The 57,671-nt window shown below is 28.8% G+C and carries 58 protein-coding genes (1 of these 58 running past the window's edge); 51 read left to right on the top strand and 7 right to left on the bottom strand.

Going from position 1 to position 57,671, the window contains the following annotated elements; genetic code table 11:
* Positions 1-522 carry the 3' portion of a sporulation protein YunB gene (gene yunB / locus IC173_RS08555; protein WP_227855418.1) on the top strand. Its footprint begins 177 nt before the window's first position, so the window shows 522 of its 699 coding nt (coding positions 178-699); its start codon lies beyond the left edge, outside the window; its stop codon occupies positions 520-522.
* Between the two features lie 261 nt (positions 523-783).
* On the opposite strand, the gene IC173_RS08550 is transcribed toward yunB, so the two are convergent.
* The gene (locus tag IC173_RS08550) at positions 784-1,791 is read right to left on the bottom strand and encodes a SpoIVB peptidase S55 domain-containing protein (protein ID WP_227855417.1); all 1,008 of its coding nucleotides are present in this window, start codon (positions 1,789-1,791) and stop codon (positions 784-786) included.
* A gap of 227 nt (positions 1,792-2,018) precedes the next feature.
* Here IC173_RS08550 and IC173_RS08545 point away from each other — a divergent pair, with 227 nt between their 5' ends.
* From IC173_RS08545 to IC173_RS08530, 4 genes are all read left to right on the top strand, one after another.
* On the top strand, positions 2,019-2,903 hold the full coding sequence (locus IC173_RS08545) for an N-acetylmuramoyl-L-alanine amidase family protein (protein ID WP_227433391.1): 885 nt from the start codon (positions 2,019-2,021) through the stop codon (positions 2,901-2,903).
* A 288-nt stretch (positions 2,904-3,191) separates the two neighbouring features.
* On the top strand, positions 3,192-3,422 hold the full coding sequence (locus IC173_RS08540; RefSeq protein WP_227845551.1) for a hypothetical protein: 231 nt from the start codon (positions 3,192-3,194) through the stop codon (positions 3,420-3,422).
* A gap of 469 nt (positions 3,423-3,891) precedes the next feature.
* On the top strand, positions 3,892-5,442 hold the full coding sequence (locus IC173_RS08535; RefSeq protein ID WP_227433389.1) for an ABC-F family ATP-binding cassette domain-containing protein: 1,551 nt from the start codon (positions 3,892-3,894) through the stop codon (positions 5,440-5,442).
* A gap of 28 nt (positions 5,443-5,470) precedes the next feature.
* Positions 5,471-6,112 (top strand): TIGR01906 family membrane protein, encoded by a 642-nt coding sequence (locus IC173_RS08530; protein ID WP_227824744.1) that lies wholly within the window; start codon positions 5,471-5,473, stop codon positions 6,110-6,112.
* Positions 6,113-6,219: 107 nt separating this feature from the next.
* Here the strand turns inward: IC173_RS08530 and IC173_RS08525 are convergent, their stop codons facing one another.
* Positions 6,220-6,480, bottom strand: a complete 261-nt coding sequence (locus IC173_RS08525; RefSeq protein ID WP_227855416.1) for a cysteine-rich small domain-containing protein — start codon at positions 6,478-6,480, stop codon at positions 6,220-6,222.
* A gap of 208 nt (positions 6,481-6,688) precedes the next feature.
* Here IC173_RS08525 and hflX point away from each other — a divergent pair, with 208 nt between their 5' ends.
* The 4 genes from hflX (at position 6,689) to IC173_RS08505 (ending at position 10,111) form a co-directional block, all read left to right on the top strand.
* On the top strand, positions 6,689-7,972 hold the full coding sequence (hflX, locus tag IC173_RS08520) for a GTPase HflX (protein WP_227855415.1): 1,284 nt from the start codon (positions 6,689-6,691) through the stop codon (positions 7,970-7,972).
* Between the two features lie 7 nt (positions 7,973-7,979).
* Complete coding sequence (locus IC173_RS08515; RefSeq protein WP_227433385.1) at positions 7,980-8,648, top strand: HEAT repeat domain-containing protein; 669 nt, start codon at positions 7,980-7,982, stop codon at positions 8,646-8,648.
* 85 nt (positions 8,649-8,733) lie between these two features.
* Complete coding sequence (locus IC173_RS08510; RefSeq protein ID WP_227433384.1) at positions 8,734-9,177, top strand: NUDIX domain-containing protein; 444 nt, start codon at positions 8,734-8,736, stop codon at positions 9,175-9,177.
* Between the two features lie 289 nt (positions 9,178-9,466).
* Positions 9,467-10,111, top strand: a complete 645-nt coding sequence (locus tag IC173_RS08505) for a YigZ family protein (RefSeq protein WP_227482980.1) — start codon at positions 9,467-9,469, stop codon at positions 10,109-10,111.
* A 118-nt stretch (positions 10,112-10,229) separates the two neighbouring features.
* Here the strand turns inward: IC173_RS08505 and IC173_RS08500 are convergent, their stop codons facing one another.
* The gene (locus IC173_RS08500; protein WP_227433382.1) at positions 10,230-10,601 is read right to left on the bottom strand and encodes a sulfite exporter TauE/SafE family protein; all 372 of its coding nucleotides are present in this window, start codon (positions 10,599-10,601) and stop codon (positions 10,230-10,232) included.
* Positions 10,601-10,987, bottom strand: a complete 387-nt coding sequence (locus IC173_RS08495; protein WP_227433381.1) for a sulfite exporter TauE/SafE family protein — start codon at positions 10,985-10,987, stop codon at positions 10,601-10,603. Before IC173_RS08495 ends, IC173_RS08500 begins: the two co-directional genes overlap by 1 nt.
* A 177-nt stretch (positions 10,988-11,164) precedes the next feature.
* On the opposite strand from IC173_RS08495, the gene nadE reads away from it, so the two are divergent.
* From nadE to IC173_RS08445, 10 genes are all read left to right on the top strand, one after another.
* Complete coding sequence (nadE, locus tag IC173_RS08490) at positions 11,165-11,920, top strand: NAD(+) synthase (protein ID WP_227433380.1); 756 nt, start codon at positions 11,165-11,167, stop codon at positions 11,918-11,920.
* A gap of 82 nt (positions 11,921-12,002) precedes the next feature.
* Positions 12,003-12,725 (top strand): YebC/PmpR family DNA-binding transcriptional regulator, encoded by a 723-nt coding sequence (locus IC173_RS08485; RefSeq protein ID WP_227433379.1) that lies wholly within the window; start codon positions 12,003-12,005, stop codon positions 12,723-12,725.
* Between the two features lie 156 nt (positions 12,726-12,881).
* Positions 12,882-13,040 (top strand): hypothetical protein, encoded by a 159-nt coding sequence (locus tag IC173_RS08480; RefSeq protein ID WP_227433378.1) that lies wholly within the window; start codon positions 12,882-12,884, stop codon positions 13,038-13,040.
* A 603-nt stretch (positions 13,041-13,643) separates the two neighbouring features.
* Positions 13,644-14,438 (top strand): enoyl-CoA hydratase-related protein, encoded by a 795-nt coding sequence (locus IC173_RS08475; protein ID WP_227855414.1) that lies wholly within the window; start codon positions 13,644-13,646, stop codon positions 14,436-14,438.
* A 100-nt stretch (positions 14,439-14,538) separates the two neighbouring features.
* Positions 14,539-15,879: a GntP family permease gene (locus tag IC173_RS08470; RefSeq protein ID WP_227482978.1), complete on the top strand. Its 1,341-nt coding sequence runs from the start codon at positions 14,539-14,541 to the stop codon at positions 15,877-15,879.
* Between the two features lie 137 nt (positions 15,880-16,016).
* Positions 16,017-17,249, top strand: coding sequence for a CaiB/BaiF CoA transferase family protein (locus tag IC173_RS08465; RefSeq protein ID WP_227433375.1), 1,233 nt, complete (start codon positions 16,017-16,019; stop codon positions 17,247-17,249).
* An 18-nt stretch (positions 17,250-17,267) separates the two neighbouring features.
* Positions 17,268-18,410, top strand: coding sequence for an acryloyl-CoA reductase (gene acrC, locus IC173_RS08460; protein ID WP_227433374.1), 1,143 nt, complete (start codon positions 17,268-17,270; stop codon positions 18,408-18,410).
* A gap of 10 nt (positions 18,411-18,420) precedes the next feature.
* Positions 18,421-19,215, top strand: coding sequence for an electron transfer flavoprotein subunit beta/FixA family protein (locus tag IC173_RS08455; protein WP_227433373.1), 795 nt, complete (start codon positions 18,421-18,423; stop codon positions 19,213-19,215).
* 13 nt (positions 19,216-19,228) lie between these two features.
* Positions 19,229-20,248 carry an electron transfer flavoprotein subunit alpha/FixB family protein gene (locus tag IC173_RS08450; RefSeq protein ID WP_413926626.1) on the top strand — a complete coding sequence of 340 codons (1,020 nt, stop codon included), beginning with the start codon at positions 19,229-19,231 and terminating at the stop codon, positions 20,246-20,248.
* A 98-nt stretch (positions 20,249-20,346) separates the two neighbouring features.
* Complete coding sequence (locus tag IC173_RS08445) at positions 20,347-21,723, top strand: sigma 54-interacting transcriptional regulator (protein ID WP_227855412.1); 1,377 nt, start codon at positions 20,347-20,349, stop codon at positions 21,721-21,723.
* 162 nt (positions 21,724-21,885) lie between these two features.
* Here IC173_RS08445 and IC173_RS08440 read toward each other — a convergent pair whose 3' ends face one another.
* Positions 21,886-22,230: a hypothetical protein gene (locus IC173_RS08440; protein ID WP_227433370.1), complete on the bottom strand. Its 345-nt coding sequence runs from the start codon at positions 22,228-22,230 to the stop codon at positions 21,886-21,888.
* 495 nt (positions 22,231-22,725) lie between these two features.
* On the opposite strand from IC173_RS08440, the gene IC173_RS08435 reads away from it, so the two are divergent.
* The 13 genes from IC173_RS08435 (at position 22,726) to IC173_RS08380 (ending at position 33,744) form a co-directional block, all read left to right on the top strand.
* The gene (locus IC173_RS08435) at positions 22,726-23,736 is read left to right on the top strand and encodes a DUF4116 domain-containing protein (protein WP_227433369.1); all 1,011 of its coding nucleotides are present in this window, start codon (positions 22,726-22,728) and stop codon (positions 23,734-23,736) included.
* A 114-nt stretch (positions 23,737-23,850) separates the two neighbouring features.
* A complete protein-coding gene (locus IC173_RS08430) occupies positions 23,851-24,339 on the top strand; it encodes a flavodoxin family protein (protein ID WP_227433368.1) in 489 nt (162 codons plus the stop codon).
* Between the two features lie 189 nt (positions 24,340-24,528).
* Positions 24,529-26,457, top strand: a complete 1,929-nt coding sequence (locus IC173_RS08425; protein ID WP_227855411.1) for an EAL domain-containing protein — start codon at positions 24,529-24,531, stop codon at positions 26,455-26,457.
* Positions 26,458-26,662: 205 nt separating this feature from the next.
* Positions 26,663-27,073, top strand: a complete 411-nt coding sequence (locus tag IC173_RS08420; protein WP_227433366.1) for a universal stress protein — start codon at positions 26,663-26,665, stop codon at positions 27,071-27,073.
* A gap of 21 nt (positions 27,074-27,094) precedes the next feature.
* A complete protein-coding gene (locus IC173_RS08415) occupies positions 27,095-27,397 on the top strand; it encodes a PTS sugar transporter subunit IIBC (RefSeq protein WP_227433365.1) in 303 nt (100 codons plus the stop codon).
* 183 nt (positions 27,398-27,580) lie between these two features.
* On the top strand, positions 27,581-27,745 hold the full coding sequence (locus IC173_RS08410; RefSeq protein WP_413926625.1) for a [Fe-Fe] hydrogenase large subunit C-terminal domain-containing protein: 165 nt from the start codon (positions 27,581-27,583) through the stop codon (positions 27,743-27,745).
* Positions 27,700-27,840, top strand: a complete 141-nt coding sequence (locus IC173_RS20950; RefSeq protein ID WP_413927545.1) for a [Fe-Fe] hydrogenase large subunit C-terminal domain-containing protein — start codon at positions 27,700-27,702, stop codon at positions 27,838-27,840. Before IC173_RS08410 ends, IC173_RS20950 begins: the two co-directional genes overlap by 46 nt.
* Positions 27,841-27,947: 107 nt before the next feature.
* On the top strand, positions 27,948-28,484 hold the full coding sequence (gene rbr, locus IC173_RS08405) for a rubrerythrin (RefSeq protein WP_227433364.1): 537 nt from the start codon (positions 27,948-27,950) through the stop codon (positions 28,482-28,484).
* Positions 28,485-28,515: 31 nt separating this feature from the next.
* Positions 28,516-28,905, top strand: coding sequence for a Fur family transcriptional regulator (locus tag IC173_RS08400; RefSeq protein ID WP_227433363.1), 390 nt, complete (start codon positions 28,516-28,518; stop codon positions 28,903-28,905).
* 37 nt (positions 28,906-28,942) lie between these two features.
* On the top strand, positions 28,943-29,329 hold the full coding sequence (locus IC173_RS08395) for a desulfoferrodoxin family protein (protein ID WP_227433362.1): 387 nt from the start codon (positions 28,943-28,945) through the stop codon (positions 29,327-29,329).
* A 133-nt stretch (positions 29,330-29,462) separates the two neighbouring features.
* The gene (locus IC173_RS08390; RefSeq protein ID WP_227855410.1) at positions 29,463-30,914 is read left to right on the top strand and encodes a glutamate synthase-related protein; all 1,452 of its coding nucleotides are present in this window, start codon (positions 29,463-29,465) and stop codon (positions 30,912-30,914) included.
* 177 nt (positions 30,915-31,091) lie between these two features.
* Positions 31,092-31,907: an MBL fold metallo-hydrolase gene (locus tag IC173_RS08385; RefSeq protein ID WP_227855409.1), complete on the top strand. Its 816-nt coding sequence runs from the start codon at positions 31,092-31,094 to the stop codon at positions 31,905-31,907.
* Between the two features lie 646 nt (positions 31,908-32,553).
* Positions 32,554-33,744, top strand: a complete 1,191-nt coding sequence (locus IC173_RS08380) for a hypothetical protein (protein ID WP_227433359.1) — start codon at positions 32,554-32,556, stop codon at positions 33,742-33,744.
* Positions 33,745-34,038: 294 nt separating this feature from the next.
* Here the strand turns inward: IC173_RS08380 and IC173_RS08375 are convergent, their stop codons facing one another.
* The gene (locus IC173_RS08375; protein WP_227863168.1) at positions 34,039-35,166 is read right to left on the bottom strand and encodes a DEAD/DEAH box helicase; all 1,128 of its coding nucleotides are present in this window, start codon (positions 35,164-35,166) and stop codon (positions 34,039-34,041) included.
* Between the two features lie 445 nt (positions 35,167-35,611).
* On the opposite strand from IC173_RS08375, the gene nifV reads away from it, so the two are divergent.
* The 9 genes from nifV (at position 35,612) to treR (ending at position 43,869) form a co-directional block, all read left to right on the top strand.
* On the top strand, positions 35,612-36,805 hold the full coding sequence (nifV, locus tag IC173_RS08370) for a homocitrate synthase (protein ID WP_227433357.1): 1,194 nt from the start codon (positions 35,612-35,614) through the stop codon (positions 36,803-36,805).
* 24 nt (positions 36,806-36,829) lie between these two features.
* Positions 36,830-38,755, top strand: a complete 1,926-nt coding sequence (locus IC173_RS08365) for an aconitate hydratase (RefSeq protein ID WP_227855408.1) — start codon at positions 36,830-36,832, stop codon at positions 38,753-38,755.
* A 20-nt stretch (positions 38,756-38,775) separates the two neighbouring features.
* Positions 38,776-39,768, top strand: coding sequence for an isocitrate/isopropylmalate dehydrogenase family protein (locus IC173_RS08360; protein ID WP_227482972.1), 993 nt, complete (start codon positions 38,776-38,778; stop codon positions 39,766-39,768).
* Between the two features lie 242 nt (positions 39,769-40,010).
* The gene (locus IC173_RS08355) at positions 40,011-40,460 is read left to right on the top strand and encodes a MarR family winged helix-turn-helix transcriptional regulator (protein ID WP_227482971.1); all 450 of its coding nucleotides are present in this window, start codon (positions 40,011-40,013) and stop codon (positions 40,458-40,460) included.
* 33 nt (positions 40,461-40,493) lie between these two features.
* Positions 40,494-40,988 carry a GNAT family N-acetyltransferase gene (locus tag IC173_RS08350; RefSeq protein WP_227855407.1) on the top strand — a complete coding sequence of 165 codons (495 nt, stop codon included), beginning with the start codon at positions 40,494-40,496 and terminating at the stop codon, positions 40,986-40,988.
* Between the two features lie 97 nt (positions 40,989-41,085).
* Positions 41,086-41,607: a nitroreductase family protein gene (locus IC173_RS08345; RefSeq protein WP_227433352.1), complete on the top strand. Its 522-nt coding sequence runs from the start codon at positions 41,086-41,088 to the stop codon at positions 41,605-41,607.
* 189 nt (positions 41,608-41,796) lie between these two features.
* On the top strand, positions 41,797-42,108 hold the full coding sequence (locus IC173_RS08340) for a helix-turn-helix domain-containing protein (RefSeq protein WP_227433351.1): 312 nt from the start codon (positions 41,797-41,799) through the stop codon (positions 42,106-42,108).
* A 28-nt stretch (positions 42,109-42,136) separates the two neighbouring features.
* Positions 42,137-42,832: a CPBP family intramembrane glutamic endopeptidase gene (locus tag IC173_RS08335; RefSeq protein ID WP_227433658.1), complete on the top strand. Its 696-nt coding sequence runs from the start codon at positions 42,137-42,139 to the stop codon at positions 42,830-42,832.
* A 323-nt stretch (positions 42,833-43,155) separates the two neighbouring features.
* Positions 43,156-43,869 (top strand): trehalose operon repressor, encoded by a 714-nt coding sequence (gene treR / locus IC173_RS08330; protein ID WP_227855406.1) that lies wholly within the window; start codon positions 43,156-43,158, stop codon positions 43,867-43,869.
* Between the two features lie 112 nt (positions 43,870-43,981).
* Here the strand turns inward: treR and treB are convergent, their stop codons facing one another.
* On the bottom strand, positions 43,982-45,421 hold the full coding sequence (gene treB, locus IC173_RS08325) for a PTS trehalose transporter subunit IIBC (protein ID WP_227855405.1): 1,440 nt from the start codon (positions 45,419-45,421) through the stop codon (positions 43,982-43,984).
* 281 nt (positions 45,422-45,702) lie between these two features.
* Between treB and treC the strand changes: the two genes are divergently transcribed.
* The 10 genes from treC to IC173_RS08275 all read left to right on the top strand — a co-directional run bounded on the left by treC (position 45,703) and on the right by IC173_RS08275 (position 57,178).
* Positions 45,703-47,361 (top strand): alpha,alpha-phosphotrehalase, encoded by a 1,659-nt coding sequence (treC, locus tag IC173_RS08320; protein ID WP_227855404.1) that lies wholly within the window; start codon positions 45,703-45,705, stop codon positions 47,359-47,361.
* Between the two features lie 18 nt (positions 47,362-47,379).
* Positions 47,380-48,744, top strand: a complete 1,365-nt coding sequence (locus IC173_RS08315; RefSeq protein ID WP_227855403.1) for a sulfatase — start codon at positions 47,380-47,382, stop codon at positions 48,742-48,744.
* 47 nt (positions 48,745-48,791) lie between these two features.
* Positions 48,792-49,913, top strand: a complete 1,122-nt coding sequence (locus tag IC173_RS08310; RefSeq protein WP_227855402.1) for a radical SAM/SPASM domain-containing protein — start codon at positions 48,792-48,794, stop codon at positions 49,911-49,913.
* Positions 49,914-50,005: 92 nt separating this feature from the next.
* Positions 50,006-50,788 (top strand): sulfite exporter TauE/SafE family protein, encoded by a 783-nt coding sequence (locus tag IC173_RS08305; RefSeq protein WP_227824752.1) that lies wholly within the window; start codon positions 50,006-50,008, stop codon positions 50,786-50,788.
* Between the two features lie 60 nt (positions 50,789-50,848).
* Entirely contained in the window at positions 50,849-51,361 is a 513-nt protein-coding gene (locus IC173_RS08300) for a PTS glucose transporter subunit IIA (protein ID WP_227433344.1), read from the top strand.
* Positions 51,362-51,715: 354 nt separating this feature from the next.
* Entirely contained in the window at positions 51,716-52,600 is an 885-nt protein-coding gene (locus tag IC173_RS08295) for a fumarylacetoacetate hydrolase family protein (protein WP_227433343.1), read from the top strand.
* A 98-nt stretch (positions 52,601-52,698) separates the two neighbouring features.
* Positions 52,699-53,874, top strand: coding sequence for a phosphoribosylaminoimidazolecarboxamide formyltransferase (locus tag IC173_RS08290; protein WP_227855401.1), 1,176 nt, complete (start codon positions 52,699-52,701; stop codon positions 53,872-53,874).
* Positions 53,875-54,002: 128 nt separating this feature from the next.
* The gene (locus tag IC173_RS08285; RefSeq protein ID WP_227855400.1) at positions 54,003-54,857 is read left to right on the top strand and encodes a hypothetical protein; all 855 of its coding nucleotides are present in this window, start codon (positions 54,003-54,005) and stop codon (positions 54,855-54,857) included.
* 44 nt (positions 54,858-54,901) lie between these two features.
* Positions 54,902-56,137 carry a glycosyltransferase family 4 protein gene (locus tag IC173_RS08280; protein ID WP_227855399.1) on the top strand — a complete coding sequence of 412 codons (1,236 nt, stop codon included), beginning with the start codon at positions 54,902-54,904 and terminating at the stop codon, positions 56,135-56,137.
* Between the two features lie 102 nt (positions 56,138-56,239).
* Positions 56,240-57,178 (top strand): cell wall-binding repeat-containing protein, encoded by a 939-nt coding sequence (locus tag IC173_RS08275; protein WP_227433339.1) that lies wholly within the window; start codon positions 56,240-56,242, stop codon positions 57,176-57,178.
* The last annotated feature ends 493 nt before the right edge of the window (positions 57,179-57,671 follow it).

The raw sequence follows: 57,671 nt of genomic DNA, 5'->3' as shown, positions 1-57,671 counted from the left end.
ATAAATAAAGCTGTTGCTGAAATGGTAGAAGGGAAAATAAATTATGAAGATTTAATGGATATACAGCTTGATAATAACGGAAAAATAACTATGATACAAGCAAATACTATTATGATGAATGAAATTGCATCTGCAATAGCTTTAGAAATACAAGATGAATTAAAAAAAGGTAAAACAGCAGATTCTTACATACCTATAGGAACAGCATTAGGAAGTCCTATATTAGCTAAATACGGCCCTAAACTTGAAGTATCTATTGAACCTATAGGAACAGTATCAGTAAACTTTAAAACGGAATTTGAGTCTTCAGGCATAAATCAAACAAGACATAGGATATATTTAGAAGCTCAAACTCAAGTGAAAGTAGTAATCCCACTTATAACTTCAACAAAACAAATTAAAGCTCAGATACCTATCTGTGAGACTATAATAGTAGGTGATGTTCCAGAAAGTTATGTAAATATACCTGAAAAGAACCTTGGCAATGTTTTACCTAACACTGGAAAAAATACTAACAAATAATATTAATGATATTTATTTTTTAATAAATTTGAAATAATAGTTTATAAATAAAAATTATGTCAATAATAAGTAATAAATAAGAATCAATATAGTTGTAATAAAAATTAATATAATTGTAATAAAAATTTATGTTTTAAAGTATGTAAAATATTTAATATATTTGGTCTGTAGAGTGAAGAAATATGTCTTCAGACCAAATATATTATAAACATTTATTTAATGATGATTTAAGAGTTACAAATTACTTATATAATTTATTATCTAAAGCATCCATTTAATAAATACACCATAACCTACAGCTGGGTCATTTTCAATGGCATGAGAAACTGCTCCTATTATTTTATCATCTTGTACTATTGGAGTACCACTCATACCTTGTACAATACCACCAGTTTGAGCTAAAAGGTTTTTGTCAGTGATTTTAATTTTAAAACTTTTACTCTCAGGATGGTTTTGGTTTTCTATATCTATAATTTCAATATTATATTTTTTACATTCATTAGAGTTGTTTTGTAAAATTATTTGAGCTTTTCCCAGCTTAACTTCATTTAGTGAAGCTACCTTATATTTTTTTAAGCTAGAAATATCAAAGTTATTAATTTGACCTCTTATTCCAAAATCAGTGTTTTCTGTAAAACTACCAATAATATTTTCTCTTTTTGCATTTATACATCCAACACTACCTCGATAGGATTTTTCTATGTCGAGGTGCTTAGTTGTAGAAATTGAACCTGATTTTATAGGTATTTTTCTTGAATTACCAACACTTATTGGGTGACCTACGGCACCAAATTCTGAGGTTTCTGGATTGATATAAGTCAAAGTAGCAAATCCAGAAAGTAAGTTATTAAAACTAATTTTTTCTAATATGTGTTTAGTTGTTTTCATTGTTAAAAGTTGACCACCTCTATTTAATAAAATAGACACTGGTTTTTCTTCTGGTAAAGCATTTAGTGTATTAGCAAAATCACTATATCCATCAACTTCTATATTATTTACTTTGATTATAGCATCACCTAATCTAAATGGAGATGCTTCACCAGGACTTCTAACGATGATATTTTTTAGTTCTGCATCAATTTGAAGAACATTTCCTATAGGTATTAAATATTGAGATTCACTTTTTTGTAAATTTTGTGCATAAATTAAATTATTTGAGAAAAAATATAATAAAAATAAAAATGTTAAAACAATTGTAAATTTTGACTTAGCTAAGTTGTTTCTTTTACTTAAAGATTTATCTTTAAAATAAAAATTTTTAAATTGCATAGAACACCTCTTTCTTATTAAAATATTTTAATAATAAAATTGAAATTTTCTTGCTGCTTCAATATTATGTTGCTCAAGAATCAGTTTTTGATGCTTGGAAAACTGACACAATAACTCCTTAGTTTTCATAAAAATAAATAAAATAAACAAGGTATATGATAAAATAGATACATATTCATATAAATTTAAAATAGATAATAGCTGTCTATCATTGAAAGGAGCAAAAGATGAAAAAATATAGATTGTTAGTTACTTGTATAATTGCCATGGGAATTATAATTATAGGTACATCAAATCCAGTTACCAATTTTTACAAGACAACAAATTTAATTAATTCAGGCACTACTAAAAATGAAAAAACAGATAAAGATGAAAATAAAAATATAAAAGATAAAGATAAAGATGAAAATAAATCAAATTCAAAAAGCAAAAATGATAATAAGTCAGAGGATAATAAATCAGATAATAAAACAGAAACTCAAAAAAATAAAAAGTTTTTAATTTGTATAGACCCAGGGCATCAAGGAAAAGGGGATAGTAATTTAGAACCAGTAGCTCCAGGTTCTTCATCTCAAAAAGCAAGAGTATCTTCAGGAACAGAAGGTATAGCTACAAAGAAAGCAGAGTATGTTTTAAATCTTGAAGCATCTGTAGTTTTAAAAAATATATTAGAGTCTAAAGGTTACAATGTAATAATGACTAGAGAAACACATGATGTAAATATAAGTAACTCAGAAAGAGCAATACTTGCTAATGAGAAAAAAGCAGATATGGTTGTAAGAATACATGCAGATAGTTTAAATAATTCTTCAAAGACTGGTGCATCTATATTAGTTCCTGAGAAGGATGGAAAATATACAGCTCCTATATATGAAGATAGTAATAGATGTGCAGAATTCATCAAAACAAACATGGAACAAGCTGGGATACAGATAAATGGAATTGTTCAAAGAGGAGATTTGACTGGATTTAACTGGTCAAAAGTGCCAGCTGTATTAGTAGAGATGGGATTTATGAGCAACTATAATGAAGACCAAATGATGTCAAATCCAGAATATCAAAGAAAAATGATGCAATGTGTAGCAGATGGATTAGATGAATATTTTAAATAAAACATAAATAGAGAAAAAAATTGGGATGGTACTATTTTCCTAATTTTTATCTCTATTTTTTATTCAAATAATAGTGAAAAAGCAAATTACAAGGCTACATACCTGTTTGTATAAGAGACTACAAACCTACATTAAATGGAAAAATAGACATTTACATATATGACTATATTTTCATAATAAACCCTAACTATATAGTTTTGTAAAGTTAGATAATATTTAGGAAGAATTTAAAGCTGATATACTTTATTAAGAAAAGACCAAAAAAAGAAGAAAACAACAAAAAGAATTATGTGTATTATAGGAAGAAAACTAAATAAAGAAAACTTTTTACTATCACGAGTTTTGATTAATGAAATAATATATGAGATAGGATATAAACCAGCAAGTAGCATAGTAATTAAAGCAATCACAGATTGTATAATCTCACTTAAAATCTTCCAGTTTACCATTCCTAAATCAGCAACAGAAATGATAGTTCCAATCCATGTTATTAGAGAAAATGGAATTGGCAATGCATAAATAATATAAATAATAATGAAATATTTTTTCTGTTTAATAACTATTTTTCACCTCCGTTTAGATAAATAACCTGTAGCACCACTTATCGCCTAAGGCAAGCAAACGTAAATTGGTTTTATTCTATTCTAATAATTGTGTCTGTAAATATCAAATGATTTGCATTGTGTCAAAAACTTATATTAATGTTCATAAGAAATTTTGTTTATTTGAGAATCAATCAGAAACCATTTTATAATTTAAAGATTAAACAGGCTACAAAGAAATTATAGCATGCATGTATTTTTTAGTCGATAAAGAAGTTCTATCATTGATGAAAGTATCTATTTTTATTTTACATAATACAGCTATAAAGTTTATTCTCAGTTAAATTATTGTAAATATAACTAAAAATATTGGTAATACTTGATTTAAGTTTAAAAAGAATATATTATAGTATAGAATGTGTAAAATTTTTTTGAGAGGTGTTAGAATGCTAGTAGTAGAAAACGTAAGCCACGGATTTGGAGCAAGAACAATATTAGAAAATGTATCCTTTAGACTTAGAAAAGGTGAACATATTGCACTAGTTGGCGCTAATGGAGAAGGAAAATCGAGTTTTTTAAATATAATAACGAAAAAGCTTATGCCTGATGCTGGAAATATAAAATGGTCTTCAAGAGCTACAGTAGGTTACTTAGACCAACACACAGTATTAAGTAAAGGTAAAAGTATAAGAGAAGTGCTTAGAGAAGCTTTTAAGCATATGTTTGATTTAGAGCAAGAAATGATTGCTATGTATGACAAGATGGGAGAAGCTAGTGATGATGAGATGAGTAAGCTTCTTGAAGAAACAGCAGAAATACAAACTATACTTGAAAATAGTGGTTTTTATATGATAGATGCAAAGATACAAGAAGTTGCAAATGGTCTTGGTCTTGGAGAGATTGGTCTTGATAAGGATGTAACTGATTTAAGTGGAGGTCAAAGAACAAAAGTACTTCTGACTAAACTTTTACTTGAAAATCCAACTATTCTTATACTGGATGAGCCTACAAACTATTTAGATGAGGAACATATAACATGGCTTACTAGATATCTTCAGGAATATGAAAACAGTTTTGTTCTAGTATCACATGATATTGACTTTATAAATAATACTTGTAATGTAATATATCATATGGAAAATGGCGAGTTAAATAGATATAAAGGTAATTATGATGAGTTTGTAAGACTGAATGATATAAAGAAACGTCAAGAAGAGCAAGCTTATGATAAACAAGTTGAAGAAAGAAAAAGGTTAGAAGATTTTGTAGCCAGAAATAAAGCTAGAGTTGCAACAAGAGGAATGGCTAATAGTAGACAAAAACAACTAGATAAGATGGAAATACTAGAAAGACCAAAGGAAAAGATAAAACCTACTTTTTCTTTTAAAGATGCCAGAGCAGCAAGCAAGATAATCTTTGAAACAGAAGACTTAGTTTTAGGTTATGATGAAGCGTTAACAAAACCACTTAACTTCCATTTAGAAAGAGGAAAGAAGGTTGCTTTAAAAGGGATGAATGGTATTGGTAAATCTACATTATTAAAAACATTACTTGGAATAATAAAACCATTTGGTGGAAATGTTAGATTGGGAGACTATTTAGAAGTTGGATATTTTGAACAAGAGAGTTCAAGAGAAAATAATAATACACCTATGGATGAAGTTTGGAGTGAATTCCCTGGTCTTACGAATTTTGAAGTTAGACAAGTCCTTGCAAAATGCGGACTTACTAATGAGCATATAACTAGTCAAATGAGAGTATTAAGTGGAGGCGAAGCTGCCAAGGTTAGACTTTGTAAAGTTATGCTAAAAAATATAAACTTTTTAGTACTAGACGAGCCTACAAACCACTTAGATGTAGATGCAAAAGACGAATTAAAGAAAGCTATAAAAGAATTTAAAGGTACAGTTCTTTTAGTATGCCATGAGCCAGAATTCTATTCAGAAATTGTCGATGATGTATGGAATATAGAAGATTTCACTACTAAAATCGTTTAGGTAATTAATTTGTTACTGGGGGGATTTCATGAAAAAGTTTCTAAATATAATTTTTTCAGTGTGTATAAGTGTGGTTGTAATAGTAGGTGCTATTAATTTTACTGTTGGATTTAAGCAACTTTATTATTTTGATATTGATTATTTAAACATATCAGAGTTATCTGGTTTATCTAAAGATGATATAAAATTAAATTATGATTACTTAATAGATTACAACCTAAGTAAGGATGTATCTGAGTTTAAGTTACCAACATTAGAATCTTCTCCAGAAGGGAAAATACATTTTGAAGAAGTGAGAAATATATTTCAAAATATCAATAAATTAGCTAAGTTATTAATGGTAATTTCTTTGGTGGGAATTATATTAAGTATAAAAAATAAAAATATAAAACTACTAAAAACTACATCAATGACATTGATAATAATGCCAGTAGTGTTGGCACTTCCTATTTTGTTGAATTTTGAAAAATCATTTATTATTTTTCATAAATTATTATTTAGAAATGATTATTGGATATTTAATCCTGATTTAGACCCAGTTATAAATATGCTTCCAGAAGAATTTTTCTTTCATGCTGGAATGATGATTTTAATATTGATTTTTGCAGTAAGCATGTTGATTTTTGCAATGTATAAATTATGTAAATTATTTAAAAGTAGAAAGATATAAGGTAGAGCGATATAAATTAAAACTTATATAATAAAAATAGCTATGTAATATTATTTAGACGAAAATGAGTCAAAAAATATTTATGCATAGCTATTTTTAATAAAAAATTATTTTTTGCAAGTAATTTTAACTAAGTCTTGAAATTTTCCCATAATATAATTATAATTATATTTTTTATGAGGTAGTATACAGCTACTGCAATCTTTAATGCCTTTCTCTGTGTACTTAAAGTTTCCTCCACAATTTTCTCCTAAAGCATATAAAGGACAATAGCAAAATAAACAGTTAAATTCTTCTGGTTTATCAGTTTTATGACAAGGGAAAAACTCACAATCTTTGTGATTAAAAAATTTATAATTTTCGCCCATATTTTCCTCCTAATTTAAATAAAATATGAAATCTTTTATAACTATATAAGATTTTGGTGATAATATAATTATACAATATTTTTATTAATAGTTGATAATATAGTACTCTTAATCATATTATTAATGGTATAATTAGTCAACAGAGAAATAATGTAAGTGTTTTTAATACAATTAGATTATGTTTTATAACAAAAAATGAGGTGATTAAGTGAAAGAAATTCAAGAAAGAGCACTTCTTGTAGGTCTGAATTTGACAACAATAGTTAAAAAAAGTGATGATATAGACACTAACGAATCCATGGAAGAACTAAAAGAATTAGCGAAGGCTGCTGGAGCAGAGGTTGTAGGTAGCTTAATTCAAAATAAGCAAGCTGTTGATGCAGCTTATTATATAGGAAAAGGTAAGGTAGAGGAAATAAGAGCATATAGTGAATCATTAGATGCTACTTTAGTAATTTTTAATGATGAATTATCTGGCGCTCAAATTAGGAATATTGAAAATGTTGTTGGAAAAAAAGTAATAGATAGAACTACCTTAATTTTAGATATATTTGCTCAAAGAGCACTTAGTAAAGAAGGTAAATTACAGGTCGAATTAGCACAATTAAAATACAGATTACCACGACTTTATGGAATGGGTGGTGAAATGAGTAGAACTGGTGCAGGAATTGGAACAAGAGGACCTGGTGAACAAAAGTTAGAAGTAGATAAAAGACATATACTTAATAAAGCAGCGGATATAAGACGTGAACTTAAAGAGGTAAAAAAGAATAGAGAGACACAAAGAGTTAAGCGTTTAAAATCAAATATACCAATTGTAGCACTTGTTGGATATACAAATGCAGGAAAATCGACCTTACTAAACGAATTAATAAAGACACACAAGGATTATGAACAAGAAAAAGAAGTTTTTGTAAAAGATATGCTTTTTGCAACTTTAGATGTAACTTTAAGAAAAGCTATTTTGCCAAACAAGAAAGAATTTTTAGTAGTAGATACTGTTGGATTTGTTAGTAAACTTCCCCATGATTTAGTAGAGGCATTTAAGGCTACACTAGAAGAAGTACAATATGCAGATTTAATTTTACACGTAATTGACACAACGAACACTAGTTATGAATTGCAAAAAAGTACAACTGAAGGTGTATTAAAAGAACTTGGTGCAAATGATAAAAAACATATACTTGTATACAATAAAGTAGATAAGCTAGAGTTAGATATATATCCTAAGAGTCAAGAAGATATTGTGTATATATCTGCAAAACAAGGCATAAATATGGATAAACTATTAAATATGATAGAAATTGCTTTAATGGAAAATACTTATTCAGTAAGTTTGATGTTACCTTATGAAAGAGGTGATATATTTAGTAGAATAAAAGATAAATACAATGTGGAGAATTTTGAGTATGGGGAAAATGGTGTAACATTAGATGTAAATTTAGATGAAGAAGATTTTAATATCTATAGAGAGTACATATTAGAAAAATAGGTTTGATATGGATATAAATTGGGAAAATATAGATAATCTTGAAGATTATTTTATAACCTATCTTCTTTACAAAGAATCTAAAACAGTATCTCAAATTAGTAAAATTAGAAACATTTCAAATGTTGAAGCAAGTGAGCAACTTATACAAGCAAAGTTGAAGATAAAAGAAATGCAAAAAGATGATTTTGAGGCATCTAAGGACATTTTAGATAAATTTTTAGAATTAGATAAAATTAAGAGACTTGATTTTATGGATAGCTTAGATGACGAAAAAATGGTATACTTTAAGAGAAAGGTTTTCAAAAGAATCCTTGTAGAGAAAAATGCTGAAGATTTGATTGTTTTAATTTGGGCAACAGGTGAGCTAAAAGATGATAGATTTTTGAAGTTACTCCATCAGCTCACAAACCACAGACACTCAGATATTAGAAGAATAACTTATTCAGCAATAAGAAAGATTGAGTCACCAAGTAGTAGAGAAGTCTTACAAAAAGGTCTCTACGATAAAAATGCACAAACTAGACAATATTGTGCAAAAGCTCTTTCAAAATTAGGAGATGAAAACAGTTTAAAGATTTTACAGCAGTTAAAAGATAAGAATAAGAATTTTGAAAAAGAGTACGTGCTTAGAGCTTATGATGAAGCCATTGAAGCATTATTAAATTTGAAAAAGTAATTTTTTATTAAAGCAATTTGTTTACTTAATGATTTATTTATGGAGTTTAACAAGGTAATTAATAAATTAATGGGAGGGGTTTCAAATGATAGTAAGACGTTGTGCAGGTGGAGTAGTGTTTTATGCTAATAAAGTACTTATTGTAAAAAATGATAGAGGTGAATGGACACTTCCAAAAGGAAAGATACTTGGAGGAGGACTTCCATATGAAAGTGCTGTTGAAAGAGTTAAAGTAGAAACTGGCATAGACGCTAAAATGATAGATGTAGCTGGCGATACTATGTATGAATTTTTCTCAAGAAGTAGACAACAAGAAGTTTGCAATGCGATAATGTGGTATGTTATGGAAGCTTGTAATACTGAATGTGTACTTGCTCCTGAATTCCAAGAAGGTGGATTTTACAAGATAAAAGATGCTTTAGAAATGTTGTCACATCATAAAGAGCAAGCTTTAGTTGAAGTATCTTATAAAAAGTTTAAAGAATTAAAGAAATTAGTTTCAGAGGGCGACGATGTTCCAGCAAACTAGTAGTGAATTTATAGAGTTTTGAGGAAGGGATAGACCCTTCCTTTTTTAATTCCAAGTTTTAGAAATGTATACTTTATAGTTTATCTGATTTGTATTTTAATAAATTATATTGATTTATGTATCAATAAATTATATTAAAAATAAAAATTAAAAATCTTGTGATTTTATTATATAATTGTCTTATAATGCTAACTAAATGAATACTAAAAATTCTATTTACATTTTAATTGGAGTAATTTTTATAAATAAAGATATATTTTAGCAAATGACAAAAATAGGAGGAGTTATAATGAGTAATTATAGGACATTACACGAATTTGGAACAGATGAAATAACAATTGAAAAATCTGTTTTTATTGGATATGCTAAGCCTATACAAAGTGAAGAAGAAGCAGTAGAATTTATAAATGAAATAAAGAAAAAACACAAAGATGCAAATCATAATGTGTGGGCTTATACAGTTGGACAAAATATGAATATACAAAGGTATAGTGATGATGGAGAGCCACAAGGAACAGCAGGGATACCAACATTAGAAGTCATAAAAAAAGAGGACTTGAGAGATGTAGTAGTAGTTGTCACTAGATATTTTGGTGGTATAAAATTAGGTGCAGGTGGTCTGGTTAGAGCTTATACAAAAGGTGCTAAATTAGGCTTAGAAGCTGGAAAAATAATTAGTAAGGTAATGTACCAAGAAGTTAAAGTTAAGATAGATTATACTCAACTTGGAAAGGTACAAAATGAACTGATGAATTTAGGGTACTTTATAAAAGATACCATATATGAGGATAATGTTGAGATAATAGTATATTCAAAGTTAGAAGATGTGGAAAAACTATCAGAGAAAATGATTGATATAACAAGTGGAACAGGAAAGATAGTTTTAGGCGAAGAATTTTATTTATCTGAACAGGATGGAGAAATTTTACTATAAAAATCTTACTGTAATTTAAGCTAAAAGTAAAAAAGTAGAGTAGCAATATAGAAGATAAAAGCATAAAAATAGAATAGTTATATAGAAAATAAAAGCCATTAATTTATATTAAAATAATTTAATGGCTTTTATCAGACTTTGCACAGAATCCTTTTTTAACTTCAAATAAACCAACTAAAAGTAAAAACACTCCAAATATTTTCTTCAATATATCAGACGATAAATAATTAGCTAATAGTGAGCCAAATATAGCTCCTAACACTCCAAATACAGCTATTGGAATAACTAATTTGAAAATTACGTTTTTATTTTTGATATGTATAGCTAATGCTATCAAAGTCATAGGTATGGAGGAAAGTAAGTTTACACTCTGTGCTATTTTAGTATCTATACCAGCAAGTAAAACGAGAGCAGGAATAAGAATAGTTCCACCGCCCATTCCCATTCCTCCAATAATTCCTGCAAAAAATCCAATTAAAGCAAATAACATTAAAACACCATCCTTAATGCTGCAATTATCATAATCAAGCCAAAAGAAATCCTAAGAAACTTTCCAGTAACTTTATTTAGTAATTTAGCCCCTATAATACCACCAACAATACTTCCTGCCGCAACTTTTATTGTTAAGTTAATGTCGTAAGTTCCTTTAGAAACATATAAAACAGAACTTGCTGTTGTCAAGAAAATGATTATAGAAAGAGCTGTTGCATGAGATTTATGTTCTTCTACCTTCACAATATCATTTAATATTGGGACTAAAAGAGTACCACCTCCAGAGCCAAATACTCCGTTTATAAATCCTGTAAATACTCCAATTATCGTATTTTTTATATTGAAATCAAAATATTTTTTCCTTAAGTTATTAGTATTTTTCATAAAAACCACCTTCTAAAATAGTTTTACCAAAATAGGCAAATTATATTTATATAAAATAATATTAAATATAATCTTTCATTTTTGCTTAAATTTGAATAAAAAAAAACATGTTAAAACAACATATTAATATATGGTATAATATATTCAAACAAAGTAGTAAATTGAGAGGAGATAACAATGTCGAATATAAAAATACAAATAGACAAAACTGTAGAATGGCTTAAAAATAAGGTTAATGAGGCAAATGCAAAAGGATTAATTGTTGGTGTATCTGGAGGAATTGATTCAGCAGTAGTTGCCAATTTAATTAAAAAAGCTTTTCCAGAAAACTCTATGGGAGTTATAATGAGCATAAAAAGTAATCCTCAAGATAGAGAAGATGCACTTAAGGTTATAGAAGGATGTGATATAGAATATCTTGATTTAGACCTTATAGAACCACAAAGTGCTATATTAGACATGGTGGTAGGAAATTTAAAAGAGAAACATTTATATAGAGAAGAATATTTAAAAATGACAGATGCAAATTTAAGAGCAAGAGTAAGAATGAGTACTATTTACACAATTGCTAATAACTTAGGATATTTAGTTGTTGGTACAGATAATGCTGCAGAAATACACACTGGATACTTTACTAAGTTTGGTGATGGTGGAGTTGACATTTTACCAATTGCAAATTTAACTAAAGCTGAAGTATACGAATGGGCAAAAGAACTTGGTGTTCATGAAGATTTAATAAATAAAGCTCCTTCAGCAGGTCTTTGGGAAGGACAAACAGATGAAAATGAAATGGGAACTACTTACAATATGATAGATGCTGTATTAGAAGGTAGATTAGATGAAGTTCCTCAAAGAGACCAAGAGATAATAGAAAGACTTCATAGAATAAGTGAACACAAGAGAAAAACGCCTGCACAACCTCCTAAGTTCTAATTTACTATTTTCAAGATTTGTGATAAAATTTACAAGTGATAAAAATTAGAATAATTAATTGTACGTATTAAGGAGTGGAAATATGGGACGTATAGGAAATATAATTAATAGAAAAGGTAAACAAGATGCTCAAAGAGCAAAAATATTTACTAAACATGCTAGAGCAATAGCCGTTGCAGCTAAAGAAGGTGGAGCAGACCCAGAATATAATGCAGCATTAAAAACAGCTATAGAAAAAGCTAAGGCAGATAATATGCCAAATGATAATATAGATAGAGCTGTTGCTAAAGGTGCTGGTGCAGGTGCTGGAGAAGACTATGAAACTATAGTTTATGAAGGATATGGACCTGGTGGGGTTGCTGTTATAGTAGAGACTTTAACTGACAATAAAAATAGAACTGCTGGTAATGTAAGATATTACTTTGATAAAAACGGAGGAAACCTAGGAACTACTGGATGTGTGTCTTTTATGTTTGATAACAAAGGACAAATATTAGTTGGTGCAGGAGATGGCGTTTCAGAGGAAGAATTAATGGATGTTGCATTAGAAGCAGGTGCTGAAGATTTTATAACAGAAGAAGATGGTTATGAAATAATAACTACACCAGAAGATTTTTCTAGTGTTCGTGATGAATTAAAAGCAAAAGGGTATGAATTTATATCTGCTGATGTAAAGATGATACCTCAAACTACAACTGTACTAACTGAAGAATCTCATTTAAAAATGATGAATAAATTAGTTGATATGCTTGAAGAAGATGATGATGTTCAAGATATATATCATAACTGGGAAATGGAAGAATAAATATTCTAATATCTTAGAAATGTATACACCTCTGAGCCATGTTTGCATAATAATATGTTAATATGGTTCAGAGGTGTTTTTATGTCTATAAAAATTGTTCTATAAAAATATATCTTATAAAATATTGTAGATATTAAACATCCTATTATAGGAGATATGAGAGTCAATGGAAATCCAGTTAAGTTGATGACAACAAAAGCTCAAATTAATGTACCAGCGCCATCTTTAGGAGAAAATAATGAGGAGATTTATAGAAGTTGGCTTGGCTTTGATAGTGGTAAAATAAATGATTTAAAAGAAAATGGAGTTATCTAATTTTAGAGGAAAAGTATAAATATAATATTCATTATCTTCTAAGAATTGTAAATCAAATCTAAAATTATCAGAAGCATTTAAGATAGGAAAATCTATTTAGACACTAAGTCTTTTTGGATTTTCCTATTTTCGTTAAAAAATTTATACTATTGGAACAGGTACATAGATGTACTAAACTAAAGTATTAACAATTTAAATTAATAGAGAATAAACTATTTATATGTTGAATAAAGGCCTCCTTATTAGAGTTTAAATAAACTTGTGAATATATTACCTAAACTATTTTAGTGAAAATATCAAAAGTGAGACCGCATTCTCAAAAATGAGACTGTGTTTTTTAAGTATTTTCTCGAAAATGAGACAAAAATATTGTTTTATGGGTTTTGTTGGATAAAAATTCTTTCGTGAATTACAATCTAATCAATTCTAAAGTTAAAAATTATTAAAAATTCAGTGAAATTTATGTATATTTTGTTTATTTTATCAAAAAAAACAGTTTTTTAACAAAAATAGAGAAATTAAATATAAGTTGGCGTAGAACTTGCTACTATATATTAACAAGAAAGTGTAGAAAAAATAACAATAAATAATGGGGGGAATATGATGGGATTTGTAATGGACAATTTGAAAAATCTTAAGGTGGAAGTTAAGGATAAAGTCTGTGTTATTACTATAAATAGACCTAAAGCTTTAAATGCTCTTAACAATGACACTCTTAGAGAATTATCTCAAGTTATTGATGTAGTATCAGAAAAGGATGAAATATTAGGAGTTATTATTACTGGAGAAGGTAAAGTTTTTGTAGCTGGAGCTGACATACGTCAGATGCAAAACTATAAAAGTGAAGAAGGCAGAAAATATGCAGGTTATGCCCAAGGAATTTTTGATAAAATTGAAGCTCTTGAAAAAATAGTAATAGCAGCAGTTAATGGATATGCATTAGGTGGTGGATGTGAACTTGCTATGAGCTGTGACATTAGAATTGCATCAGAAAAGGCTATATTTGGGCAACCTGAAGTTAATTTAGGAGTCATTCCATGTTTTGGTGGAACTCAAAGATTATCAAGACTTGTTGGAACTGGGATAGCCAAGGAATTAATTTTTACAGGAAGGCAAGTAAATGCAGAAGAAGCTAAATCTATTGGTCTTATTAATAAAGTGGTTCCAAGTGATGTGCTTTTACAAGAATCGATGAATATGATGAACCAAATAGTTGAAAAAGCACCAATAGCAATAAGATATGCAAAAGTTGTTATTAATAAGGGGATAGATATGGATTTAAAAAATGCTCTTGAATTAGAGAAAGATATTGCAGGTTTAACTTTTGCTACAAGAGATAAGCAAGAAGGAATGAATGCCTTTATAGAAAAGAGAAAACCGATTTTTGAAAATAAGTAGCTATTATAACTATTGAAACAAATATAGAACATATTTAAAATCTAAATTTCGTGAAAAAATACATATAGTTTTATAGTTTAATTTTAAAAGGAGTTAATTTATGAATACGGGAGTAATTATAAGTTTAGTAGGGATTATCATAGCCCTATCCCTTCTAGTTGTAATGGTTATGAAGGGCGTAAATATTTTTATAATAGCAATTGTATGTTCATTATTAGTTGCTATAACAGGAAATTTAAATGTGTATGATGCACTTAAGGTGGATTATATGACAGGATTTGTTGGATTTCTTCAGGCAAATTTCTTTATTTTCCTAACAGGTACCTTAATGGGAAAAATAATGGAGATTACTGGAGGAGCAAAATCTATTGCTAAGATGATTGTAAGATGGATTGGGAAGGATAAAGCATTACTTTCTATTCCAATAGCTTGTGGAATATTAGCCTATGGGGGAGTAAGCGTTTTTGTTGTAAGTTTTGCTGTGTTTCCGATAGCTTTAGAAATTTTTAAAGAAGCTGATTTGCCACGACGATTTATACCAGCAGCCTTGACTTTTGGATGTTCAACTTTTGCTATGGTTGCACCAGGGGCACCTCAGATTCAGAATATTGTCCCAGCTTCAACATTAGGAACAGATATTATGGCTGGAGCAGTAAATGGATTTATATCATGTGCAGTAATGTTTATAGTTGGAAGCATTATTTTATACAAAATGGTTTCAAAAGAAAAGGCTAATGGTGGGCATTTTATAGCACATGAATCAGATACATTTGATGAAGTAGCAGCAACTAATTCCAAGAGAGAAAATGGTCCTAATGGTCTAATTGCATTAATTCCATTAATAGTATCAATCTTGATAATCAATGTGAAAATTAATGGAAAAGCAATAGTACCAATTGAGGTAGGAGTATTTATTGGAGCTTTATTAGTGTATTTATTGTTAAATAAATATCAAGATAATACCAAAATAGTTGGACATGTTGGTGATGCATGTAAAACTACAGTAGTAGCAATATGTAATACTTGTGCTGTAGTTGCATTTGGCTCAGTTGTAAAATCAGCAGTTGGTTTTGACTTCATAGTTAATGCTATGACTAATATTCCTGGACCTCCTATTGCAGGGGCTGCAGTTGGGACTACAGTTATTGCAGGTATCTGTGGGTCAGCTTCAGGTGGACTTGGAATTGCGGCTCCACTTCTTGGACCAGTATTTTTAGCTAAGGGTGTTTCTGCTGCTGCATTAACTAGAACTATGGCAATTTCGTCAGCAGCATTAGATTCACTTCCACATAATGGATATATCGTTACTGTAACAAATGGTCTATGTAATGAATCACATAAGGATGCTTATATGCCAATATTCTGGGTAACTGTTTTAACCCCGATTATTGGAACTGTAGTAGCAGTTCTTCTGTTTACGATGTTCCCAGGATTACCATAACAGAAAAGATAAAAAGTATAAATTATATTTTGATATTGTAGAATCAATTTTCAAAGTATGTATAATAAATTTTATGTTTTAATAACATAAATACCATATTTAAAATACCAAGTTGACAGTATAAGGAGGAATTGAAAGTGTTAAATAAACCATTAGAAGGAGTTAAGGTCATTGACTTAACATATTTTGTAGCAGGTCCAGGTACTTCTAAAATATTAGCTGACTGGGGTGCTGATGTTATTAAGGTAGAACCAAGCTTTGGAGACCCAGGAAGAAAGACAGGGGCAACAATGACAATGCCAATAGATGATTATAATAATCCTTTTTACAGCACATATAATTCAAATAAAAGAGGCTTGTCTATAAATCTTAAGAGTGAGGCTGGAATTGAAATTATGGATAAGCTTTTAAGTGAAGCAAACGTATTTGTTTCAAGCTATAGAACAGGAGCGCTAAAAAGACTAGGTCTTGACTATGAATCATTAAGTAAAAAGCATCCACATCTTATCTGGGGACAAATAAATGGTTTTGGTGATTTCGGACCTGCTAAGGATAATGCAGGTTTTGATACAGTTGCTTTTTGGGCAAGAAGTGGAGCTATGCTTGATATTGCAGAGAAGGATACAAGTCCAATAAACCCACCTATAGCCTTTGGAGATGCCACAACTTCTTGCAGTTTATCTGGAGGTATATGTGCAGCTTTATACCAACAATCTAAAACTGGAAAAGGACAAAAAGTAATGGCATCTTTATTTGGACAAGCAATATGGAATGCATCATCTTTATTAGCATCTACACAGTTTAGCGATGAGTATCCAAAAACTAGAAAAAATGCCATTTCTCCAGTAATAAACTCTTATCGTTGTAAGGATGGAAAGTGGATATTCTTAAGCATTCTAGAGCATGAAAGATATTTTGAGGCACTTTGCAGATTATTTGGAAGAGAAGATTTAATAAAAGAAGAGAAATTTGCATCTTCAGTAGAAAGTAAGAAAAATGCTACAGAACTTATTAATATTTTGGATGGTGAATTTGCAAAATTTACTCAAAATGAGATGGTTGAAAAGCTTACTACTGCGGATATAGCCCATGAGAGAATTCAACATGTTAATGATGTGGTAACTGATGAACAAGCTATTGCTAATAACTATATATATGAACATACAAGTAAAAATGGAAATAAGACAATGCTTGCATCCACTCCAGTTAAGTTTGGGAATATTGAAGTTAACATGACTTGTGATGCTCCACTTATAGGAGAACATTCAGATGAGATATTGAGAGAGCTTGGATACAGTGATTCTGATATAGAAGTTCTAATTGAGTCTGGAATTGTAGCAATGAATAAAGAAACATGTGAAGTACGTTAATGAATAGGAGGAAATTTTATGGATTTTAGATTAACAGAAGCACAACTAATGCTTCAAAGAGTAGCAAAAGAATTTGCAGAGAATGAAATAGCACCAATAGCTGCTGAAACAGATAGAACAGGTATTTTTCCAAGAGAGCTTTTTAGCAAAATGGCTAAAATAGGCTTTAATGGTATTGGAACACCTGTAGAGTATGGCGGTTCTGGTGGAGCAGATATAGAAAAGGTAATTGTTGTTACTGAGGTTGCCAAAAAATGTGCAGCATCTGCAGCAATATTATCAATACACACAATATACGCTCAAGCTATTTTGAAATTTGGTACTGAGGAACAAAAGAAAAAATACCTTCCAATGATGGCTGAAGGTGGGTGTGTAGGTGCCTTTGCTTTAACTGAGCCTAATGCTGGTTCAGATGCTGCAAGAGCTGCAACAACTGCAATTATTGATGAAGCAACTGATGAATACGTCTTAAATGGGACTAAGTGTTTTATTTCTGGTGGAGGTCAAGCAGAATCATTAATAATATTTGCATTGACAGAGCCATCAAAGGGAATAAAGGGCATGTCTGCTATCATCGTTGACAAAGGTACGCCAGGTTTTTCAATAGGAAAAATTGAAGAAAAAATGGGTATCCATGGTTCAGAAACTGCAGAGTTAATATTTGATAATTGTAGAGTTCCAAAGTCTAATTTATTAGGAAAAGAAGGGAAAGGCTTTAACATAGCTATGACTTGTCTAGATGGAGCAAGAATTGGAGTTGGAGCTCAAGCTGTAGGAATTGCGGAAGGCGCTTTAGAAGAGAGTATCAAATATTCTAAAGAAAGAGTTCAGTTTGGCAAGCCAATTTCAGCTTTGCAAGGTATTCAATGGTATATAGCAGATATGGCGACTATGGTGGAATCAGCAAAGTTGTTAGTATATTATGCTGCAGACCTGAAAGCTAGAGGGGAAAGACACACTAAAGAAGCTGCTATGGCAAAATACAATGCGTCACGTACTGCAAGAGAGGTTACAAACCTAGCTCTTCAAATCCATGGAGGATATGGATATATGAAGGATTATCCATTAGAGAGAATGTACAGAGATGCCAAGATAACAGAAATTTACGAAGGTACTTCAGAAATACACAAGGTTGTTATTTCAAGAGCAGTACTAGGATAGGAGGAAGAGCATGAATATAGTTGTTTGTTTAAAACAAGTTCCAGATACTAACGAAGTTAAAATAAATAAAGAGACAGGTACTCTAATAAGAGATGGTGTACCAAGTATAATCAATCCAGATGATAGAAATGCTTTAGAAGAAGCTTTAAAAATAAAAGATGAACTAGGAGCAGTGATTAAGGTTGTAAGCATGGGACCCCCTCAAGCTAAAAGTGCTTTAAAAGAAGCTTTGGCAATGGGTGCTGACGAAGCATATTTAATTTCAGATAGAGCTTTTGGTGGTTCAGACACTTGGGCTACATCTACAATTATTGCTGCTGCTATAGAGAAGGTTGGAAAGTATGATGTAATATTCTGTGGAAGACAAGCTATAGATGGAGATACAGCTCAGGTTGGACCAGAGGTTGCAGAATTCTTAGGTGTCCCACAGGTTACATATGCAAAAGAAGTAAAGGTTCAAGATGATAAATTACTAGTAACTCGTTATACAGAGACAGGAGATTATTTAATAGAAGCAAAGATGCCAGTTTTATTAACTGCTATAAAAGAGTTAAATAATCCAAGATATCCAAGTGTCAAAGGAATCTTAGAAGCTTACAATAATGGAGATGCAAAGATTACTGTGTTAACACTTGAAGACTTAGCTGTTGATACAACTCAAATTGGATTAAAGGGTTCGCCTACAAATGTTTACAAGTCTTTTGTACCAGTTAAAGACAAGCATAATGAAATAATCGAAGGTATAAATAAAAAGGAAAAAGCTGAGAAACTAATAGAAATACTATTCGATTTGAAACTAGTATAGGAGTGTTAAGATGATGAGAGCAAAAGTTAATCAAGGTATAAATTTAAATGATTATAATGGTGTTTGGGTAATAGGAGAGCAAAGGGAAGGTAAAATAAATCCTGTTACTATAGAACTTATTGGTGAAGGAAGAAAGCTTGCTGACCAATTAGGAAAAGAGCTTGCAGTTGTAATAGCTGGATATGAAGTAGAGAAAGAAGTAAAGGAGTTACTTCACTATAGTGTTGATAAAGCTTATTATATCAACGACCCTCTTCTTAAAGATTTCACAACTGATGGATATGCAATTTCAATTGCAGGTTTAATTGAAGAGAAAAAGCCAGAGGTTGTACTAGTTGGAGCTACTTCTATAGGAAGAGATATCGCACCTAGAATTGCAGGTAAAGTTGGAACAGGTCTAACTGCTGACTGTACAAAACTTGAAATAGATTCAACAGATAATAAGTTATTACAAACAAGACCAGCCTTTGGTGGAAATTTAATGGCTACTATTGTTTGTCCAAAAAATAGACCACAGATGTCAACAGTTCGACCAGGTGTTATGGCAAAAGCTGTAAGAACTGAATCAGAGACTGGAGTTTTAGAGGTTGTTACTCCAGAACTTAATGAAAAAATGATTAGAACTAGATTAGTAGAAATTCTTCCAAAAGAAAAGAAATCTATAAATCTAACTGATGCTAGAATAATAGTATCAGCAGGAAGAGGATTAAAGAGGGCAGAAGGATTTGAACTAATAAAAGAATTAGCTGATAAATTGGGGGCAGAGATTGGTGCTTCAAGAGCGGCAGTAGATTCAGGGTGGATAGAACATTCTCATCAAGTGGGACAAACAGGAACTACTGTTAGACCAGAGTTATACATTGCGTGCGGGATATCTGGAGCAATACAGCATTTAGCAGGTATGAGTGATTCTAAATATATAGTTGCTATAAATAAAGATTCAAAGGCACCTATTTTCAGTATATGTGACTATGGAATTGTAGGGGATTTATATGAAATTCTACCTGAAATGATAGAATCATTAAATAGGTAACTTCTAGAAAACATTGAATATATAGAATGGTAAGTCTTATAATATTGTATTGTAAGACTTATTATTTTTGCTGAAGGTTATAGTGGAGGGATGAAACAATGAAAGAGCACTGGTATAAGGATATATTTGCAAGAGTATTATCCATGACTGATGATGGTTTTATTGTTGTAAATAAAGATGGAGTAATCATAGATATTAACGATAAATATTGTGACTTCTTAGGGAAAGAAAGAGACGATATAATAGGACACAATATACAAAGTATTATACCAAATACAAAAATGTTAGATATTATGAGAGATAAATATTGTGAAGAAGGAGCTATACACCATTACTTAGGTGGAAAAACAAAAGAAAAAAGTGTAATAGTAAGTAGGTCTTATGTGGAGAATGATAATGGAGAAGTAGTTGCAGGGGTAGCTCAAGTTAAATTTAGATTACAATCCTTTGATGTAGCTAAAAAGTTAATGTCAGAATATATGGAACTCCAATATTATAAAGAACAGTTCAAGGATAAATGTAGTTTTGACAAGCTCATAGGTGAAAATAGAGATTTCATAGAACTTAAGAAGACAGGTATGAAAGCTTCTAAAACGAACTTCTCAGTGCTTTTAACAGGTGAAACAGGTACAGGTAAAGAAGTCTTTGCTAGAGCAATTCACAATAATAGCAGTAGAGCAGACAAGCCTATGGTTAGTATAAACTGTGCTGCAATACCAGAAGAACTATTAGAATCAGAGCTATTTGGGTATGACGAAGGAGCTTTTACAGGAGCAAAAAAAGGAGGCAAAAAAGGTAAGTTTTTAGTTGCAAATAATGGCACAATCTTCTTAGATGAAATAGGTGACATGCCTTTGACCATGCAAGCAAAACTTTTAAGAGTTCTTCAGGAAAGTGAAATAGAACCAGTTGGAGGTCTTAAAACTATAAAAATAGATGTAAGAGTAATTTCTGCTACAAGAAAGAATTTAAGTAAAATGGTTGAAGAGGGATTATTTAGAGAAGATTTATACTATAGGTTAAATGTAATAAATATTCATATGATGGAATTAAAGGACAGACAAGATGATATTTTATTGTTAGCAAATTATATACTAAATAAATTGAATGTTGAATATAAGGAATTGAAGGTTTTAAGTGATAAAGTTAAAAATTGTTTTATTAACTATATTTGGCCAGGAAATATAAGAGAACTGCAAAATGTAATAAAAAGTGCTTATGCTGTAAGTGATGATATGGTCATTATGATGTGTGACCTTCCATCTAAAATGGATAATATAAGCAGAGTAGCTCAATGTAATGTGGATAGTAATTGCTCAATTCATGAAATGGTTGAAAATTATGAGAAGAGTTTAATTATTGATGTATTAAGGAAGTACAATTGGAAATGTTCCAAGGCAGCAGAGGTTATGGGAATACACAAAAGTCTTTTGTATAAGAAAATAAAAAAGTATGAAATTGAATTAAACAATTAAGATGACTTGAATTAAGATTAAGGCACACAAAAAATCACCCTTATACAGTGAACTATACCCACTGTTTTAACTGTATAAAACAGTGGGTATAGTTCAAAATTAGAGTGATTTTTACTTTATTTAATATTTATAAAAAATGTTTTAAAATATTTATCTTATTATTTAATCATAATTTTCCACTTCTTTATCAAGTTCTTTTCCACAAGAATCACATTTATATATAGCATTATATCCGTAATCATATTCATCAACTATTTTCTTTTGTCTAAATACACCACCACAATCACATAAAAAACCGTTTTTTATAAGAGTAACAATAAATTGTGATTTTATAAATTTTATATCATTACATTTATCATTAGTGTAAAAATTATAAATATAAGAGTTGTCACATTCATCTCTCAATTCAAATTTTTCAATATATGTGTTGTTTTTTAACTCCTCAAATTCTTCTTTAGTTAAGTATGACTTTTGTTGCAATTCGTGTAAGCGCTTAATTTGGTCCATAATTTATATCCTCCTAATAATTTTAGTATTTTAAGCTTAGATAAGGACTCTAAGTTTTATTAAATTTATCTCAAGGAATTATTTAAATTATATTTAGTTTTATTTAATTACAACATAAATAAATTAGCTATAAATAAAAACTAATTTTAAAAATAATTTCCTATGAAAATCTAAATTACTAACCCCTTATTAACCCGAAAAACTAAAAAAGAAAATAAAAAATATATCTAATCTAAATGATATATAAATAAAGGTGTTTTATATAAATTTAACTTTAAATATCTCAACTGTAATATATAAAAATATATTATAGTTAAAATATACCACATATTTTGGGTATTGTATACTGGAATTAAAGCAAATAATTTATTTTTTAACACACAAATGATTTTATAAAAAAAAACAAGACTGAAAAATTCTTATATTATTTGATAGAATAAAAATGATAGTAAATTTATTGAATTTTATAAAATTTATAAGGAGTGAACTTAAAATATGCAAGAGAATAAAAATGATATATTTGAATCAATAGATAATGATGACTTTGACAATAAAACAGAAGATGAGTATTTAGAAATAGTAAAGCAAAATGGATTAAATTTAATATACATAAAAAATCAAACAGAAAAGATATGTCTGGAGGCTGTTAAACAAAATTGTAATGCAATAAAGTGTGTTGATAATCAAACAGAAAAAATATGTATAGAAGCAGTCAAGCAAGATTGGAGAATGTTAGAATTTGTTGAAGATCCAACAGAAGAAATATGTATGTTAGCACTTAGTCAAGATGGAACAGCATTAAAATATATAGAAAATCAGACAGAAGAATTATGTTTAAGAGCTGTTGAAAAAAATGGTACAGCTTTAGCATTTGTAAAAGAGCAAACAGAAGAAATATGTATAGAAGCGGTTAGAAATAGTGAATTTGGATTAGCAAGGGTAAAAAATCAAACAGATAAAATATGTATGGAAGCAGTTAAACAATGTAGTTATAACCTAAAATGGGTGGAAAATCAGACAGAAGAAATATGTATGGAAGCAGTAAGACAAAATGGGCTTGATTTGAAGTTTGTAAAAAATCAGACAGAAACAATATGTCTAAGAGCAGTAAGACAAAACGGTATGGCTTTAGAGTTTGTAAAGGAACAGACTGTTGGAATATGCTTGAAAGCAGTGAGACAATATGGAATGGCTCTAAAATTTGTGAAAGAACAAACAGAAGAAATTTGCACAGAGGCTGTTAAACAAGATAAAAGAGCTCTTAGTTTTGTCAAAGGAGATAAAGAAAAATATAAAGTTTTATGCGATGGCAATGAGCCATTTGCAAAAAGATACGTTAGAAATGTAATAGAAAAAGAAAATAGAGCTTTGATTAAAAAAGGAGAAGAAAATGCAAAAATCAAAATTGCAGGAAAACTTCATGATAGAGGCATGTCTTTTGAAGATATATCAGATATAGTTGAGATTGAAATAAATAAGTTAAAGGTGAGTTTGGGGATTTTTTAATATAAAATAGTTAATTAAATAATAATTGGATAGTTCTTTGTAGGATAGTAAAATAAGTGCTATAATTTGACATATAATAAATTATTTTTATTACACATTAAGGAGGGATTGAAATTGAAAATTACAATATTGTATCAAACAAGAAGTGGAAACACAGAAAGGGTAGCTAAGTTAATAGAAGATGGTGCTAAAAAGGTAGACGGAATAGAAGTTAGACTTATGAGATTAGATAGTATTGATACAGAGTATTTAAATGAAAGTAAAGCAGTAATATTTGGAACACCAACATATTTAGCTAATACAACTTGGGAAGTAAAAAAATGGTTTGATGAGGATTCAAAAAAGATAAATCTAGCTGGCAAGTTGGGAGCAGTTTTTGCTACATGTGACTATGTCTGTGGAGGTCCTGATGTAGCAATTCTTACTATAGTAGGGCATTTAATGGTTAAGGGAATGCTTGTGTACTCTGGAGGTGGCTCTTTAGGAAAACCATTTATACATTTAGGACATGTACATTCAATTGAAGGACCAGAAATACAAGACGAAAAAGCTGTAATATTTGGAGAAAGAATTGCTACAAAAGCAAAAGAATTATTTGCTTAATTTCTATATACATAACAATGCTTGAAATAAGTTTAATGTTTTAATGGGGATTTAAGGTAAAAATTGTATACAAATAAAAATTTTCCATAAAATTACTCAATATGCTATCAATATGAATTATAATATGATTGTAAACATATTATATTAAATAAAATAGATAAAATTAAACGATAATAGTGAGGTAAGTTTATGGTATGGCATATAGAATATGAAATTTTTTCTGCAATTATAGTTATTTTTTTGATGGTATACTTTTTTAAAAGTAAATTTATACCTACTTTACAAAATAAAATATATTGTGCACTTTTAATTTGTTCATTTTTATTCATAATTTCAAATGTTTTAGGCTCACTTTGTCTAAATAATATAGACAAACTTCCAATTTTTTTAACTGCTTCATTGAATCAAATATATTTATTTTTATTGCCAATACCAGCGGCTCTTGTATTATTTTATGTCATGGCTATTATTTATCAAGATATTAGATATATGAAAAAAAAGCTTTTATTTTTATCTATACCACTTATAATTTGTATGATTCTATCTATAACTAATCCTTTTACACACATTTTATTTGGACTGTCAAAAGAAACAGGTTATGTACGTGGTTATGGATATGCTGCAACTTTTTTATCATTTTTCTTTTATGCAATATATTCGGCATTTTTATCTTTTAAATACAAAAAAGCAATGCATGAATCTAAAATATGGGCTATTAGAGGTTTTCTCATAGTTTCAATTATAGCAATTATTTTACAGGCAATTTTTTTACAGTATCTTCTTACAGGAACAGCATGTGCATGTAGTTTGCTCTTGACATATCTCTCCATGCAGAATAGAGGTCTTATCATTGATGACCTTACTGGTGTACTTAATAGACAATCCTTTATTCAAGAACTAGATTTAAATATAAATACTGAACAATCAGGATTTATCATTACAATTGCTCTTGATGATTTCAAATTTATGAATGAAACTTTTGGAACTAAAAATGGAGATATTGCATTAAAAGAGGTTGGGAAATATTTGATTCATATTCATGATGTAAATCATGTGTATAGAATAGGAGGAGATATATTTTCTATTGTTGTTAATAGCCAGTTAGGTATATCTCCAGAGAAAATTACTAAACAGATAGAAGAAAGATTTAAAAAAGCATGGCTAATAGAAGAGATAAGTTTTAACTTATCAACTAGTATTGCAGTTGTTTCTTTTCCAGAAAATGCTGAAACGACAGAAGATGTTATAGTTGCAATTGACTTCTCTATACATGAAGCAAAACGCTCTGAATCAAGACAAGTTATTTATGCAGATGCATCTATAAGTGAAAAGATAAAGAAAAAACATATAATAAAAAATTGTTTGAAAGAAGCTCTAGAAAATGATGGCTTTGATGTATATTATCAGCCTATATTTTCTACTAGTAAAGATAGATTTGCTTTAGCAGAGGCTTTGATTAGGCTAGAACATAAAGAGTTAGGGTTTATACCACCAGATGAATTTATACCAATTGCAGAGCAGACAGGTCTTATTAATTCAATTGGATTAGTGGTTTTTGAGAAGGTATGTAAATTTATAGCTAGTGATGATTTTGAAGATTTAAAGTTAGATACCATAGCTGTCAATCTTTCTGTAGTACAATGCATGCAAAAGAATTTGGCTGATGATTTGTTTGATATTATGAAAAAATACAAAGTGCCACCAAATAAATTTAAACTTGAAATTACAGAAACTGTGGCATCAGGTTCATTTAATATAATTAGAGAGACAATGGAAAAATTAATTACTTTAGGGGTTAAATTTGCACTTGACGATTTTGGGATAGGTTATTCTGGAGTTACTAATATGCTTTCCTTACCATTTTCAGTAATTAAGTTAGATAAGAGTCTGATTTGGTCTATGAATGAAGATAGTAAGCATAAACTCACAGTTGAAACTATTATATCTCTTATAAATAAATTAAATATGAAAGCTGTAGCAGAAGGTGTTGAAACCATTGAATACGCTAAAGATTTAAAGTCTATGAATTGTGAATATTTACAAGGGTATTATTTTTCTAAACCTGTTCCAGAGGAAATTTTAAGGGATTTGTTGAGAGAAAATGCTTTTACAGTTTAATACCCTTTATTTTTTTAATTACAATTTTGTTCATTGACACTATTAGCTAAATATTATAAAATTAACACAATAATAAATATTAAAATTATTATATATATTATTAATATTTAATATTAATTCCTAGAGTAAAGATTTATTATATATTTTTATAGCTTAAAATATATATTTTACTTAATTATTCTAACGTAAGAAAGGAAGATGTGACATGAATAAAAAGAAAATATTAGTACCAATTGATGGAACAGAAAGAAGTATGCATTCTTTGGAATTTATACAAGGAATATTCAAAAAAGATGAAGTCGAAGTGGAAATAATGAATGTAAAAGAACTAGTATTTATTGATGGCATATCCCTAGCTGAAGAGATAAAGAATTCTGAGAACTTAGGAAGACGAATCCTGGACAGAGCAGCAGAGATAATGGGAGAGTATGATGTTAAAGTTCATTTTACTTTTGGTTATCCAGGAGATGAAATAATTAGAAAAGCAAAAGAAGATAATGTAGATATTATAGTTATGACAAAATCTACTAAAAAAGGTCTAACAAGAATGATAGGTTCAGTAACAGCAAGTGTAGTTAAACAAGCAAAGTGTATAGTAATGATTGTACCGGAGTAGAATTAGTGAGGTATCTGAAATATGAATAAAAAAATAGCAGCAGTTTGTGAAAGTGAAAAAAGTTCAAATTCTCTTAAAGAAGCTGCAAATATTTTAGGGTTTGACTTAGTTTATGAAATTCAAAACGATGGAAGTATAAAAAATGAACTTTCTATGTATGATATAGAAGATGCATCTATAGTGTTATTTGTTACAAGTGATTCTATAGAGGGTATAGAAAAGATTGATAGATTTATAGATAGGGAGTTTTATGAGGTCGAACCAAAATATATAATAAGTGATGCAAAATCTATAGTAAATGAAATTTTAATAGATTTAAATTAATCTTAAAAATATAGGAAAAGCTTCAAGTAAATAGTATTTACTTGAAGCTTTTTTAATATTGAGGATTAAATTATATTTGTTATTATACAATATTTAGATGAAACACTCATTTACTGAAGTTAGAATTCCTATTGAAAAGGACAATCCTGCAATACTTAGGGACGAATATATGTTGAAGAAAAGATGGTTTCTGCTTTAAGAAAATTAGGGGCAGATTATGTATTTGATACTACATTTTCAGCTGATTTAACCATTATGGAAGAAGCATCTGAATTAATAGAGCTTATAACAAAGAATGATAAATCACTAAATTTACAAGTTGCTGTCCAGTTTGGGTTAAGTTTGTAGAAACATTTTATCCAGAACTGATACCAAATTTATATCCAGAATATAATTCTAAAAATTATATGTTAAATAATATATCAGAAAATGAGAATATTTAAATAAAAAAAATAATATTATATATAGTTGACAAAATGTGGAAATTAATATACTATATAAATATAGAAATAGTAATCATTACTATTATTAAAAAGGGGAGGAATTAATTATGAACTTAAAAGGAACTAAAACAGAAAAGAATTTAATGGCAGGATTTGCAGGGGAATCAGAAGCAAGAAATAAATATACATACTATGCATCAAAAGCTAAAAAAGAAGGTTACAATCAAATAGCTGCTATATTTGAGGAAACTGCTAACAATGAAAAAGAACATGCAAAACTATGGTTTAAACTTTTACATGATGGAATGCCTTCAACAGAAGAAAATTTAAAAGATGCAGCAGCAGGTGAAAATTATGAGTGGACTGACATGTATGCAACATTTGCTAAAGAAGCTAGAGAAGAAGGATTTGACAAAATAGCTTATTTATTTGAAGCTGTTGGAAGAATAGAAAAAGAACATGAAGAAAGATACTTAAAACTTTTAGAAAACCTAAATGAAGGAAAAATATTTAAAAGAGAAGAAGAAGTTGTTTGGCAATGTCAAAACTGTGGTCATGTGTATGTAGGTACTGAAGCACCAGAAAAATGCCCTGTATGTGACCATCCAAAAGCTTATTTCAATATAAAAGCTGAAAACTATTAAAAATTATTATAATTAAAAAGGAATGTTAACTATGAAATTTTCTAAACAAAGAGAACTGATTTTAAATGAAATATTAAATAATCCAGTTCATCCTACTGCTGATTGTTTGTATGAAAGTCTAAAAAAAGATAATCCGAGCTTAAGCTTAGGGACTGTGTATAGAAATTTAGCTCAGCTAACAGAACATGGTTTTATAAAAAAAGTTAGTATTCCAGGAAATCCAGATAGATTTGATGGTAGAATAGAAAATCACTATCATATTATATGTGAAGTATGTGGAGAGGTGTACGATTTAGAATCTGAAATTCTTAGCAATTTAAAAGAATCAATATCAGAAGAAACAGACATAAAAATAACATCTTATAACATAAGTTTTAAAGGGATTTGTAATAATTGTAGAAAGTGTAGTCAAGTAGGTTAACTTTTCAAATTCTAAAAATAATTAATGAGGTGAGTTTATGTGTAGTGAAAAAAGATTTTTTATATGTGAGACTTGTGGTAATCTTATAGGGATGATACACAGTGCAGGTGTTCCTGTTTTCTGTTGTGGAAAGCCTATGAAAGAGCTTGTTCCTAATACAACAGATGCAGCAGTTGAAAAACATGTGCCTGTGATTGAAGTAGATGGAAATAATGTTACTGTTAAAGTGAGTAGTGTTGCTCATCCAATGACTAAAGAACATCATATAGCATGGGTGTATCTTATGACTGAACAAGGTGGTCAACGTAAATGTCTAGCAGTAGATGGAGAACCTGTAGTTAAATTTGCTTTGAATGATGACGATAAAGTAATATCTGCATATGCTTATTGTAATTTACATGGATTATGGAAAGCTGAATTGTAATATTTAAATAAACTGAATTAAAAAGGAGGCTAAAAAATAGAAATTTATTTCTATAAAAATAGCCTCCTATAAATTTATATAATCTCAAATCTTAATTTATTTTGAGATTAATAGCGTATAAGGAGAAAATAATATGTCAATTTATAAATGTAGTGTTTGTGGATATATTTATGATGAATCTAAAAATGATAAAACATGGGATGAGTTTAGTGAAGACTGGACATGTCCTGTATGTACAAAGGGTCGTAGTTATTTTGGAAAAATAAGTACAGTGTATTTTGAAGGTGAAGAAAAAAAAGAAAATAAAATAGAAGCATCTGTTCAAGAAAAATCTGATGTGAGTAGTGAAAAAACAGGCGATTTAAATTATTTAAATACATATTTAAGAAGAGATGATGAAGTTGAACAACATATGGATATAATTCATGAAATGGCTGTTACAGGAAAGTCTATAATAGAGCCTATGAAAACTAAACTACCAGTAATTTCTTGGGATGATATTTTAATTATGGGAGCTCAATTAAATCCATTACCGCTAAATGAACATGATGAAGTAAATACAACAACGATAATAGGAAAAAAAGCAAAAAAGCCTATGGTAATAGAAAATCCAGTTTATATTTCTCACATGTCATTTGGCGCTTTGTCTAAAGAGTTAAAAATAGCTTTAGCAAAAGGTGCAGCTAAAAATAAAACAGCTATGTGTAGTGGTGAAGGTGGTATATTACCAGAAGAAAAGGAAGCTTCATATAAGTATATTTTTGAATATGTACCAAATAAATATAGTGTAACTGAAGAAAATCTTAAAAATTCTGATGCTATAGAGATAAAAATTGGTCAGGGAACAAAGCCTGGAATGGGAGGTCATCTTCCTGGTGAAAAAGTAACTGAAGAAATTGCAAAAGTTAGAAATAAACCTGTGGGGCAAGATGTTATAAGCCCATCTTGTTTTGAAGAAATACAATCAAAAGAAGACTTAAAGAAACTTGTAGATGAACTTAGAGAAGTTTCAGAAGGACGTCCAATTGGTATTAAAATTTCAGCAGGGCACATTGAGAAAGATATGGAATTTATAGCTTATGCTAAACCTGATTTTATGACTATTGATGGACGTGGTGGAGCTACTGGAGCAAGTCCAAAGTTACTTAAGGATGCAACTTCAGTTCCAACAATATTTGCTCTTTATCGTGCTAGAAAATACATAGATACACATGGATTAGATATAGATTTAGTTATAACAGGTGGGCTTCGTATATCTACTGACTTTGCTAAGGCTATAGCTATGGGAGCTGATGCAATTGCTATTGCTAGTTCTGCACTTATGGCAGCAGCGTGTCAACAATATCGTATATGTGGTTCTGGTAAGTGTCCTGTAGGAGTAGCTACTCAAGATGAGGAGTTAAGAAAAAGATTACATATAGAAAATAGTGCAAATAGAGTGGCAAATTTCTTAAATGTTAGTCTAGAAGAACTTAAGACTTTTGCTAGAATTTCTGGTCATAAAGATATACATGATTTGAGCGTTGATGATTTATATACAGTTAACTCTGAAATATCAAATTATACGAATATACAACATGTATAAATTTTATAAAGAAAACTATTTAAAAATATGAGTTTATAAAAGAAAATAGATTTTATAAAAAGAGAATTTTATATTATAGAATTCTCTTTTTTAATGTGAAAATTGGAGAGATTAAATTGTAAAATACCTTGTAATATCGTACTATTAAACTAAACAACAATTTAAGGAGTGATTAGTATGGAAAAAATGCAGATACAAGTTCTCGTTGATAATAATACATATATTGATAGATACTTTGTTGGAGAACCAGCAGTTAGTTACTATATTGAAATTGATGGAAATAGAATTTTATTTGATGCAGGATATTCAGAAATATTTATATCAAATGCTGAAAAAATGGATATAGATTTAGGTGACTTGACTCATATTATTTTTTCTCATGGACATAATGACCATACAAGGGGTATTCAATTTTTAGAAAATAAATATGATTTATCTAAAGTTAAACTTATAGCACACCCTAATTGTTTTGAACCTAAAAAATGTGGGGAGGATAATATAGGAGCACCATTTTCTATTGAGAAAGTTAGAAATACTTTTATGTATGAACCAACTAACAAACCTTTTAAGATAAGTGAAAATTGTATATTCTTAGGAGAGATTCCATCTGTAAATAATTTTGAAAAAAGAGCTAAAATAGGAAAATATAAATCAGAAGATTTATGGGAGGATGATTATGTTTTAGATGATTCAGCTATAGCATGTAAGACCGATAAAGGTGTTTTTATTGTTACAGGATGTTCTCATAGTGGAATTTGTAATATAGTGGAGTATTCCAAAAAATTATGTGGTGATGATAGAATTGCTGGAATCTTGGGTGGTTTTCATCTTTTTGAATTGGATGATAGACTAGATAGTACTATTCAATATTTAAAAAAAGAAGAAATAAAAATGTTGTATCCTTGTCACTGTGTTTCTTTTAAGGTAAAAGCCAAGATGAATGAAATGTTAAATGTAAATGAAGTTGGAGTAGGATTAACCATAAATATATAGTATATTAATAATGAGTTTGGAAAAATAAATTTTATTTAAAAAAATTAAGGGAATTAACAACAACTACAGGTGTATAAATTAAAAGCAAAAAGATACTTTCTAAAAGAAAGTATCTTTTTTATATTATGTATTTATTTTAAGATAAATAGAAATGTATAGTATTAATTTGTTGAAAGAAGAGTTATTTTTAATTATTTAGTATTTTCATTAGTAGATAATTATATCATGTATTAATAATAATGATATAAGAGAAATAAATTAAATTAGTTTATCTAAATACAATATTATTTTAAATATAAATTTATTTTTATATATAAATCTTAATGATTTCAATAAGAACGCAAATACAGTAATAAATAATTATGACCATTATAGGTATGTTAAGTATTTTCTAATTATAGAAATTGATTTGTAAAAAATTTAACACTGTAAAAACGATTTCATATAAAATAACAAGATATAAAAATATTATTAATTCATAATAATAAAATAAATATATAAAATTTACCTAATTAGAAATAAAAAAACTAAAATTGTAAATTTTTAGAAAAATTATGGTTGAATTAACTTGACAAAAATGTTATTCTTTTGTCAAATGTATGTTAAATTATAAATTTTTACTATTATTTCTAGAGAGGATGATTTTATGCAAAAAAATGTAAAAAAAGCAAAAGCAACAGGCTCTATTCTAGCTATATTTGGAGTTGCAAGTGTTCTTTTTAGTTCGCATGCAGGTGGAGGGTTTGCTACAGGTAATCAAGAAACACAGTATTATGTGCAATATGGATGGATTGCACCACTCATGGCAATTTTAGCAATGATTATACTTACTGCCACTATGAGAGAAGTTATTATAATGTATAATAATAATAATTGTAAGAATTATAAGGACTTATTTTGTGAACTTTGGAATCCATATCCAAAGCTTGAAATAATATGGGAGATATATTATTATTTAATGGTTTTAATAGCTGTAAGTGCTGTTATAGCAGGTGCAGCAGCAGTTTTCCAAAGTATAGGAATTAATTATTTTATAGCTGTCTTTATTATCGGAATTGTACTTCTTGTTTTTACTATATTTGGAGCTATGCTTGTATCTAAAGCAGCAACAGCAATGACAATAGCTATATTAGTATGTACTCTTACTATTTTCATAGTGGGTATAAAAGCTAAGGTACCAGAAATATCTGAAATATTTTCAAATAAAACGAGCTTCACACCTGGATACTTTAAGCCAATACTTAATACTCTTATTTATGCAGGATTCCAATCAGTTGTTATACCTACACTTGCAAGCTGTTCAAGACCACTTCTTAAAAATTCCAAAGAAGCTACTAAAGCAATGCTAGTTTCATTTGTTATGAATGCAGTTGCGTTGGGGCTTGCTGTAACTATGTTAATGGGATGGTATAGAGAATTTACTGCTGCTGGGCAAACAACTCTTCCTACTCTTTATGTTGCAGGTCAATCTGGAAATAACACTATATACATAATTTATAATGTAGCACTATTCCTTTGTTTGATGTCTACAGGAGTAACTACAATATTTGGTCTTGTAAATAGATTTGAAGACCATAAAGCACTTTCTTTCCTTTCTTCAAAAATGAAAAGAAGAGTATTTACAGCATGTGCAATAATGATAGTATCAATGCTTATATCTTTGACAGGGTTAAGTAACATAGTTAAGTATGGATATGGGTATTGTGGCTATCTTGGTCTATTCACTATAGTTATACCTTTTCTAACATTAGGTCACTATAAGAATAAGAAATTTGCAAAAGAACATCCAGAGGCTAAGTGGCCAGCTGATTTAGATGAGAATGTTGAGAATTTATAGTATAAATTAGTAGTTTAAGTATAAAAAGATGGTCTAGAAAAGATTCATTAATGATGATTTAAGTGAAAAATTAATATAATATTAATAGCAGAAAAAATTTAAAATGATGTTAACAATATTATTAAAATGAAATGATATGAAAATAAAGTAAAATATAAAAATGTATGTGAATTTATCTAGGATAAGTACGCATACATTTTTATTTATGACTTTATTCAATTTTTATTTATACTGTCTTTATTTATACAATAAATATTGAAAATATGTTTTATTATTTGATAGTTGCCTTATATATTATAATTCTATAATTCTTCTATTAATTTTAGATTCTATAGCTGTTTCAATTTCACTTAACATTCTCTCATTTTTAGGGTCAATAAAAGCACAAGTATAACCCTGTTCTCCAGCTCTACCAGTTCTACCAATACGATGAATATAGTCTTCAGGCGTTTCTGGTAAATCGTAATTATATATGTGACTTACTCCAGATATATCAAGACCTCGAGAAGCTACATCTGTGGCTATTAAATATTGTATTTCTAAATTTCTAAATGATTTCATTATTCTTTCTCGCTTTGATTGTGCAATATCACTATGCAACTTTTGACAATTATATCCTCGTATAGCAAGAGCCTCTTCAAGGTTGTCAACTCTTCTTTTAGTTCTACAGAATATTATAGCCATAAAAGGATTGTCTTCATTTAAAACACTGCATAAAGCATCTAATTTCTTTCTATCTGTAGTTTCTACTACTTCCTGCTTTATATTAGTAAGAGTAATTTCTTCTTTTTCAATAGAAACAACAACAGGATTTTTTGTATATCTATAAGCTAATTTTTTAACTTGAGAATCCATAGTTGCAGAAAAGCATAATGTCTGTTTTTTATTTGAAGTTTCTTTTAAAATAGCTTCAACTTCATTTTTAAATCCCATAAGCAACATTTGGTCTGCTTCATCTAAAACAAAAGTTTTTAATTTGCTAAGGTCAATTGTTTTTCTATTTAAGTGGTCTAGAAGTCTACCTGGTGTAGCTATAATCATATGAATATTTCCTTTTAGTTTTTTTATCTGAGAACCAATGTCTTTTCCACCATAAGCTGCTAGAATATTTATATCCTTAGATTCTTTAAGTTTTATAGCTTCTTCTGTTATTTGAATAGCAAGTTCTCTAGTTGGAGACAGTACAAGTACTTGTATATCATCTACATCTAATGATATATTCTCAAATATCGGAAGCAGGAAAGCCAGTGTTTTACCTGTCCCAGTCTGCGCTTCGGCTATGACATCTTTTCCTGATTTTATTAAGGGGATACTTTCTTTTTGTATAGGTGTAGGTGTTGTTATTCCTGATGTTTTTATAATATTTATAGTATTTTCGCTAATTCCTAAGCTCTTAAAATCCATTATTATCTTACCTTTCATGAAAAATTTTCTATTTTATTAATCAATTAATAATATCATATTTGTAAGTATTTTTAGTAATTTTTTCGATTATTATTTATATAGTTTAAAAATATAGTGTATAACTCTTAAAATATAGTGTAGATTAAATTGGATTTTAGCTAGAATTTTAGAGGTTTATTTTAAAAGGTTTTTTGAAAATAAATCTATTTATAAATTAAATTAAAATGCAAGAAAAACATAATAACTTTCATTTTTAAGAAGTTTTCACAAAAAGGAAAAAATATAGTGCAATAATTAATATAAAGTAATATAATAGATTACAAGATATGAAAAGCTAAAAAAATAAATTGCAAATGAAATTAAAATGAATAAAAAATAAAAAAATAATCAAAAGTTAGAGACATCACTGAAAGATAAGACCTAATATTATTAAAACTAAATGTATACTAAGGGGGGCATTAATATGTGCATTATATCAAAAGATAGAGCAAAGGAAATCAAAATAGTAGATACTACTTTAAGAGATGGGGAACAAACAGCTGGGGTTGTATTTGCGAATAGAGAAAAAATAATGATTGCTGAAATGTTAAGTGATTTAGGTGTTGACCAAATTGAAGTTGGTATACCTACTATGGGTGGAGACGAAAAAAATGTAATAAAGCACATATGTAATAGAAATTTAAAAGCAGATATAATGGCTTGGAATAGAGCAGTGATAAAAGATGTTGAAGAATCTATTTCTTGTGGTGTTGATGCAGTAGCCATATCAATATCAGTATCTGATATTCATATAGAAAATAAACTTAGAACTTCTAGAGGTTGGGTTTTAGAGAATATGGCTAAGACAGTTGAATTTGCAAAGAAAAACGGATTATATGTTTCAGTAAATGGAGAAGATGCTTCAAGAGCGGATATCGACTTCTTAACTGAGTTTATAAATGTTGGAAAGCAAGCAGGAGCAGATAGATTTAGATATTGTGATACAGTAGGAGTTATGAATCCTTTTTCTATAAAAAATGCAATAGAAACTCTTTACGAAAGAACTAATTTTGACATAGAAATGCATACACATAATGATTTTGGTATGGCAACTGCAAATGCACTTGCAGGATTAGCAGCAGGAGCAAATTATGTTGGAGTTACAGTTAATGGCTTAGGCGAAAGAGCTGGAAATGCAGCATTAGAAGAAGTTTTAATGGCACTTAAATGCATCTATAAATGTGATTTAAATAACGTAGATACTAGAAAATTTAGAGGAATATGTGAATATGTGTCACAAGCATCAGGAAGAATACTTCCTACATGGAAACCAGTAGTTGGAGATAATATGTTTATACATGAATCTGGTATACATGCTGATGGAGCATTAAAAGACCCACATAACTATGAACCATTTGACCCAAGTGAAGTAAATCTTGAAAGAAAAATAGTAATAGGAAAGCATTCAGGAAGAGCAGCAGTAATAAATAAATTGAGTGAATATGAAATGTATATTTCTCCAGAAAACGCTACCAAATTATTAAATGCAATAAGAGCTACATCTATAAGATTGAAAAGAAGTTTGATGGATAAAGAGATTCTTCAATTATATTGTGATATACTAGCACATGAAAAAGGTACAACAGAAGAAGAAGCAGTTAGAGGTTCATATATTTAAGATATAATTGTTTAGGAGGAAAGTATGGGAGATAATATAGTTTATAAAATAATCAAAAAACATATAGTGGATGGAGAGGCTGTTGCTGGCAATTCAATTGGGATAAAAATAGACCAGACTTTAACACAAGATTCCACTGGAACAATGACATATCTTCAATTAGAAGCTATGGGCATAGATAAAGTAAAAACAAAAAGAAGTGTTGCATTTGTAGACCATAATATGTTACAACAAGGATTTGAAAATGCAGATGACCATAAATATATACAAACAGTAGCTGACAAATACGGTGTTTATTTTTCTAAACCAGGAAATGGTATCTGCCATCAAGTATTTTTAGAAAGATTTTCAACACCAGGAGATACACTTTTGGGTTCTGATAGTCACACGCCTACTGCTGGTGGTGTTGGCATGATGGCTATTGGTGCTGGGGGATTGGATGTTGCTCTAGCTATGGCAGGAGGAGCATACTATATAAAAGCACCAATCGTCTGTAAGGTAAACTTAGTTGGAAAATTAAATAATATGGTATCTTCAAAAGATATAATATTAGAAGTGTTGAGAAAACAAACTGTAAAAGGTGGCGTAGGTAAAGTCTACGAATATGGAGGAGAAGGAGTTAAAAATCTATCTGTTCCACAAAGAGCCACAATAACAAACATGGGAGCTGAACTTGGAGCAACTACTTCAATATTCCCAAGTGATGAAAAAACATTAGAGTTTTTTAAGAGTCAAGGAAGAGAAGATGCATGGATGGAACTAAAACCTGATTCAGATGCAGTTTATGATGAAGAGATTACTATAAACTTAGATGAATTAAAACCATTAGCTGCAAAGCCTCATAGTCCAGATAATGTAGATGAAGTTGAAAATATAGGAAAGATAAAAATAGACCAAGTTGCGATAGGAAGCTGTACAAATTCTTCTTATGAAGACTTAATGAAAGTAGCTCAAATCTTAAAAGGAAACAAAGTTCATAAGAATGTAAGTTTGGTAATAGCACCAGGCTCAAGACAGGTTATGGAAATGATAGCTAGAAATGGAGCTTTAGGAGATATAATAAGTGCTGGAGCTAGAATATTAGAAAACTCTTGTGGGCCATGTATAGGTATGGGGCAATCTCCAGGAACTGATTCTGTATCCTTAAGAACTTTCAATAGAAACTTCTATGGAAGAAGTGGAACTCTATCAGCACAAGTATATTTAGTGAGCCCAGAAGTAGCAGCAGTAAGTGCTATAAAAGGAGAACTTACAGACCCAAGAGAATTTGATGTTAAATTTGAAAACTTAGATGTAAGTGAATTTTTAATAGATGATAGTATGATAATAAAGCCTTCTGATGTAGGAAGTGATGTAGAAGTAGTTAGAGGTCCTAATATAAAACCTTTCCCTCTTAACACAGAACTAAGTGAGTCTATAAGTGGAAACGTAATATTAAAGACAGAAGATAATATAACTACTGACCATATAATGCCATCAAATGCCAAGTTACTTCCTTTTAGAAGTAACATACCATATCTTGCAAACTATTGTTTTAATACTGTGGATACAGAGTTTCCTCAAAGAGCAAAAGATAATAATGGTGGATTTATAATTGGTGGAGACAACTATGGACAAGGTTCAAGCAGAGAACACGCTGCTTTAGCACCATTATATCTTGGTGTTAAAGGAGTAATAGTAAAAAGTTTTGCAAGAATACACAAAGCCAATTTAATAAACAGTGGAATAATTCCAATGGAGTTTTGTGATGAAAAAGATTATGAAAATTTATCTCTTTTAGATAATCTGGAAATACCAAATATTTTAGATAATTTAGATAGCGGTGTTTTAGAGGTTAAGAATATAAGTAAAGGAACTTCTTTCAAAGTTAAAGTCGAATTATCAGCAAAAGAAGTTGATGTATTAAAAGCAGGTGGAAAATTAAATTACACTAAGAATCAAGCTAATTAATATGAAAAGAGGGAATATTGATGTATAAAGTGACACTTATACCAGGAGATGGAATAGGACCAGAAGTTGCGAAAGCTATGAAAAAGGTTGTAGAAGCTACTGGAGTAGAGATAGAATGGGAAGAAGTTAATGCAGGAGAAGCAGTTATTGAGGAATATGGAACTCCACTTCCTCAATATATTATAGATAGTATAAAAAAGAACAAAATAGCTATAAAAGGTCCAATCACTACTCCTGTGGGGAAAGGGTTTAGAAGTGTAAATGTAACTTTGAGACAAGCATTAGATTTATATGTTAATTTAAGACCAATTAAGAGTTTTAAAGGTATAAAGTCAAGATATGAAGATGTTGATTTAGTTGTAGTAAGGGAAAATACAGAAGACTTATATGCTGGTATAGAGCATAAGATAGGTGATTATGCAGCTGAAAGTATAAAGATAATAACAAGAGGAGCAAGTGAGAGAATTGTTGACTTTGCATGTAACTATGTTAAAGATAACAAGAGAAAAAAAGTCACTGCTATACATAAAGCGAATATAATGAAAATGTCTGATGGTTTGTTTTTAGATGTATTTAGAGAAGTAGCATCAAAACATGGTGTTGAGTATGATGATTTAATTGTAGATGCAGCAGCTATGAACTTAGTTTTAAATCCAGAAAATTATGATGTAATGGTAATGCCAAATCTTTATGGAGATATACTATCTGATTTAGGAGCTGGTCTTGTTGGAGGCTTGGGTATAATTCCAAGTGCAAACATTGGTAAAGATTGTGCTATATTTGAAGCTGTTCATGGAAGTGCTCCACAAATAGCTGGGCAAAATAAGGCTAATCCAACAGCGCTTATTCAATCATCAGTAATGATGCTTAGATATTTAGGAGAATATGAAAATGCACAAAAGATAGAAACAGCTCTAGAAAAAGTATTTCTTGATGGAAGCAAATTAACTGTAGATTTAGGTGGTTCAGCTTCAACTACCGAATTTGCAGATGAGGTATGTAAGTATATTTAGTTGTTGTTTATAATAATATGATGTAAGTTTTAAAAAGAGCTGTTAATTGTATATGGGACAATTAACAGCTCTTAATTTAGTTTTGTAATGATATATTTGTAAACATCCAGTCAAAAACAAAAATAAATGTAAAAAAGTTGTTTTTTTAGTTGAGTATTCAACCAATATATGGTAATATACAAATATAGTTGAAAGTTCAACTAAAAATATTTTGAATTTAGAGATATTGATTGGAGGTGCATTTGATTAAAACTTTAGACAGTAATATATTAAGAGAAGTTGGTACTTTATCTAGAGCAGTAAATTCAATAAATGATATGAAGTACAAAGAATTAAAGTTACAAAAAGGGCAATTTACTTTTTTAACACGAATTTGTGAAAATCCTGGAATAAACCTTGTAGAATTATCAAATGTGTTAAAAGTAGATAAGGCCACTACAACTAAAGCTATACAGAAGTTAATAAAAGCTGGATATGTAGATAAAAAGCAAGATGAGTTTGACAAAAGAGGATACAATTTAACTCCTACCAATAAATCTTTAGAAGTATATGAGCTAATAATTGAAGAAGAAAATAGAAGTATAGAAATATGTTTTAATAATCTTACAGATGAAGAAAAGCAAACAGCAAATAATATACTAGAGAAAATGAGAAAAAATATAGAAGAAGAATGGTTTAGAGTAAAAAGATAATAAATTAATGGATGAATATAAGGAGATATTTTTATGATTAGAAAAGCAAATATAAGTGACTTAGATAGTATTATGGGAATTATAAAATCAACAGTAGAAGAAATGAAAGGCTATAATAATACACAGTGGGATGAAAATTATCCATCAGATAAAGACTTTATTTCTGACATTGAGAAACAAGATTTATATGTAGAAGAAGTAGATGGAAAAATAGCAGGATTTATATGTATTAATTATGATGAACCTAAAGAATATATAGATTTAAATTGGTCATCTAATTATAAGGCTATGGTAGTACATAGAATGGCAGTAAATCCAAGTTTTAGAAAGATGGGAATTGCATCTAGACTAGTTAATTTTGCTGAAGAATTAGCTAAAGAAAACAATGTATCATATTTAAAGAGTGATACATATTCAATAAACTCAAAGATGAATTCATTGCTTATAAAATGTGGCTTTATTAAAATTGGTGAAATGAGTTTCCTAGGAAAAGAGAAATCTTTCTATTGTTATGATAAAATATTATAAAAAGTATTTATCATACAAAGGCTAAAGGATACATTTTTAGTACTAGTAGGGGAATAATGTAAGCCAAATGTATGCTATTATGAAAGGGTTGATTTAGATGATTGAATTTCTAAAAAAAAGAAGAAGTATTAGAAAGTATAAAAATGTTGAAGTAGAAAAAGAGAAGTTAGATAAGATATTAAAAGCGGCTCTTTTAGCACCATCATCAAAGGGACTTAGAACATGGGAATTTATCGTGGTAGACGATAAAGAAACATTGACTAATTTATCTCAGTGTAGGACTAAAGGTGGTGGGTTTTTCCTAAAAAATGCACCTTTAGCTATTGTAGTTATTGGAGATAAAGAAAAAAATGATGTTTGGATAGAAGATGCAAGTATTGCTGCTTCATATATACAGCTTCAATCTCATGAGCTTGGATTAGGTTCTTGTTGGATACAGGTAAGAAATAGGATGCATGATGATAGTATAGATGCTGATAAATATATTAGAGATGAACTGAACATACCTGATAAGTACAGTGTAGAATGTATAATTTCTATAGGCTACCCTGATGAAGAAAAAAAATCATACTGTGACTCTGATTTGGATTATGAAAAAGTCCATTTTAATAAATTTTAATGTATAATATATTATATTAAGACAGTATGTTTTTTTGATATTGTTAATATATATTTAAAATTGTAAAAATATATCTGAATTTTACTAACTTATATAAGGGTTATGTACAAGGATTTTAAAGATAAGTATAGAAATTAATGTTTATAATCGATACATAACTATAGTAACAAAATTTAAGGAGGTTCAAATATGGGTATATTTAAAACAAAAATTGATGAGGATTGGAAAGTAAATTACATCAAAGAATTTAATGAAATGAGAGACTCTTATGAGAGTAAGCTTCAAAAAAAACAATTTGAAGTAGATAGTTTGAAATCAGAATTAGATAGACTTAGAAGTTATAAAAATAGTCTTAAGCCAAAGGAAAAGCAAATTACTGATGATGATATAAATAATATAAAAAACTTGAGAAGAGATGGTTTAAGCTATAAAGAAATTTCAAGTGAAACAAGTTGGAGTAAAGCAACTGTGAGTAGAGTACTAAATGGACTTTACGATTAGTATACACATGGGGTGATTTAAATTGGGGATGAAGTATAGTTATAAAAAATGTATAATAGATTCTATTTCATTGATGTTCATAGTTCAGATAGTAAGAATGATTTTAAATTATATACTTCTAAGTCAATTTGAATTTACTCTTGAAAATTTTAATATTGTAAATTTAATTTCTTTTACACTAGTTGGATTATCATTAATTTTATTTTTGAAAAATAGTTCTTTGTATAATAAAATGAGAAATAGAAAGATTACAGAAGCTTTCAAGGAAAATAAAGATAGTGTACTTATAAAAAGGTGTAAGTTGATACTTTTTATAGTAGTCTTATCTCTAGCTGTAATCTCAATTTATTATAATAGAAGCTATATGTTTTTTAATGTAACTATGATGACTTTATCTGTATTAATAATTCCAGTATTTGAAGAATTATTTTTTAGAGAGTACATCTGGAATTATTTAAACAATTTTATAAAATCAAAGAGTAAAGTTGTATGTATAACATCTATCTTATCTGGTATTTATAATATAGGATATATAGATGTTATACGTAATTACATAATGTTATATAATAACTCTTACTATACATTTGAAGTTGTTATTTCAAAAATTATTATAGGTACTGTTTTTGGTATTATACTTGGTATTGTTAAGTCAAGATTTAAAGATGTAAGCTTTTGTATAATATTGAGAAGTCTGTTTACTATACTTACTAGACAGATAATATGATTATATCTACTTAAATAATTGTAATAAGTGTATGAAGAGAATAAATGATAGCTATATATATAAAATAAACTCTAATATCTGGAGTTTATTTTTTTGTATGAAGTTATTTTAATAAATTTATATAAGAACTGGATAAATTGCTACAATACAAATTGAATGTAAATATATTTTCTATCACAAGTAAGAAATAAATTGTATTACTTATACAATTTATTTTTTTAAATATTAAGAAGACTATTTGACAGGTTAGCCAATAATATGATATTTATATAAAATAAGATGAGTGTACAAACTAAAACTAATTATGAATGAGAGTGATTTACTTGAAGAAATTTTATGAAATATATTTAGATTTAGAGAAAGATATAAGAAATAATGTATATGAAGTAGGAGAGCTTTTACCAACAGAAGTAAAGCTTGCTCAAAAATATCGAGTATCAAGAGAAACTATTAGAAAAGCACAGTCGCTTTTACTAGAGAAGGGGTTTATACAAAAAAAACAAGGTAAAGGGGCTATTGTTTTAGATATAAATAAATTTGAAATAGAAGGGTCAGGGTTGATTAGTTTCAATGAATTACAAAAGAATAAAAATTTAGATACAGAAATAAGTGTACTAAAAAATAAAAAGGAGATTATGCCCTTAGAAATTTGTAAAAAACTAGATATAGATACAAAAACTAAGATTATAGCAGTTGAAAGACTTAGAAAAATTAATGGAGAAGCTGTTATTTTAGATAAAGATTACTTTATATCTGAAATAATACCAGAAATACCATTAACAGCGGTTCAAAGTTCAATATTTAATTATATAGAGAAAAATTTAGAACTAAAAATAGGTTATGCAAATAAAGAAGTAACAGTAGCTACTGTTACAGAAGAAGATAAAATATTGCTAGATGTTGGAACAGACACACATGTTGTAGTGATACGAAGTGAAGTTTATTTAGAAGATACAAGATTATTTCAGTATCATGAATCTAGACATAGAGTTGATACATTTAGATTTGTAGATTTTGCAAGAAGAAGAAATCTTTAATTATATAAAAAGAGTGTCTTTTTTGTACTGTACCCTCAATTGTTAAATCAAAATTCTAATGATTGGGTTTCAGTATATTTAGACACTCTTTTTTTATTAGACCATATATTATTTAATTTTCTATAAATTCTTTATTAAAGTATTTGCTCTTTGAGAATATGTATGTAAGGATACAAGTAATGGCTATAGAAAGTCCCATTGCCAAGAAGTAAACACCCCATTGGTCTGTAAATATAGATAAAAACGCTGGTAACCCTGATATACCTATAGAACTTGCTTTAACATTAAAGTAAGATACAACCCCTCCAGCTATACCTGCACCTATCATAGATGCTATGAATGGGAAACGATAACGTAAGTTTATACCAAATATTGCAGGTTCAGTAATACCTAACCAAGCTGAAATTGAAGCTGTTAATGCAACACCCTTGATTTTTTTATTTTTTAATATAAAGAACATTGTCAAAGCTGCTGCACCTTGACCAAGGCTAGCCATAACTTGTATTGGCCATAATGTAGCAAATCCTAAAGTACCTATCATTTGTAAATTTATACCTAAGAATAAGTGATGCATTCCTGTTATAACCAATGGAGATAATATGAATCCAAAAAGTGCTCCTGCAAGGACTGCATTAATTTCAAATAATCCAAGAATTCCACTTGTAATTAAGTTTGCAAATGACATTGTTATAGGACCTATGATAGAGAATGTTAAGAAACCAGTTATTAATAATGTAAGAGGAGCAACAAAAATAAGTTGAACCATCTCAGGAATTTTTTTAGTTAAGAACTTTTCAATTGTTGCTAGAAGATAAGAAGAACATAAAACAGGGATTACTTGTCCTTGATAGCCTATTTTAGCAATATTAAAACCTAATATATTCCAGTAAGTAACAGCTTCAGGTGTTTTAGAGTATTGTGCACCAGGCATTAAATCTGGATTAATTAAAATAAGACCTAATACAATACCAAGTACAGGATTTCCTCCAAACTTTTTAACGGCTGACCAACCTATTAGTGCAGGTAAAAATGAAAAAGAAGTATTTGCTATAAGATTAATCATATTAGATATACCAGCCCAATTGCTATGAACTTCTAAAAAGGGTTGTTCATAGAAAATTCCTGGGTTAGCAAGTAGATTATTTATAACCATCAATAAACCAGAGGCAACTATAGCAGGTAATATAGGAATGAATATATCTGCCAACACCTTTATAGCTTTTTGAAGTGGATTTAATTTTTTATTAGAAATCTCTTTAACCTCAGATTTTGTTGCTTCCTTAAGCCCCGTAATTTCTATTAATGTAGCATAAACTTTATTCACAAGACCTGGACCTATAATAACTTGAAATTGACCATTTGAGGTAAAGCTTCCTTTCACTATATCTATTTGTTCTAATTGCTTTACATTAACTTTACTTTCTGAATTTAGAGCAAATCTTAATCTAGTAATACAGTGTGTTGCAGATATTATATTCTCTACTCCCCCAATTGCTTCAAGGATTTGTTCAACCTGCTCTTTATGATATGTATTTTCTTTTAATGTACTCATAAAATTACCTCCCCCTTAGAATGTGATGTTGTATAGACAAATCTTGAAAATAATATACCATAGAGAAATTTTTATGTCAACGTTATCCTAAATTTTTCTGAAATTTAATTACTAAAATATAAATTGTATATTATTGGAAAATCAGAAAAGTAAGAGAAAATTTGGAAGGAGTATAGGGAATATATTTTTTTATTTAGAGTAAATATTGATTTTAACAAAAAAAAGGTTTATTATAAAAATATAAAAATTGTCTAGACAAAAATGAAAGGAAAAATTTGCGTATGGATTTCAAGAAGAAAGTTATTTATCAAATATATCCAAAATCATTTAATGATTCTAATAATAATGGGATAGGAGATTTAAAAGGAATTATAGAGAAATTACCTTATTTATATAAATTAGGTGTAGATATAATTTGGATTAACCCATTTTTTGTTTCTCCACAAAGGGATAATGGATATGATATTGCTGACTATACATCAATAGATTCTATGTTTGGAACTATGGAGGATTTTGAAAAGTTAGTGGATGAAAGTAAAAAATATAATATAGAGTTGATGCTGGATATGGTGTTAAATCACACATCAACAGAACATAAATGGTTTAAAAAAGCTTTGGCAGGAGATAAAAAGTATCAAGATTTCTACTTCATTAGAGATGGCAAAGAAAATAATCAACTACCAACAAATTGGAAATCTAAATTTGGTGGAGATGCTTGGGGAAAATTTGGGGATACAGATAAGTACTACTTACACTTATATGATGTTACACAAGCCGACCTCAACTGGCGTAATCCTGAGGTTAGGGAAGAATTATATAAAGTTGTAAATTTTTGGATAGATAGAGGAGTTAAGGGGTTTAGGTTTGATGTAATAAATGTAATTGGCAAAGATGAAGAATTGAAAGACTCTACAAATAATATAGGAAAAGAAATGTATACAGATAAACCTATTGTCCATGAATTTATTAAAGAAATGAATAAAGAAACTTTTGGAAGAGTTGAGGGCATAACAACTGTTGGAGAAATGTCTTCAACAACTATTGAAAATTGTATCTTATATTCTTCTCCAAAAGAAAAAGAGCTTTCAATGACATTTAATTTTTATCATCTAAAAGTAGATTATGAAAATGGAGAAAAGTGGAGCGATATGCCTTTTGACTTTATGATGTTGAAAAAACTCTTAAATGAATGGCAAGAAAAGATTGAAAGTGGCGGTGGCTGGAATGCACTATTTTGGAATAATCATGACCAACCAAGAGCTATTAGTAGATTTTGTAATGAAGAATACAGAGTTGAAGCATCAAAAATGTTAGCTGCTACAATACATCTATTAAGAGGAACACCATATATATATCAAGGTGAAGAAATAGGTATGACAAATCCAAATTTTGAAAGAATAGATGATTATTTAGATGTTGAAACTCATAATGCGTATAGTGAATTTTTAAAAAATAAAATTGAAAAAGAAACAATAATGAATATTATAAAGTCCAAATCCAGAGATAATAGTCGTACACCTATGCAGTGGTCAGATAAATTAAATGCAGGTTTTACAAATGGGAAGCCATGGATTAAAATAGCTGAAAATTATAAAGAGATAAATGTTGAAAAGGAACTTAAAGAAGGGTCAATTTTTAACTTCTATCAAAAGTTAATATCTTTAAGAAAGCAATTAAATATTATATCTGAAGGTTCCTATAAGGGAATTTTACTAGATAATGATAAGGTTTATGCTTATGTTAGAGGCTTAGAAAATGAAAGATTAATAGTATTTAACAACTTCTATGATTGTGAAGTTGAAGTTGAGATTAGTGAGGAATTTTTAGGAAAATCATTTACATATTTGATAGGGAACTATGAAAAGCGAGATTTAGAACCTAAGTTAGAGTTAAGACCTTATGAAACAGTAGCATTTTATAGTAAGGATATAAAAAAATAATGGAAAGAGGTAGTATTAATGAAACCAAATATTTTACTTATGATTTCTCATGACAGTGGTAGAAAATTCAGTAACTATGGATATAATGTGGAAACTCCATGTATAAATAAATTAGCTCAAGAAGGAATTCAATTTGATAATTATTTTTGTGCAGCACCTCAATGCAGTCCAAGTAGAGGAAGTATACTAACTGGATTATACCCTCACAATAATGGGTTAATGGGACTTGCACATCTAGGATTTTGTATAGATTCTAAACATACAACACTTCCTATGGAGTTACAAAAAAACGGATATGAAACAACATTAATAGGACTAAGCCATGAAACAATAGATGAAGCACCACCAATAAAAGATAGAGTATTTTCTTCAACTTATGACTTAGGATATGATAATTTTATAGCGGTTCCAGGGGATAGAGCTCCTAAGGTTGCTAAAGAGGCAGTTAAATTTTTAGAGGAATATAAAGAAAATCAGGAAAAGCCATTTTATTTAAATATAGGATTTTTTGAAACACATAGAGATTTTGATGAATATAAACCTTATGCAGATAAATTGGATGAAGTAGAGGTATTTAAGTTTTTACCCGATACAGAAGATGTAAGAAAAGATATAGCTTTATATAATGGTTCAGCAAAAGTATTGGATGAGGCAATAGGCAAAATATATAATAAATTACAAGAAACAGGATTAGATAAAAATACAATTGTTATACTGACAACAGACCATGGAGTTGCTTTTCCAGGAGCTAAAGGAATGTTAAAAGAAGCAGGATTAGAGACAGCACTTATAATTTTATTACCTAATTCCTCTCAAAAAAATGTAAAAAAAGAAGCATTATTATGTAATGTTGATTTATTGCCAACGATACTAGATTTAATTGAAGCTGAAATTCCTAAAAATATAGATGGAGAAAGTTTTGCCAATTTATTAAAAACTAATGAAGATATAGGTAGAGACTCATTCTTTACAGAAATGACATGGCATGACCAATATAGACCAATGAGAGGCATAAGGACTAATGAATATAGCTATGTTAAAAATTTTGAAGATGGGCCTAAAATATATATTACAGTTGATTCACATTTGAGTTTATCAGGTAAAGCTGTTAGAGATAAATTTTATGTTCCTAATGATAAAGAAGAACTTTATGATTTAAGAAAGGACCCACTAGAAGAAAATAATCTAATAAATGATTCAGATTATCAAGATATAGCAGAGGAATTGAGAAAGAAAGTTGATAATTGGATGTTAGAAACGAATGACCCACTTTTAAAAGGACCTGTAAAAGGAACAGGCTCAAGTAGATGGAAAACAGAAATAGAAGAGGGTAGAGCTTATCCAGGAAGAGACGAATATTATAGACTATTATCTGATAAGTAGAAAATATTAAACAAGTAAAAAATATTTAATAAAGAAGGTCTTTTATAATGAAAAGTATATCAGTTTTAATTAAACCTGTTTCATCGTTATGTAATTTGAGATGTAGATATTGTTTTTATGGAAATGTGAGTGATTTAAGAGAAGTAAAATCCTATGGTATTATGCAGGAAGATACTATAAAAAACATAGTAAATAATACATTTGAAATTTTGGATAATGGAGATATAGTTACATTTGCTTTTCAAGGTGGAGAGCCTACTTTAGCTGGATTAAGATTTTTCCAATATTTTATTGAGTATGTTAGTAAAATAAAAAAAAATATAACAGTAAACTACTCTATTCAAACGAATGGAACTCTTATTGATAATCAATGGTGTGAGTTCTTAAAGAAAAATAATTTTTTAGTAGGATTATCATTAGATTTATTAGAAGACTTGCATGATAAAAATCGTGTATATTCAGATAATAAGGGAAGTTATATAGACGTAATAAGTACAAAAGGACTAATGGAAACACACAAAATAAACTTTAACATACTGTGTGTTTTGACAAAACAGATTGCACTTAATCCAAAAGAGGTTTTTAATTTTATAAAATTAAACAATGTGAAGTATATACAGTTTATCCCTTGTTTAGATGATTTAGACTTTAAAACTAAGTCAGAGTACTCTTTAGAACCTAAATATTTTGCATACTTTTATAAAATAATATTTAAGCTTTGGAAAAATGAGTTTAATAAAGGAAATTATATAAGTATTAATTTGTTCGATAATCTTATATCCGTTTTAATTACAGGAATTCCTAGTACCTGTGGGATAATTGGGAAATGCCAACCACAATTTGTAATAGAGGCTGATGGAAGTGTATATCCATGTGATTTTTATGTACTGGATAACTTTAATTTAGGTAATATAAAAGATAATACTTTATTGGATATTTTAAGAAAATCTAAAATGCAAGAATTTTTGCATAAAGATATAAACAAAGAAAGTATTTGTTTAAAGTGTAATTTTTACAAAATATGTGGTGGTGGATGCAAAAGAATGAAAAATTCTATGTATATTGATTCTAGTAATAATTACTGTGGATATAAAGAATTTTTAATGTCTACTTTTGGTGATTTAGAAAAAATATCAGTATTAGTATATAAAAATCAAATACCAAAATAATTTTAGTATTTAGCATTCTAAGTTAAAGTGATTAAAAATTATGTATAATTAAAGGGTTTTGAGCAGAGTAAATTTAGTTAGGATGGTTTTAAATGAATGTAATTTTATTTGCAATAGCTGTACTTTCAACAACTATAGGAGCTATAACAGGCATTGGTGGAGGTGTAATAATAAAGCCAGTACTAGATTTGATTGGAATATTTGATGTTTCAACTATAAGTGTGTTATCATCTTTTACTGTGTTATCGATGGCAATTGTTTCTGTATATAAACAAATTAAATCAAAACTTTTTAAAATAAACTTTAGACTTATTTTAATTGGTGTAGCATCAGTATTAGGAGGTACTATAGGTCAAAGGTTATTAGATTTATCTATTTCATATGTAAATAATCCTTCTATAATAAAAATAACTCAAAATATTATGATGATTATTTTGTTAGTAATGGTTTATTTATATAGAGATAAAAGTTTAAATGTTAAGTTTAATACTAACATTACATATTTTATTGTTGGCATTTTTTTAGGGGTTACATCTTCATTTTTAGGAATAGGTGGAGGTCCTATAAATGTGGCCGTGTTTACAATATTATTTGGATTATCAGCTAAAGAAGCTGCGTTTAATTCCATTATAACTATTTTATTTTCTAATATTTCAAAGTTAGTTACAGTTTTCATAAATACAGGGTTTGGTATATATGATTTATCTGGATTACCTTTTATGATAATAGGAGCAGTGTTGGGAGGAATTATAGGTTCCTCTATTAGTAAAAATATGGATGACAAAAGAGTTAAATATATGTTCTCGTATATGACTATAATTATTACTGGAATAAATATATATAGTATATTTCAGGTAATATATTTTATGAATTAAAGTGTATAATGTAGATAATACGAGAAGTTAATTTAAATTATTGGAATGAGGAGATTTAATATGTTCAAAAAGTTATTCTCAAAAAATAAAAATGAAGAAGTAAAAAGTAATTATATAAAAGGAATATTACAATCGCCACTTACAGGGAAAGTATTAAGTATAACTGATGTTCCTGATGATGCTTTTTCTAGTAAAATGCTAGGTGATGGGATTGCTATAGAGCCACAAGAAGGAGTCGTATCTTCTCCTGTTGATGGTGAGGTGATTCAAGTGTTTTTGCCATCTAAACATGCTATATGCATAAAGAGTGAAGATGGTTTGGAGATACTAATACATATCGGATTAGATACTGTAAAGATGAATGGAGATGGATTTGAAGTATTAGTAAATGCAGGAGATAAAGTTTACTGTGGGCAAAAACTTATAAGATTTAATTTAGAAAAAATTAAAAAAAGCGTTAAATCTGTTATAACTCCTATAGTTATAACCAATTCTTATGACATAGATAGAGTTGAAATTTTAAGAACTGGAGATATATGTATTGGAGAAGATTTAATGAAAGTTTATAAGTAAATAGGTTTTACCAAGAGGTTTTGTCTAAATAAAAAATATTATAACTATAAAATGGCTGTATATAATAATATTGAAAGAGTGTAGGTATGCTTATTTTATTAAGGATACCTTTTTTTTATTGTGTTTTATAGAAAATTTATCTGCATAAATAAAGTTTTTAAAACTCCATTCTTATAATTATTTTACTTTTACTAATTATATTACTTATAATAATTTCTGATATTTATGAATTGTTATACTTTTTAGAACTCTATTTTTAAATATATATTGACATATATATATTATCTATTACAATTGATATAAACTAATAAAAATAAAATATTATTAATCAAATTATTGAATGGAGGAATAGAAATGAAATTTGTAACTTTCTGTACTGGCAATGAAGAAAATATAGGTGTATTTAACTCAGAAGCAAATAGTATATATGAAATTAATAGTTTGGGATTAAGTAAATTATATACAGATATGAATGATTTTATTGAAAATGTATCTACAGGTGATTTAGAAAAAATAAAAAACAATTCATTTGAAAATGCAAAGTGTTATAAGTTAGAAGAAGTGAAATTATGTTCCCCAATTGTAAGACCTAAAAAAGATATTATATGTTTAGGTCTAAACTATAAAGACCATGTCAATGAAATTCCAGATGGTGTTATAAAAAATGTAGTTATGCCAGACTATCCAATTTATTTCTCTAAAAGAGCAGATAAGGCAATTGGAGTAGATGATAAGATAAGTTTGCATGGAGATTTAGTAGAAAAGCTGGATTATGAATCAGAGCTAGCAGTAATTATAGGAAAAGAAGGTATAAATATATCAAAAGAAGATGCCTATGAATATATATTTGGATATACAATAATGAATGATATAAGTGAAAGAGCACTTCAAGACAAACATGTGCAGTGGTATAGAGGAAAAAGTTTAGATACACATACCTCTATGGGGCCTTGCATAGTACATAAAGAAGAATTTGAGCATCCTTTAAAACTGGATATAAGTAGTGTGGTAAATGGAGAAGTAAGACAAGATTCTAATACAAAATATTTTATATTTGATATACCTACTGTAATAAGTGATTTATCAAGAGGAATGACTCTAAAACCAGGAGATATAATTTCAACTGGAACTCCAGCAGGTGTTGCTATGGGAATGAATCCTCAAGTATATTTAAAACATGGTGATGTGGTTGAATGTAAAGTCGAAGGAATAGGAGTTTTAAAAAATATAGTTGATTAATGGATAAATATGCCATATAATTTTATTAGTACGAATAATTTAATTAATATGGGATTAGTCAAATTTAAGATTAATTTACTATAGAGAGGGATGAGTATATGGCAAAAGAACTAGAACTAAAGTATGGCTGTAATCCAAACCAAAAACCATCAAAGATTTATATGAAAAATGGAGAACTTCCTATAGAAGTATTAAATGGAAAGCCTGGATACATAAATTTTTTGGATGCATTTAATAGTTGGCAACTTGTAAAAGAATTAAAAGAGGCTACTGGTCTTCCAGCAGCAACTTCATTTAAACATGTAAGTCCAGCAGGTGCAGCAGTAGGTATACCTTTATCAGATACTTTAAAGCAAATATACTTTGTTGATGATTTAGAGCTTTCTCCATTAGCTTGTGCTTATGCAATGGCAAGAGGGGCAGATAGAATGTCTTCTTATGGAGATTTTATAGCACTTTCAGATGTGTGTGATAAAGAAACTGCAACTATTATAGCGAGAGAGGTTTCTGATGGTGTAATAGCCCCAGGATATACAGATGAGGCTCTTGAAATATTAAAAGGAAAGCGTAAAGGTAATTACAGTATTGTAAAAATTGATGAAAATTATACTCCTGAACCTATTGAAACAAAGGATGTTTATGGAATTACTTTTGAACAAGGCAGAAATGAAATATTAATAAATGAAGACCTGTTAAAAGATATCCCAACTGATAATAAAATCTTTACAGATAACGCAAAGCGTGATTTAATTATAGCTCTTATCACATTAAAATATACACAATCAAACTCAGTTTGTTATGTTAAAGATGGACAAGTAATAGGAGTAGGTGCAGGACAACAATCACGTATTCACTGTACTAGACTTGCAGGTAATAAAGCTGATATTTGGTATCTTCGCCAACATCCTAAAGTATTAAATTTAAAATTTAAAAAAGATATAGGTCGTCCAGATAGAGACAATACTATTGATGTATATCTTTCTGATGATTATATGGATGTACTTGCTGATGGTATATGGCAAAATTTCTTTGAAGAAAAACCAGAGCCTCTTACTGGAGAAGGTAAAAGAGCATGGCTTAAAACTCTAACAGGAGTAGCTCTTGGTTCTGATGCATTTTTCCCATTTGGAGATAATATAGAACGTGCTAAAAGAAGTGGAGTAAGTTTTATAGCACAACCAGGTGGCTCTATTCGTGATGATAATGTTATATTAACTTGCAATAAGTACAATATAGTTATGGCATTTACTAAAAATAGATTGTTCCATCACTAAAGTGTAAAGAATATAAATTAAATACTGATTAAATTAAAAATCTACAACAAGTTTTGTTGTAGATTTTTTTATTTGCTGTATAATTTTAAATAGAACTTTATTTTTAGATATTCAATTTGGAGGATGATATGGCTTTAAATATAAGAGACTATAGCCTATTGTGTAGTCAGGGTACAGCTAAATTTAATGAAGATGTAGTTGGTATAAGCCCATTTGGTGCGTGGATTTTGGATGGTGCGACAGGGCTCAATGGAAAAAACTTAGTATCAAATGAAAGCGATGCAAGATGGTATGTTCAGTGGTGGAATAAGTATTTATATAAAAATATGAATAGAGAAGAATCATTAAAGAGTATTATAAGTAGTGGGATAAAAGAAGTTAAAAAAGAGTATGAGATGAAATTAAATGGAATAAAGGTCGAAAAATTAGATTTGCCATCAAGTTCTATAGTCATTGTTAAGTTTCATGAAAATAAAGTAGAGTATTTTTTATTAGGAGATTGTGCTTTGTTTATTAAAAATGGAGATTCTAAAGTCATAAAAGATAGAACTATCTGTAAATTTGATAATGCTGTGTTTGATGAAATGAGTAAGTTTTCTAATTTAAAAGAAATGACTTTTGATGAGATAAAGTCAAGTGTCATGGATACAATAGTAAGCAATAGATTGAAAAAGAATACCAAAGATGGATACTGGATATTGGATTTTGATGAGGATGCTGTGGAAAATTCAATATATGGATACTTAGAAATAAAAAAAGATTTTCAATTGATGTTAACAAGTGATGGCTTTACAAGTGCATGTGATAGGTATAACCTCATAAAAGAAGAAGAATTGATACATATAGCAGAAAAATTTGGTATAGGATATATACATAATAAAGTTAGAGACTTTGAGGATAACGACTATAAAGCAATTAAGGTTCCAAGATTTAAAGTAAAAGATGATTCATCCTGTTTGTATCTAGATATATATAATGATTAGATTATATGAAATTGTTTAATTTTAGAGGGGCGGTAAGTAAAAAAGTGAAAATTCTTCATATAATAACACAAAAACCAAATAGTACGGGTAGTGGAATATACATGTGCGGTATGATAAAAGGGTTTGAAAAAATAGGTCATGAGCAAGCTGTAATTGCAGGTATAGATGTTAATGACAATGTAAACTGTTTTTCAAGTGATATAAGTTTTTATCCAGTAAAGTATAATTGTGGAGAACTAAATTTTCCTGTTGTAGGAATGAGTGATTCTATGCCATATGAAAGTACTAGATATAGAGATTTAAATGTAGAAATGATAGATAGATTAAAACATCAATTTAAAATAAATATAGACAGAGCTATGGAAGATTTTAAGCCAGATATTATAATATGTCATCATTTATATCTTTTAACAGCATTTGTCAGAGAGATTGTGAAAGATATTAAAGTTATGTCTGTTTGTCATGGGACTTGTTTAAGACAGTTAAATACTATAGATTTAGAAAAAGAATATATAATATCAAATATAAAAAAATTGGATTTAATATTTGCTCTTCATAAAAAGCAAAAAGATGATATTGTAAAGACTTTTGGAGTAAGTGAAAGTAAAGTAGTTGTGATTGGCAGTGGATACAATGATAGTGTATTTTATGATAAAAATTATAAAATGCAAGGTGATAAGATAAGGATAGTGTTTGCAGGGAAGATATGTAAGTCAAAAGGGTTGATTCCATTTATAAAAGCTATATCTGGACTAATATATCGTAAAGATTTAATAGAAGTCAATTTTGCAGGGACAGGAAGTGATATTGAATCTTATAATGAGATTGTTAAGCTTGCAAATCAATCTCCATTTAAAATGAATTTCCTAGGAAAATTAGACCAAAGTGACTTAGCGGAGTTATTTAATAAGTCACATATATTTGTATTACCATCGTTTTATGAAGGGTTACCAGTTGTAGTTTTAGAGGCTTTATCATGTGGGTTAGATGTAATTACCACTGATATTCCTGGTGTTAGAGAGTGGATTGGTAGCCAAATTAATGATTCTGGCAAGATAGAATATGTAACTCTACCTTCTATGCATGGAGAAGGTATTCCAAATGAAGAAGAGTTATCTATATTTGAGAAGAATTTATATAATGCAATGGACTCTAAAATACAGTATCTATTATCCAATTTAGAGAAAAGGTCATTTGCAGATATGTCAAAAAAAACATGGGACGCTTTAGCTTATAGGATGAATGAAGTTATTTTAATGGATGAGATGTGTGTAATTTAGAGTGATTTAAATTATAAAAAAAGTGTAACTATTTCTACACTACTTTTAAGCAAATTTATATTATACTAATACTAAATATATTTATTTTGAGGGAGGTAATTTATGAAGTTTAGTAAAAGAATATTAGCATTAGGTATTTCAGCATTATTATTAAGTGTTAGTTTTCCAACATCAGCAAATGCACTAGATAAAATCGAAAATATCAAGGGAACGGATAAATATGAAACAGCTGGTATTATTTCTGATAAGCAAGATTATACAACAGCTGTACTTATCAACTCGGATTCTACGATGGTCGATGGTATTTCTGCTAGTGGTCTTGCAGGGGTAAATAATGCAGCAATTTTATTAACTAATAAGAATGATATACCAGAAGCCACTTTACAAAGGCTTAATAGAGTTACTAAGATATATATAATAGGTGGCGAAAATACTATAAGTAAAGATGTAGAAAAAATGCTACTTATGAGAAGAATGCAGGTTATAAGAATTGATGGAGTAGATAGAGTAGATACAAGTTATAAAATTGCAGCTGAAATAGAAAAGATAAAGAGTAGTGATAAGACGTTTTTAGTAAATGGATTTAAAGACGAGGCTGATGCAGTAAGTGTTGCGTCTGTTGCATACAGAGATGGTGCTCCTATTTTATTGACAAAGGATATAGCTTCAGCAGAAGAAGATACAGATTTAGACCCATGGTTTGGTGTTTCACCTGTTCCAGTATATGCTATTGGAGGAAAATCTACACTAAGTGATTATATAGTAAGTAGATATAGAGCAACTAGAATTGATGGTAGTGATAGATATGAAACTAATAAGAATGTAATTAAGAAGTTTTATAATGAAACAAAAGAGTTTTATGTAGCAAGTGGAGATGATTTAGTTTATGCTTTAGTTGCTTCACCAATGGCTAAAAACGCTCCTGTTGTTTTAGTTTCAGACAAAAGCGATAAGAGTATATTAAATAATGCTAATAAAGTTACTGCAATAGGTATAAATGATAATAAGGTTATAGAGCAATGTTTAGAAGCTACAAAATAATAAAATGTTGTTAGTAAAATGAATACATAATATATAGTAAAAGTCAGTATAATGCTTATATTTTAGTGATATATAATGTATAAATGTTAAACTATATGAATCTTCTAGTTGATTTTATGATAAAAATCAATTAGAAGGTTTTTTTATTAAAATTATGTATCAAAATTATATACTAAATTGAATTGTATATGTTAAAAAAGAGTACGTGAGCTATTCATATATACGAATCAATTATCCTCATAAGTGAAAAGGTGAATGGAGTCATACACAAAACTGTATGACAATTCCATCCTATCACGTTTACATCAAAAAAGAAGATATGATGCCTATTTTTTATAAAGAATAAATCTCATAAGAGTTATCTTCTTTGAGACTGTAAATTAATTTGTGCTTTTAAAGATAATTTCTACTTTATAGCAACAATTATTTATTTACTATTAATATTTCCCAATATATGAATTTTATTCTAATAAATTGTAAAAAATATATACTG

The sequence above is a fragment of the Clostridioides sp. ES-S-0048-02 genome, from assembly GCF_020658495.1.
In the GTDB taxonomy this organism is placed as follows: Bacteria; Bacillota; Clostridia; order Peptostreptococcales; family Peptostreptococcaceae; genus Clostridioides.
Note: the sequence above shows the minus strand (reverse complement) of the source record. Positions and strands in the feature narration are given on the sequence as shown.

Bases quoted from the DNA above. Each gene is read 5' to 3' on its own strand.
- IC173_RS08550 (WP_227855417.1), bottom strand. From the start codon at position 1,791: ATGCAATTTAAAAATTTTTATTTTAAAGATAAATCTTTAAGTAAAAGA.
- IC173_RS08545 (WP_227433391.1), top strand. From the start codon at position 2,019: ATGAAAAAATATAGATTGTTAGTTACTTGTATAATTGCCATGGGAATT.
- IC173_RS08540 (WP_227845551.1), top strand. From the start codon at position 3,192: ATGTGTATTATAGGAAGAAAACTAAATAAAGAAAACTTTTTACTATCA.
- IC173_RS08535 (WP_227433389.1), top strand. From the start codon at position 3,892: ATGCTAGTAGTAGAAAACGTAAGCCACGGATTTGGAGCAAGAACAATA.
- IC173_RS08530 (WP_227824744.1), top strand. From the start codon at position 5,471: ATGAAAAAGTTTCTAAATATAATTTTTTCAGTGTGTATAAGTGTGGTT.
- IC173_RS08525 (WP_227855416.1), bottom strand. From the start codon at position 6,480: ATGGGCGAAAATTATAAATTTTTTAATCACAAAGATTGTGAGTTTTTC.
- IC173_RS08515 (WP_227433385.1), top strand. From the start codon at position 7,980: ATGGATATAAATTGGGAAAATATAGATAATCTTGAAGATTATTTTATA.
- IC173_RS08510 (WP_227433384.1), top strand. From the start codon at position 8,734: ATGATAGTAAGACGTTGTGCAGGTGGAGTAGTGTTTTATGCTAATAAA.
- IC173_RS08505 (WP_227482980.1), top strand. From the start codon at position 9,467: ATGAGTAATTATAGGACATTACACGAATTTGGAACAGATGAAATAACA.
- IC173_RS08500 (WP_227433382.1), bottom strand. From the start codon at position 10,601: ATGTTATTTGCTTTAATTGGATTTTTTGCAGGAATTATTGGAGGAATG.
- IC173_RS08495 (WP_227433381.1), bottom strand. From the start codon at position 10,987: ATGAAAAATACTAATAACTTAAGGAAAAAATATTTTGATTTCAATATA.
- nadE (WP_227433380.1), top strand. From the start codon at position 11,165: ATGTCGAATATAAAAATACAAATAGACAAAACTGTAGAATGGCTTAAA.
- IC173_RS08485 (WP_227433379.1), top strand. From the start codon at position 12,003: ATGGGACGTATAGGAAATATAATTAATAGAAAAGGTAAACAAGATGCT.
- IC173_RS08480 (WP_227433378.1), top strand. From the start codon at position 12,882: ATGAGAGTCAATGGAAATCCAGTTAAGTTGATGACAACAAAAGCTCAA.
- IC173_RS08475 (WP_227855414.1), top strand. From the start codon at position 13,644: ATGGGATTTGTAATGGACAATTTGAAAAATCTTAAGGTGGAAGTTAAG.
- IC173_RS08470 (WP_227482978.1), top strand. From the start codon at position 14,539: ATGAATACGGGAGTAATTATAAGTTTAGTAGGGATTATCATAGCCCTA.
- acrC (WP_227433374.1), top strand. From the start codon at position 17,268: ATGGATTTTAGATTAACAGAAGCACAACTAATGCTTCAAAGAGTAGCA.
- IC173_RS08455 (WP_227433373.1), top strand. From the start codon at position 18,421: ATGAATATAGTTGTTTGTTTAAAACAAGTTCCAGATACTAACGAAGTT.
- IC173_RS08450 (WP_413926626.1), top strand. From the start codon at position 19,229: ATGAGAGCAAAAGTTAATCAAGGTATAAATTTAAATGATTATAATGGT.
- IC173_RS08445 (WP_227855412.1), top strand. From the start codon at position 20,347: ATGAAAGAGCACTGGTATAAGGATATATTTGCAAGAGTATTATCCATG.
- IC173_RS08440 (WP_227433370.1), bottom strand. From the start codon at position 22,230: ATGGACCAAATTAAGCGCTTACACGAATTGCAACAAAAGTCATACTTA.
- IC173_RS08435 (WP_227433369.1), top strand. From the start codon at position 22,726: ATGCAAGAGAATAAAAATGATATATTTGAATCAATAGATAATGATGAC.
- IC173_RS08425 (WP_227855411.1), top strand. From the start codon at position 24,529: ATGGTATGGCATATAGAATATGAAATTTTTTCTGCAATTATAGTTATT.
- IC173_RS08420 (WP_227433366.1), top strand. From the start codon at position 26,663: ATGAATAAAAAGAAAATATTAGTACCAATTGATGGAACAGAAAGAAGT.
- IC173_RS08415 (WP_227433365.1), top strand. From the start codon at position 27,095: ATGAATAAAAAAATAGCAGCAGTTTGTGAAAGTGAAAAAAGTTCAAAT.
- IC173_RS08410 (WP_413926625.1), top strand. From the start codon at position 27,581: ATGGTTTCTGCTTTAAGAAAATTAGGGGCAGATTATGTATTTGATACT.
- rbr (WP_227433364.1), top strand. From the start codon at position 27,948: ATGAACTTAAAAGGAACTAAAACAGAAAAGAATTTAATGGCAGGATTT.
- IC173_RS08400 (WP_227433363.1), top strand. From the start codon at position 28,516: ATGAAATTTTCTAAACAAAGAGAACTGATTTTAAATGAAATATTAAAT.
- IC173_RS08395 (WP_227433362.1), top strand. From the start codon at position 28,943: ATGTGTAGTGAAAAAAGATTTTTTATATGTGAGACTTGTGGTAATCTT.
- IC173_RS08390 (WP_227855410.1), top strand. From the start codon at position 29,463: ATGTCAATTTATAAATGTAGTGTTTGTGGATATATTTATGATGAATCT.
- IC173_RS08385 (WP_227855409.1), top strand. From the start codon at position 31,092: ATGGAAAAAATGCAGATACAAGTTCTCGTTGATAATAATACATATATT.
- IC173_RS08380 (WP_227433359.1), top strand. From the start codon at position 32,554: ATGCAAAAAAATGTAAAAAAAGCAAAAGCAACAGGCTCTATTCTAGCT.
- IC173_RS08375 (WP_227863168.1), bottom strand. From the start codon at position 35,166: ATGAAAGGTAAGATAATAATGGATTTTAAGAGCTTAGGAATTAGCGAA.
- nifV (WP_227433357.1), top strand. From the start codon at position 35,612: ATGTGCATTATATCAAAAGATAGAGCAAAGGAAATCAAAATAGTAGAT.
- IC173_RS08365 (WP_227855408.1), top strand. From the start codon at position 36,830: ATGGGAGATAATATAGTTTATAAAATAATCAAAAAACATATAGTGGAT.
- IC173_RS08360 (WP_227482972.1), top strand. From the start codon at position 38,776: ATGTATAAAGTGACACTTATACCAGGAGATGGAATAGGACCAGAAGTT.
- IC173_RS08350 (WP_227855407.1), top strand. From the start codon at position 40,494: ATGATTAGAAAAGCAAATATAAGTGACTTAGATAGTATTATGGGAATT.
- IC173_RS08345 (WP_227433352.1), top strand. From the start codon at position 41,086: ATGATTGAATTTCTAAAAAAAAGAAGAAGTATTAGAAAGTATAAAAAT.
- IC173_RS08340 (WP_227433351.1), top strand. From the start codon at position 41,797: ATGGGTATATTTAAAACAAAAATTGATGAGGATTGGAAAGTAAATTAC.
- IC173_RS08335 (WP_227433658.1), top strand. From the start codon at position 42,137: ATGAAGTATAGTTATAAAAAATGTATAATAGATTCTATTTCATTGATG.
- treB (WP_227855405.1), bottom strand. From the start codon at position 45,421: ATGAGTACATTAAAAGAAAATACATATCATAAAGAGCAGGTTGAACAA.
- treC (WP_227855404.1), top strand. From the start codon at position 45,703: ATGGATTTCAAGAAGAAAGTTATTTATCAAATATATCCAAAATCATTT.
- IC173_RS08315 (WP_227855403.1), top strand. From the start codon at position 47,380: ATGAAACCAAATATTTTACTTATGATTTCTCATGACAGTGGTAGAAAA.
- IC173_RS08310 (WP_227855402.1), top strand. From the start codon at position 48,792: ATGAAAAGTATATCAGTTTTAATTAAACCTGTTTCATCGTTATGTAAT.
- IC173_RS08305 (WP_227824752.1), top strand. From the start codon at position 50,006: ATGAATGTAATTTTATTTGCAATAGCTGTACTTTCAACAACTATAGGA.
- IC173_RS08300 (WP_227433344.1), top strand. From the start codon at position 50,849: ATGTTCAAAAAGTTATTCTCAAAAAATAAAAATGAAGAAGTAAAAAGT.
- IC173_RS08295 (WP_227433343.1), top strand. From the start codon at position 51,716: ATGAAATTTGTAACTTTCTGTACTGGCAATGAAGAAAATATAGGTGTA.
- IC173_RS08290 (WP_227855401.1), top strand. From the start codon at position 52,699: ATGGCAAAAGAACTAGAACTAAAGTATGGCTGTAATCCAAACCAAAAA.
- IC173_RS08285 (WP_227855400.1), top strand. From the start codon at position 54,003: ATGGCTTTAAATATAAGAGACTATAGCCTATTGTGTAGTCAGGGTACA.
- IC173_RS08275 (WP_227433339.1), top strand. From the start codon at position 56,240: ATGAAGTTTAGTAAAAGAATATTAGCATTAGGTATTTCAGCATTATTA.